Here is a 41,189-nt window from a genome sequence, read left to right as displayed (position 1 = left end):
GTTGGAGCGCACCCGGCCGATCCTGCCGCTTCGTCGTGGCTTACCCGAGCGTCAGACCCACGACTACCGTCGGCACGGCACCACGACCCTGTTCGCCGCGCTGGAGGTCGCCACCGGCAAGGTCATCGACGCCTGCTACCCCCGTCACACCAACGCCGAGTTCTTGAAGTTCCTCCGCCAGGTCGCCAAGGCCTACCCGCGCCGGCAGCTGCACGTCATCGTCGACAACTACTCCGCGCACAAGCACCAAGACGTGCACCAGTGGCTCGACAAGAATCCGCGGATCCACCTGCACTTCACTCCGACGTACTCGTCATGGATGAACCTCGTCGAGGTGTTCTTCGCGATCAACACCCGCCAAGCGATCCGCCCCGGCAGCTTCCGGTCCGTCAAAGACGTCACCGCCGCCATACGACGGTTCATCGACACCTGGAACGACCGCTGCCAACCGTTCGCGTGGACCAAGACCGCCGACGAGATCCTCGACAAGGCCAACCGTCAAAACACGTCAGTTACGGACCACTAGTCCGCATGCCACCTCGGGTTTGTACGGCCGCGTCAGCACGGAACTCGACAACATCTGGGTCGTCATCTAACTCTGCATCCGGAGTAGAGCGTCCTTCCGTGCGACATCAAGCTCGCCGCGTACCAGCGGTATGGCTTCGTGTCGCTCATCCCTCGGCAGGGGTCGCCGTGGTCCCGCAAGCGAACGACACGGCCGTTGGTGGAAAGCTGCCGGGAGCCTCGCCCTGTCAGCTGGGACGGTGACCGTGGACTCCGCCTCGCACCGCCCGAGCTACCGGCTGACTGTGCCGGTCTCATGGGAGAGGACCGTCACGGGCATTGTGAGACGAGTCGCTGCTCCAGCAACCGCCTCGCGTTCTCCACGTCCTGGTCCGTGGCGCATTTGAAGTCGTTCCAGAACGCATCGTCCATGCGGGACGAGCGGGTGGCTACGTGTACGTACAGGCAGCTGCGGCCGGGGAGCGGGAAGAGCCGGGAGCGCGAAACCTCTGTCTCGCCGCCTTCCGCGATGATTTCGAAGTCGATGACGCCGTGGTCACGGTTCAGCCGCTGGATGATGCGGAAGGTGTCCCCGCCGGGGCCGACGCCCCGGAAGCTCGCCTCATCCGCCCGATCGACCTGTGTCGTCCAGTTGGGATACAGGTGGGGGAACTGCAACGGATCGCTGAGGTGGCTCCAGAGCAGGTCGAAGGGAATCCCGTAGTGCACCGTCGACACGTGAAAATCGGGGGCCACCGCCGGGCACATTCCCGCTCCCTCCCTGACATTTAGGCGAGCTGTTGCGACACTAGATCCCCGTGGCTGTGGCGGCAACGAAGACTGAGATGCCTCGACCAGCGCCAACCCGGCCGGTGCGTCAGGCCCAGGCAACAGATCGTCCCTGTTTTCCCCGCAAGAGACCAACTCGGTAGGCACTCCCTCATGGACGTCCTTCGCGGAGTGACCGCGCCCGGTCATGGAATGCATGGAGGCTCTTCGGCCGGCGCGGCCTGCTCCCCGAGCCCCCGGAGCAGTTGCTCGAGGCGGGCGCGGTGGCCTTGTGCCGATCGACTTCTCGGGCCCATCCGCGGGTTGTTGCGTCGTCGATGAGCTGGTCTTCGACGGCAAGACGGGCCCGGAGACGTGGGGCGCAATCGCTGGTGGTGACGAACTTGGAACAGGCAAGCACGACGTCGCAAGGGCCTTCCTGGGGCAGACGCAGACAGTGGCCGAGTTCGAGCTCGTTTTGAGGAAGTTCGTCTGCAGCCAGTGAACGGCCTCTAGGTCGAGCCGGTGCTCGCGCAGCGCCTGCGCGGGGGGCCGGCCATGGTCACCTCAGGCCCGAGGTGACGGTCCAGAGCGTCCTGATACTGCTGCTTGACCGTCGGATGGGACGAGCTGGCGTAGATCAACGACATCATGGGAGTGCGGTGACCGAGCACGGCCATGATCGTTTGAAGGCGAGCGCCGCCTTCCGCCAGTTGGGTGCCGATGGTGTGACAACGTCGCTGATACCGAGATTCGCTTCGTCAGGCAACTGGCGGACGAAGCGACGACGGCCCGCGCCGGCGCTGCACGACGCGGTGGGCGACGCGATGACCCGTCGTCTGCCGTGGCTGTCTCGGACAGCAGCGTGGTCGCCCACCGGACGGTGAATTCCCGGCAACAGCGAAGAGTCTTCGGTGTCGGCCACGCTGGCAGCGTCGCAATCGACGGGTCGATGCGCTCGCCCGCCGGTTATACGCACGCCGCCTGGTTGGCTGGCCCCTCTCGCCGGAGTGGCCCGCAACGGAGCCGCTCCGTGATGCCCAGCACCTCGGCCACCTCCTCGATGCGCCTGTGGGGCTCACCCGCCGGATGAGGTTGGTGAGTTGGTCGAACCGCCCAGGCCTTGGCTGTTCGGGCTGCCCTGCGAAGGGGGGTTGATGCGACGGGTGACGCCGCTGTGTCGGAGCCGGCGGCTACTGGGGCCCGCCGCGTTCGTCGTCCCAGCGGGGTTCAACGCTGTGCTTCACGAGAGCCTCCACCTCCGACGCGCGGTAACGGCGGTGACCGCCCAGCGTGCGGATGGCCGTCAGCTTCCCCGCTTGTGCCCACCGGGTGACGGTCTTGGGGTTGACCCCGAACCGCTTGGCGACCTCTGCGGGCGTCAGCAGTTCGTCGTTGTGCTCATCTCGGTGTTGCACGCCGACCTCCTCTAGACGTGGCGTCTTGTAGGAAGTCGGCCTCCCGACGCCCCGACGCTATGCCCGGTTCATGTCATCTTCCGGGCCCGTGGGAACTAGCCCTGGAAAGGCGTTAGCGTCACAAATGCCCGCACAGTTACGGTGGCTTCCCATGACGGATGAACACGGGTTCGACATCGATGTTTATCTGGGACTTCCCAGGTTTCTGTGGGCGGCGGGATGAGCTGATCTGGCTGGTGAGGGTGGCTAGCAGGGCAGGGAGGGCACAACCGCGGGGAGGTGCGGCGCGCACGTTCTCGCTCGTAGGTTTCGGGGTGTCTGACGTCCCGAACCACGGAGAAGCCCGTGCGCGCCACGACCGCATTCAACCGCATGCTGCAGATCCCGGGAGCGACCGTCGCGACGGTCACGTTCGCGCCGGAGGGGATCGTGGTCGAGTTGCGTCGACGGTTCCGTCGGCTGACTTGTCCGCACTGCGGCTGGTCGACCCGCGCCAGCTACGACCGCACGGTGCGTCGGTGGCGGCACGTCGATGCGGGCAGCGCCAAGCTGTGGCTCGAGGCCGAGATCCGACGGCTGTCCTGCAAGCGGTGTGGCAAGGTAGTCACCGAACAGGTCCCCTGGGCCCGCCACGACGCCCGCCACTCCCGCGACATGCAGGACGTGACCGCGTGGCTGGCTCAGCGTGCCGACAAGGAGTCGGTCCGCCGGCTGCTGCGGATCTCGTGGGAAGCGGTCCGCAACGCCGTTTCGGCGGTGGTCGCCGAGCAGCTCGACGACTCCCGGCTGGACAACCTGTTCCGCATCGGTGTCGACGAGATCTCCTACCGCAAGGGCCACCGCTACCTGACGGTGGTGGCAGACCACGACCGCGACGGCGCGGTGGTGTGGGTCGGCGAGGGACGTGACGGCGCCTCTGGCAAGGACGCGGCCACCCTGGCCCGCTTCTACGAGGAACTCGGCGAAGAACGCTGCAGGCAACTGCAGGCCGTCTCGCTGGACCTGGGTGGCGCGTACGCCAAGGCCACCCGCGAGCACGCCCCCGACGCAGTGCAGTGCGCTGATCCTTTTCACGTGATCGCCCTGGCCAACAAGGCCATCGACGAGACCCGCCGGTGGGCGTGGAACCTACATCGTCAGGTTGGGACCACCACCACGGCGAAGTGGGTCAAGCGCACCCGGTGGGCGCTGGTGAAAGACCCCGCCAGCTGGAAGGCCCCCCAGCGCGAGGTCATCGCCCAGCTCAAGCGCGACCGGTCGCTGCTCTACCGCGCCTGGTTGCTCAAGGAAGCCCTCCGCGACCTGTACCGGCTCAACGAACCCGACCAGGCACCCGTCCTGCTCGACCGCTGGCTGGGCTGGGCGTGCCGATCGCGCATCCCCGCCTTCGTCAAGCTGTCTCGCACCATCCGCGCCGAGCGCGACCGGATCCTCGCCGCAGTCGAGCTCGGCCTCTCGAACTCGAAACTCGAGGGCCTGAACTCCAAGGTCCGCCTCATCAACCACCGCGGCTACGGCCGCCACACCCCCGCCGCCCTCATCGCCATGATCTACCTCTGCTGCGGCGGCATCACCGTCCAGCTACCCACGGAAACCTGAGGACAACCGTTTATCTGTCACGCCCACTTGTCGCACGCGTGGCCACCAACGGTCCCACGGTGCGTCCGGTCTGGTTCCTGTGGGAAGACGAAGCCTTCTGGTGGTTGACCGGCCCGTGGGCGCATCTCAATGACCTCCTCGAGGACGATCCCCGAGCGGTGCTCGTAGTGGACACCTGCGACCTCGCGACCGGCGAGGTCCTGCAGGTCACCGCCCGAGGCCGGATCGAAATTCGCCCGTACGACCGTGCTCGAGCCATACGCAAGCTGCGCCGCTATCTCGGCCCGGACATCTCCGCGTGGGACGCCACGTTCGATCCAGACGCCATGGCCGAGGCCAAGTTCGGGCGACTCGCCCCGACCAAACTCAGCGCCCGTGACCTCTCGTTCAAGCCGAGCGCCGACGGCCGATCCGGCTGACCCATCGGTCCGCCGATCACCGGTCCATGATCATGGCACAAACCTCATTCGGCGACACGGCGCAGTTCCCTATGTGTCAGGCCGAGGTGAGACACCTGGTGTAGTGCACATCACTCCCAGGGCGCGAAGGATCACCTGACCGATGACGATGACCCCAGCGGTGCTGGCGACGCGCGAGCACGACCCGGCGGCGCGTCCGCGCCGGCGGACGTTCACCGCGGAGAAGAAGCTACTATCGTGCGAGGGCGAGAGGTGGATTCATCGACTGGGATGGCGCCTACTACGAGAGCCCCCGGGTCTATTCCGGAGAGTGGCCGCGCATCAGTTGCTGATTTGATGCCCCGTGTCTACGGGCTCGTGCAGCATGGCGCGGACATCGTCCCCTGGACGGCGGCGAAAACACTCCCGGTGGTGTGATGATGATACGTCAGCCACGGCGCAGGTACCGCTACGGCCGTCACGCGAGGTTGGGGAATCGAGCACGCCCTACCATGCATTGCATCTGCAGGAATGAGGCATTGGAATCCGAACGTAGTTGGATGGATCCTTATCCTTCTGCCAGGCTTCCTCCTCGGAACGGTCCTTTGGGCTGTTTTTGCAGTCCCCGCTCAATACGGCTACCCCGTTTCCCTACTGCTAGCATGGGCAGGCATGATTGTCTGGGATCGCGCTGCTGGACCAGGGGGCCGTCGTAATCGTGACAGGTAGATAGCCGAGCGAAGCACGTGGGCCGTCGGTGATAAGGCCGGTGCCTGGTCGAGGGAGCCGGCGCAGTCGTGGGCGCAGGGCGAGCTGGCGCTCGGTCACGCCAGGTCACGTCGCGCCGTGACGTGGATGCCTACGAACCGTCCTGGAGCCTGCCGGCGTGTCGCCCTCGGCGTACTACGCCTGGCGCGACGAGCCCGACGGCGCCAGCAGCGCCGAGCAGGCCGACACCGAGTTGCTGGCTGAGATCCGTGCTATCCACGACGCGTTCGACGGCACCTACGGCCAGCCCACGGGGTCGGGGTCGGGCTCGCGGTTGACGTCGCCAGCGACGAACGCCCCACCCTTCCCCGGCTTGATGACCGCCGAGTTGCGCCGACGCGGCTGGGTCGTCAACCACAAATGCGTCGAACGGCTGATGCGCGAACATGGCGTCGTCGGGCACCGGCCGCGCCCGACGCCGGTCGTTGACCGAGCCGGCCGACGGCCACCGGCCGCGGGCGGCGGTGACCGCCCCGACCGGTAAGGCGGCCGACCGGCTGACCGCTGCGCTGCAGCAGTCGCCGCGACGGTGGACACGACCGACGCGGTCCGAGACCGGCAGCGGTCGCTCGAGGCGTCGACCCTGCACCGGCTGCTCGGATGGCGACCCGGCAGCCACACCCGGTTCACCCACGACCGCGCCCGCAACGCCCACCGACCAGGCCCCCATCGAGAGCTTCTTCGGACACCTCAGGCGCGACTACCCGCACCTCGAGCGCATCGACGACCCGGCCGTGCTCGACGCCGAGCTGACCCGCGTCCAGCTCGAGTGCAACACCGTCCGTCTCCACCAAGCCATCGGGTATGTCACGCCCGACGACGAGCACCACGGACGGGGCCCCGCAATCCGACGCGACCGCACCATCGGCATGAAGGATGCACGCCGCAACCGCATCGACTACAACAGAAACCACCCGCCCGAGCGCGGCCCATGAGTAGGGTTAGAAAATCGGCCGGCTCTATCAAAGAGTCAGATACACCTCAATCAACCCCGCGGTCAGTGCCCTCATCGTCACGCCTCCTGTCGGTCGGTGCACGCTAGACGCCTGGGCAGGCGGGGACGCAAACACCGATCCTGGCCACGCCGACGCAGGGCCAACTGGACGACGCCCCGACCAGCTGGCACGCTGCACACGCGCCGCAACCGGCGGCGCCCAGGAGCGAGACGTGATGCACGTGACCCGGATCCCGAGGCCGACCCCCGCTGTGCGGCGGGCGCGTCCGAGCGCGGGCAGCATCGCCATCGACAGGCTCCCGTAGCCAGGCGACGAGCGCCGGGCTGCGGGGGTGGCCCGGTCCGACCGGCGCCCTTCCGACTCCCCGGCGTCCACGACACATGAAGGACGATCCGGTGAGTCAGGTACCCGCCCTGTACGACACGACCCTCCGCGACGGCACCCAACGCGAGGGTGTGAACCTGACGGTGGACGACAAGCTCAAGATCGCCCGCCGCATGGACGAGCTCGGCGTGCACTTCATCGAGGGTGGCTGGCCGGGCGCCAACCCCAAGGACACCGAGTTCTTCCGCCTCGCCGCAGACGGACAGCTGAAGCTGGAACACGCCACGCTGGCCGCGTTCGGCGCAACGCGGCATGCCCGCAACGTCGTCGAGGACGACCCCACGTTGAAGGCCCTGCTGCACGCCGACACGTCGGTGCTGTGCATCGTGGGGAAGGCCTGCGCCTGGCACGCCGAGGAAGCCCTCGGTGTGACCCGCGAGGACAACCTCACGATGGTGGCGGAGTCGATCGCCTACCTGGTCGCCCAAGGTCGGCGGGTGTTCTTCGACGCGGAGCACTTCTTCGACGGGTACACCCGCGATGCCGGCTACGCGCGCGCCGTGGCCCGCGTCGCAGCGGAGTCCGGGGCCGAATGCGTCGTCCTGTGCGACACCAACGGCGGGGCGATGCCGTGGGATGTCGAACGGGTCGTCCGTCGCCTCGTCGCCGACCTGCCATGCGACGTGGGGCTGCACTTCCACGACGACGGCGGCTGCGCGGTCGCCAACTCGCTGGTCGGAGTCGAGGCCGGCGCCCGGCACGTGCAGGCCACCGCGAACGGGTTGGGTGAGCGGTGCGGGAATGCCAACCTCTTCACGGTCCTCGCCGACCTGCAGCTCAAACGGGGGCTGCCGCTGGTCCCCACCGACCGGCTGTTGCGCATGACCCACGTGGCCCACGCCGTCGCCGAGCTGACCAACCAGACGCCGCCGACCGCCCAGCCGTACGTCGGTTCCGGTGCGTTCGCGCACAAGGCCGGGTTGCATGCATCGGCCGTGGCGAAGTCCGCCGACCTCTACCAGCACGTCGATCCGGCCCTGGTCGGGAACGAGACACGGCTGGTGGTGAGCGACCTCGCGGGTCGTGCCACCATCCAGCTCAAGGCGCGCGAGCTGGGGCTGACCCTCGACGAGGCACAGGTCGCGGCGGTCCTCACGGAGGTCAAGCGTCGCGAGCACCAGGGGTGGAGTTACGACGCGGCCGACGCATCCTTCGCGCTGCTGCTCCGTCGGATCGTCGGTGACCTGCAAGAGCCGTTCGAACTCGAGCACTTCCGTGTCACCGTCGGAGGTGGGCGCGGCGACGCGGCCGGACCGACCGCCGAGGCGATGGTGGCGGTGCGGGTGGCCGGTGAACGTCGGCTCGGTGCGGGAGAGGGCAACGGCCCGGTCGACGCGCTCGACCACGCGTTCCGCAACGCCGCGAACGGCACGTGGGCCGCACTCGACCGGGTCCACCTGTCCGACTACAAGGTGCGCATCATCGAACAGTCAGGGGGACGGTCGTCGGCCGGGGCGCATGGGACCGACGCGGTCACCCGGGTGCTGGTCACCACCACCGACGGCGAGGAGACCTGGGACACGGTCGGCGTGCACGGCAACATCGTCGAGGCGTCGTGGCTGGCTCTGGCCGACGCCTACGTCTACGCGATCCTGCGGGGGTAGCCGGATCGCGACTCAGCCGAAGTACAGGCCGCCCGGGGCGATGATCAACCCGATGATGATCAGCACGATCCCCCACAGCAAGGCGCCCTGGATCAGCCGGGCGACGCCGAATACGACCAGGATGATGCCGAGGATCGCCAGCAACGCTGTCATGGTCGGGTCTCCGTTCGGTCGGGCCCCCGCCGTCGGGGGTGGCTTACCAAGGAGGGCGCGGCACGTGCCGTGGCCGGTGATGTCCGTTCGTACAGCAGTGCGTGACGGGCACGCCACCTTGCGTCGCCTCCGACGGTATCCACAGGCGCGGTCGTGAGACGCATGTGACCCTGATCGTCCGTTTCTCCGAACCGCGATCACCGACCCCCCAGTACGGGATCGTCGACGACGACCGCGTCGCGGTGATCGAGCCGCACCCGTTCACGTTGCACCGGCGGACCGGCCGGGCCGTCCCGCTGGACTCGGTCCGGCTGCTCGCCCCCGTCCTTCCCAGCAAGGTCGTGGGTGTGGGTCGCAACTACGTCGACCACGCCTCGGAGATGGGCGGCGGGGTGCCGGCGGAGCCGCTGTTGTTCCTGAAGCCCTCGACCGCCGTGATCGGCCCCTACGACGTGATCCGTTACCCGACGGATGTGACCAGCGACGTCCACTACGAGGGAGAGCTCGCGGTCGTGGTCGGCCGGCTGGTGTCGCAAGTGACACCCGAGCAGGCGCGGGAGGCGATCTACGGCTTCACCTGCGCGAACGACGTCACGGCGCGAGACCTGCAGCGCCGCGACCAGCAGTGGGCGCGCGCGAAGGGCTTCGACACGTTCTGCCCGTTGGGCCCGGCGATCAGCACCGACCTCGACCCGTTCAACGCCCGGGTGCGAACCTACCTGGACGGAGAACTCAAGCAGGAGGCCAGCACCGCGGCCATGACGTTCGACGCACCCAGTTTGGTGTCGTACGCGTCGCAGGCGATGACGCTCCTGCCCGGCGACGTGATCCTGACCGGGACGCCGGCGGGGGTGGGACCGCTGCAGCCGGGCCAGAAGGTCCGGGTCGAGATCGACGGGATCGGGGCGCTGGAGAACCGCGTGGAGGTCAGGTCGTGACCCCCCACCGGCTACGGTCCCAGGGGCGACGAGGAGGGCCACGAGTGGGCAACGTGTACAAGAAGATTGAACTGGTCGGGTCAAGCGAGGACGGCATCGACGATGCGATCCGGACCGCGATCCGCCGGGCAGCGCAATCGATGCGCAACCTCGACTGGTTCGAGGTGAAAGAGGTCCGCGGTTGGATCAAGGACGGCCAACCCCAGCACTTCCAGGTCGTCCTCGACGTGGGCTTCCGCCTCGAGGAGGGGCAGACGCTGGGATGACGCCGACGGAGGTCCGGTGACCGACCCGATCCCCAACGTGCTCGCAGAGCGGTACGCCTCCGCGGAGATGCGTGCGATCTGGTCGCCACGAGCCAAGGTGGTCACTGAACGGCGGCTGTGGGTCGCGGTGCTCCGCGCCCAGCAGCGTCTCGGCGTCAACGTCCCCGACGGGGTCGTCGACGCCTACGAGACGGTCGTCGAACACGTCGACGTGCAGTCGATCGCCGAACGCGAACGGCGGCTGCGTCACGACGTCAAGGCCCGCATCGAGGAGTTCTGTGCGCTGGCCGGGACCGAGCACATCCACAAGGGCATGACCTCCCGCGACGTGACCGAGAACGTCGAGCAGCTCCAGATCGTCCGGTCGCTGACGTTGATGCGCGACCGCGCGATCGCTGCCCTCGCGCGGCTCGCGCAGCTGGCTGCCACCCACCAGACGCAGCCGCTGACGGCCCGCACACACAACGTCCCCGCCCAGGTCACCACCGTCGGGAAGCGCTTCGCGAACGTCGGACAGGAACTGCTCACGGCGCTGCGGCGGACCGAGGACCTGCTGGCCCGCTACCCGCTGCGTGGCCTCAAAGGACCCGTCGGGACCCAACAGGACCAGCTGGACCTGCTCGGCGGAGACGAGGAGAAGCTCGAGGACCTCGAGGTCGAGATCGCCGACGAACTGGGCTTCCGCGAGGTGCTGGTCAGTGTCGGCCAGGTCTACCCCCGGTCGCTGGACCTCGACGTGGTCGCGGCGGTGGTGCAGCTGTCCGCCGCGCCGTCCAGCCTCGCCACCACGCTGCGTCTGATGGCCGGGCACGGCCTGGTCACCGAGGGGTTCGGCGACGAGCAGGTGGGGTCGTCGGCGATGCCCCACAAGATCAACGCCCGGTCGTGCGAGCGCATCAACGGGTTCGCGCGGATCCTGCGCGGGTACCTGACGATGGTCGCTGGCCTGGCCGGGGAGCAGTGGAACGAGGGTGACGTCTCCGACTCGGTGGTCAGGCGCGTCGCCCTCCCGGACGCGTTCCTCGCCGTCGACGGGCTGTTCGAGACGTTCCTCACCGTCCTCGACGAGCTGCACGTGTTCGACGCCGCGATCGACCGTGAACTGCAGCGCGAGCTGCCGTTCCTCGCCACCACCAAGGTCCTGCTGGCGGCCGTCGGGAAGGGGATCGGGCGCGAAGCCGCTCACGCGGCGATCCGCGCCCACGCGGTCGCCGCCGCCCGCGCTGTGCGTGACGGCGGCGACAACGATCTTCTGGCCCGGCTGGCTGCCGACGAGCGCCTGCCTGTGGGGGAGGACGAGCTGAGCGCGCTGGTCGAGCAGCCCATCGACCTGGCCGGTGCCGCACCGCGGCAGGTCGCGGTGTTCTGCGCCGCGGCGGAAGCGATCGTGAAGGAGCACCCGGACGCCGCCGGGTACGAACCCGAGCCGATCCTGTGACCGGCCGGAGCGGGGCGAGCGACGACCGGCCGCCGCGGGTCCGGCTCGCACCCGCCCCGACCGGGGCGCTCCACGTGGGCAACCTGCGTACCGGGCTGTTCAACTGGCTGCATGCCCGCCGCCACCGCGGCACGTTCGTGCTCCGCATCGAGGACACCGACCAGGCGCGCGCCACGCCCGAGGCCCTACGCGGCCTGCTGGACGCGCTGCGGGGGGCGGGGTTGGACTGGGACGAAGGGCCGCAGGTCGGCGGGCCGTACGGACCCTACATCCAGTCGGAGCGGGCACCGTTCCACGCTGCGGTCGTGCGCCGACTGATCGAGGCGGACCTCGCCTACCAGGACTTCGCCACGGTCGAGGAGCTCGAGGCGTACCGCGAGACGCGACGGGCCGAGGGGCGCCCGCCGGTGCTCAAGGGACCGCTGCGTGGCGAGCGTCGCCCGGGCGAGCTGGGTCACCCGTCGATCCGGGTCCGCACTCCTGAGGCCGGCGAGGTCGTTGTCGACGACCTCGTCCGCGGTCGGGTCAGCTTCGACTGGTCGAGCATCGGTGACTTCGTCGTGCAACGGGCCGACGGGTCGGTGACGTACCCGCTGGCGAACGCCGCCGACGACGTGGCGCAGGGCATCACGCTGGTCTGCCGCGGTGAGGACCTGCTATCGGTCACGCCCAGGCAGGTCCTCCTCTACGAGGAACTCACCAAGGACGGCTTGGTCGACGACACGTTGGCGCAGGCGGGCTTCCCCGCGCGCGCCCCGGGGTGGGTGTCGCCGCGCTGGTTCGCGCACCTGTCGCTGGTGGTCGGGGAGGACCGAAAGCCCCTGTCGAAACGTCACGGGGCGACCGCCGTGCAGGAGTTCGCCCGGCACGGCTACCTGCCGGAGGTTCTGTTGAACTATCTGGCGTTGCTGGGCTGGGCGCCGGGCGACGGGCGCGAGCGGTTCGGAGTCGACGAGCTGATCGCGGCGTTCGACCTCGCCGACGTGGGCAGGACCGCAGCGGCGTTCGACTTCGACAAGCTGACCGCGTTCAACGGCGAGCGGATCCGTGAGCTGGCGGCCGACGAGCTCGCCGACCGGCTGGTGCCCTACCTCGACGGGACCTACGGCGAGCCGCTGATCGGGCATCCGCCCGGTGACCAGGAGCTGGCGCTGCTGTGCCGCCTGGTCCCGCTGGTGCAGGAACGCATGCAGCGTCTCGACGAGGTCCGCCAGTACGCCCCGGCGTTCTTCGCCGAGGTGATCGACCTCGACCCCGAGGCGGTCGATGTCGTCCTGGGCAAGCCCGGCGCTGTCGCGGCGTTGGAAGCCGCAGCCGACACCCTGGAGGTGCTCGACGACTGGACCGACGCCGCCATCGAGACCGCGCTCCGCGGCCTGCTCGACCGGCTGCAGATGGGGGCGCGGAAGGTCTTCCAACCGATCCGCGTTGCAGTGACCGGGTGGCGTGTGTCGCCGCCGCTGTTCGAGTCGTTGGCGTTGATGTCCAAGCAACGCGTCATCCAACGCATCCGCGACGCCATCCCGGTCGCGCACGAGGCCGGCGGAGGATGAGCTGTTCCGCCTGCCGGGTCTTCGGCGGCTGCCGCGGGCGGGCGTCGCACAGGTTGGCCGCTGTTGTCGGGCACGGTTACGATGGGACCTCGCTTTCGGGGGTGGTGTAATTGGCAACACGACGGGTTCTGGCCCCGTTATTGAGGGTTCGAGTCCTTCCCCCCGAGCGCACCGGCCGGCCGCACGTCGAGCCGGCCCACGCCCCCGTCGTCTAGCGGCCTAGGACGCCGCCCTCTCAAGGCGGTAACGGCGGTTCAAATCCGCTCGGGGGTACCAGGGGTGACGCACCGCGCGTCACCCCTGGTGCGTTCCTGTCGCGATGCCTGTCTCGAGGTCTGTCGCGAGGAAAGAACGCAGCCGCGCGTGGACGTGCCCGAGGTTGGCGACCGGGACGTACTCGCCGGCACGGTGCGCCTGGCCGGTGATGCCCGGCCCGTAGTTGACCGCCGGCACGCCAGCAGCGGCGAACCGCGCCACGTCCGTCCAGGCCTGTTTGCCGGTGACCGGAGCGTCGACCGCTTCCACCAACGCACGGACCAGGGGGGCGTCCAGGCCCGGCGGTGCGGGCGGCGCCCGGTCCACGATCGTGACCTCCGCGCGGTCGGCGACCCAGCCGCGCAGCTCGGCCTCGGCCTCGTCGAGGGTGCGGTCGGGCCCGAACCGGTAGTTGACGTTGATCGTGAAGCGCCCGGGGATGACGTTGCGGGCGTTGTCGGTCCACGCCTGCGTGGCGGTGAGCACGTCACGGAACGTGATCCCGTCGACCTCGACGTCGCGGGGGGCGGGATCGTGCAGCTCGGCCAGGAGCGGCGCCGCCTTCGTCAGTGCGTTGTCCGCCAGCCAGGGACGGGCTGAGTGCGCGGGGCGGCCGACGATCGACAGCTCCGCGTGCAACCCACCGAGGCACCCGACCTGGACCTCCAGATCGGTGGGTTCGAGCACGATCGCCAGGCTGGCGTCCGACAGCCACGGCAGCGCAGCCAGGACCGACCCGAGCTCGTTGGCTTCCTCTGGCCCTTCCTCACCGGCGTACAGCACCAGCGCCAGGTCGTACGGCGACCGGGCGCGCAGCGCCTCATCGGCGAACAGGGCCTCCGCCACGGCGATGCCGCCTTTCATGTCCGACGCGCCCCGCCCGACGACCACGGCTCCGTCGCCACGGTCCTCGACGCGGGCCTCGGCGTCCTCCTCGGTGGGTGGGACCACGTCGAGGTGCCCCACCAGCAGGATCAGGGGGCCCTCACCCGACCCGCCCACCACCAGGCTGTCGCCGACCCGGTGGATCGTGGCCACCGACGCGTAGCGTTCCTCGAGCGCGTCGGTGAGCGGCGCCTCGTGGCCGGTGACCGACAGCTGTGCGCAGAGCTCGACGAGGCGTCCGGGCAGGTCGAACGGTGCGGGGGTCATGTCTGTACCTGGAAGTCCCGCAGCGCCTGGTTCAGGGACGTCTTGCGGTCCGTCGACGCCGTGCGCTCACCGATGATCAGCGCGCACGGTAGGTGGTAGGTCCCGGCCGGGAAGTCCCGGGGTCGCATCCCGGGCACGACCACCGCGCGTGGCGGCACCACGCCGCGTGCGGTCGACGGCTCGTCGCTGCGGACGTCGATGATCGGGGTCGATGCGGTGATCACGGTCAGCGCCCCGAGCACGGCTTCCCGACCGATGCGCGCGCCTTCCACCACCACGCACCGCGACCCGATGAACGCGCCGTCCTCCACGATGACGGGGTCGGCCCCGGGCGGCTCCAGGACGCCGCCGATCCCCACCCCGCCCGACAGATGCACGTCACGGCCGATCTGCGCGCACGACCCCACGGTGGCCCACGTGTCGACCATGGTCCCCGACCCCACCCACGCCCCGATGTTGACGTAGCTGGGCATCATGACCACGCCAGGCTCCAGGAACGACCCGTAGCGGGCCGTGCCGGGTGGCACCACCCGCACCCCGTTGTCGGCGTGGCCGGTCTTCACGGGGATCTTGTCGTGGTACTGGAACGTCCCGGCCTCCATGCGCATCATCTCGGCCTGGCGGAAGTACAGCAGGATCGCCTCGCGCACCCACGAGTTCACGGTCCACTCGCCGTCCTCGTCCGCCGGCGGATCGGCGACGCGCAGCTCTCCACGGTCCAGCAGCGCCATCGTCTGCGCGACCGCGTCGCGGACCTCGAGCCCATCCCACGCGTCCCCACCGGCGTCGAACGCTTCGCGGACGGTGCGGCGCAGCTCTTCGGTCACGGTCGGCCTCCGCGTCGATCGCGCCGACGCTACCAACCGTGGGTGGAGCGCAGCGCTGGGTCAGGTGGGCAGCCGCCCCGCGTCGATCGCCGTCGCCCACCGCTCCACCGCCGCTTCGCACTCCGCGGCGCTGGGCACCAGCGCCAGGCGCACCCACCCGGCGCCGGATGGCCCGAACGAACGTCCCGGCGAGGCGATCACCCGCTCGGCGAGCAGGCCCTCGACGTAGGCGGCGTCGTCGCGTCCGGGCGCGCGGAACCACACGTAGAACGTCGCGTCGCTCCCGGACACCGCGATCCCGCGGGACGCCAGAAACGGCAGCATCACCGCGCGTTTGGCGGCGAAGATGGCGCGCCGCTCGTCGACGTGGTCCTGATCGGCCCACGCCGCGATCGCAGCGGCCTGCACGAACGTCTGGGGCGCGGTCCCGACGTTGGGCCGCAGCACACGCTGCCGGGCGATCAGCTCCGGGTCCCCGACGATCGCTCCGGCCCGGTACCCGGTCATCCCCGAGCGCTTCGACAGCGACACGAACGCCAGCACCCCGGTCAGGTCCCCGTCGCACACCTCCAGCAGCGACGGGGCGGGGTGGTCGAACCACAGTTCCTGGTAGCACTCGTCGGAGCACAGCAGGATGTCGTGGGCGCGGGCGACCTCGAGCTGGCGGCGGTAGTAGTCGCGGTCGGCCGCAGCGCCGGTCGGGTTCTGCGGGTAGTTCACCCACGCCACGCATGCCTGGGCCAGCCGTGTGGGGTCGACCTCCTCGAGCTCCAGCAGCCAGTCGCGCTCGGCGGTGAGCTGCACCGGGTCGGACATCCCGCCGGCGAACTGGGCACCGCGGGCGTACACGGGGTAGCCGGGTTCGCCCCACAGCACGCCGCGGCGGTCGCCGTGCGGATCCACGACCACGAGCGGGAGGTGGAAGATGGCCTCCTTGCTCCCGGCGCTGGGCAGGACGTGACGATCCGGGTCGACCTCGACCCCATGGCGGCGGGCGAACCAGGCGGCGACAGCGGCGCGCAGCTCGCGCCGCCCGGTCACGGTCGGGTACCGGCTGACCGGGCCGAGCGCGTCCACCAGTGCGTGGCGGATGAAGTCCGGAGTGGGTTCGTCGGGGTCACCGATCGAGAAGTCGTAGACCGGCTGGCCGTCAGCGCGGAGGTCCTCGGCCAGGTCCTGCAGGGCCGCCAGCGGGTAACCGCCGAGCTCATCCAGTGCCGGGTTGGACGTCACCATGGGGACGAAAGCGTAGGCCGGGTCGCTCAGCGGTCTCCGACCGCGTACACGAAGCCGTCGCGGGACCCGACGTAGATCCCGCCCCGCCACACCGCCGGGGTGCTCTCCACGCAGCCGCCCAGCTGCACCGACCAGCGGGGTCGCGGACGGCGCGGATCGCGGACATCGAACGCCAACATCCCGGCGCGTTGGCACGCACCCACGATCAGCGTGTCGTCGACGACCACGGGCGATGACCACTCGTGGTACCCGATGGGTTCCCGCCACACGACCTGTCCGTCGGCGCTGTCGACCGCCAACAGGTCGCCGGCGTGGGTGGTGACGTACAGGACACCCTCGTGCAGGGCCGGTGTTCCCCAGATCCCCCCGGGTTCGTTCGCGGGGGCGCCCGGGCGAGCGGGAACGTCCAGCCCCCACACCCGCGGGTCACCCGGGCGGTCGCGGTCCAGCTTGACGAGCTGGCCGACCTGTCGGCCACGGGCGGTCCGGCGCTCGAGCTCCGATGCCACGTACAGCATCCCGTCACGGTCGATGACGATCGTCGCGTCGGTGTCGTCACCGGTCCAGTACTCGAACACCACGGGCGCGTGGCCGTCGCGGACCTGGCTGAGGTCGTACCCGATCACGCGCCCCGCGGAGTTCGCGACGAACGCGTGGCCCTCGAAGATCGCGACGGAGCTCTCGAAGCTGACGTTGCGATCCCCGACTGCGCGGAGCAGCTTTTGATCCCAGCCGGGCAGCTGCACGACGACCGTCGGGTCGACGGTGACCCGGCCCGCCGCGTCGTAGCCGCGCTTGAGGTCGATCACGTAGAACCAGCCGTCCTCCCCGCCGGTGACCAGCAACCCGTCGACGATCGTGGGGTTGCCGTCCCAGTCGTCGTTCCAGATCCGGCTGCGGTTGGCCGGAAGCGCCCACAGCTGCGTCGGGCCGTCACGGTCGAGCGCCACCACCCGCAGGTAGCCGTCGCGCGACCCGGTGTACAGCAGGGGGAACCCATCGGGGTCGAGCGTCACCGAGCCTTTGATGATGTGGCCGGTCTCGAACGGCGGTCGCAGCGCCCGGCCCGACGTCGCGCTGATGAAGTGCACCGCCCCGTCGTACGCACCGACGACAACCTCGACCACGCCGTCGGGGCGTTCCCACACCGCCGGCTGACCGGTCCACCCGGTGCCGCACCAGCGCTTCACCGGCGGGTCGGCGGTCCCCGCCCGGGAGCGGATCGGCTCGTCGGTGCACATCGGCTCGTCCGGGTACCGCCAGCGCACCTGCGGGGAGGACGGAACCGGACCGAGCCCGTACCACGTCCGGGTGGGGTTCCCACGGAACTGCAGCACGCCGGCCACCGTTCCCCACGGCGCCCCGACGCTGCTGCGGTCCACCAGCGGGTGCAGGGTCGGGGTGGGCGACGGGGTGGGGGCAGCGGCGACCGGCGCGGAGGTCGGTGGGGCAGGCGGCTCGGGCAGCGGCTCGGGCGCTGGGAGCGGCGCCGGGACCGGCTCTCCCAGCCGGCTCGCCGTCATCAGCGTCCCGGCGGCGAGGACGGCGAGAGCGCCTGCCGCGAGCAGCTGTGCGGTCAGGATCGCAGGTCGGCGGGGACGCGCCGTCCGAGGACGCATGGCGGCGCAGTGTAGGGGCGGCCGGCGCCGGACGGCCGACCGCGGATCCCGGCGTGCATCGACGGTCGCGACGGCCGTGGTGGCTGGCAGTGACCACTGCCCGTCCGAGGACGCGGTGACCGTCGGTACGCTCGCGCGGATGGACGACCGGCGGACCCTCCTCGTTCGCGTCTCGGGACGTGACCAGCCCGGCATCACCGCAGCCCTCCTGGACGTCCTGGCGGCCGGCGGCGTGGACGTCTACGACATGGAGCAGGTCACCACCCGCGATCGCCTCACCCTCGACTTGCTGGTTGGTCTGCCGGCCGGCGGGGACCGGACCAGTGACCGGGTCGTGAAGGACATCCTGTTCCTGGGCTGGGAACGCGGGCTCGAGGTCGACTTCGAACCCGTCGAGGCGCACGTCGCGACGCCGCCGCGCCAGCGCTACGCGGTGACGGTGATCGGGGCGCCCCTGACCGCGGCGGCGCTGGCCGCGGTCGCGCACCGGATCGCCGGTGCCGGAGCCAACATCGACCGGATCGTGCGCCTGTCGCGCTATCCCGTCGTCAGCTACGAACTCGTGGTGTCCGGCGGCCACGCGGACACGCTGCGCGCCGGGCTGCTGCACGCCGCCGCCGAGCACGCGATCGACGTGGCGGTCCAGCGTGAGGGGCTCGAACGGCGCGCGAAGCGCCTGGTGGTGATGGACGTCGACTCGACCCTGATCCAGGACGAGGTGATCGATCTGTTGGCCGAGGAGGCGGGCACCGCCGACCGTGTCCGCGACGTCACCGAACGGGCGATGGCGGGCGAACTCGACTTCGGTGAGGCTCTCCGCGCCCGGGTGGCGCTACTGGCCGGACTCGACCGTGACGCACTGGAGCGGGTCCGGGCACGTGTGCGGCTCACACCCGGCGCGCGGACGTTCGTGCGGACCCTGAAGCGTCTGGGCTTCCAGGTCGCGATCGTGTCCGGCGGCTTCTCGCTCTTCACCGACCCGCTGGCGGCGGAGCTCGGGATCGCCCACTGCTACGCCAACGAGCTGCAGATCGTCGACGGGCGGGTCACCGGCCGGCTGATCGGGCGCGTCCTCGACCGCGCCGCCAAGGCCGACGTCCTCGAGGAGGTCGCCCGCCGCGAGAACATCCCGCTCGAACAGACCGTGGCGATCGGGGACGGCGCCAACGACCTGGACATGCTGGCGCGGGCTGGACTCGGCGTGGCGTTCAACGCCAAACCCGCGGTCCGGGAAGCTGCCGACACCAGCGTGTCGGTCCCCTACCTCGACGCGGTGCTGTTCGTGCTGGGCATCCGACGCGACGAGGTGGAGGCCGCCGACGAACGTGACCTGCGTGACCGCGGCGATCCCGTCCCGGTGCGGGGCGTGCCTCCGCTGTGACGTCGGCCGCGGTCAGCTCGCGAACAGCTCGTCGAGGCGGTCGAGCGTGTCCCGGTCCAACTCGACCTCCGCGGACGCGACGTTCTCGCGGACCTGCTCGGGGCGGGACGCCCCGAAGATGGCCGAGGCGACGCCGTCCTGGTGAAGCACCCACGCCAGCGCCAGCTGTGCGTGGCTGAGGTCGAGTTCGGCGGCCAGCCGACCCATGCGGTCGACCTTGTCCAGGGACGCCTCGTCCAGGTAGCGCTCGACGAAGCGACGGGCCTCGCCGGCGGCGCGGGATCCTCGCGGCACGTCCCCGCCGCTGTACTTCCCGGTGAGGACACCTTGGGCCAGCGGGCTGTAGGCGATCTGACCCAGTCCGTACTCACGGCTGATCGGCAGCACCGCCGACTCGATGCCACGCTCCAGCAGCGAGTAGACCGGCTGGTTGCTGACGGGCCGTGGGACGTTGAGCGCGTCGGCGAGGGTGCAGGCCTCCACGATCCGTTCCGGGCGCCACATCGACACGCCCCAGTAGAGCACCTTCCCCCGGCGGACCAGATCACCCATCGTGGCCACCACCTCATCGGTCGGCGTGGTCGTGTCGTAGCGGTGGCACTGGTAGAGGTCGACGTAGTCGGTGCGCAGGCGCCGCAGCGACGCGTCGATCGACTCGGTCACGTGCTTGCGTGACAACCCGCGGTCGTTCACGTCGTCGCTCATCGGGAAGTAGACCTTGGTGGCGAGCACGACGTGCCGCCGGTCGCGGCCGCTGAGCAGGTCGCCGAGGACCCGCTCGGCCTCGCCGCACTTGTACACGTCGGCGGTGTCGATGAGGTTCACGCCGCTGTCGAGCGCGACGCCGACGCACTCGCGCGCGACCCGGTCCTCGACCGTCCCCCCGTAGGTGAGCCACGATCCGAGCGCGAGCACGCTGACCTTCACGCCGCTCGCACCGAGGTTGACGTAGCGCACGCCGTGGCCTCTCCGGTCGCCCCTCCCGCCGCGGTTACCCTAGGCCGCGTGGGCGACCACCAGGGTGGGCGAGACAGCAGAGCTGGCGACGACGCCAGCCTGCTCGACGCCGACCGCGTCCTGGCGCTGACGCGCCGACTCCGCGACGTCCACGCGCGCCTCGACGACGTCAGGCTGTCCCGGGACGCCAGGGGCCGGTGGCAACGGCAGTTGATCGCCATCTCCCAGTCCGCGCAGGACGACCTGGCCCGCGCCGAGCAGCAGCTGGAGCGGTTGGTCGCCGAGCTCGACCGGCGAGAGGTCCGCGCCCGGCGGCGCTAGGGCGCGGCCAACGATGGAGGCATCACGTGGCCCGTGTCACCGTCTGGCACCTGACCCGACTGCGCCGCCTGCCGCTGATCGAGGAGCAGGGGCTGCGCACCCGGGCGGACCTCAGCGACCGGTTGGGTCCCCCCGGCGTCGAGGATCGCCAGGCTCCGGGGACCTACGCTCACGGCCGCCGGGTCTCGGCGTACCTGTCGCTGGATCACGCCCGGACCCACATCGGCGAGCATGGCCGGGGCCTGATCACCTTCACGGTGGATCCGGCCAAGGTGATCGCCACACCGGGGGCCGCCCGCGACGGTGGCGCCGCGGCCTACTGGGACGCGGCACGGCAGTTGCGTGACTGGCTGACCCAGGCAGAGCCTCCCGTCGACCTCGAGGTCCACCAGAACGTCCCGGTCCGTGCCAAGTACCTGCGCCTGCCCGGCACGCTGCTCACCGCCGACGAGCTCGGCCCCTACGCCGAGATCGTCGAGGCTGTCGCCGACACCGACCGCCTCTCGGCGAAGGCGCTGATGCACCTGGCGATCATCGCCTCCGACGGCGACGATGGGTCGCATGAGTTCGCCACGGCCGTCGCGCTGGCCTACCGCGATGGACCCGAGCCGCAAGGTCTGGTCCGCGAGCTGGTCCAGCTCGGACCGGACAAGGTCGCGTCCGCGGCACTCGCCGAGTACGGGTCGGTCGCCCCGGATGCAGCACAGCGGCTGCGCCAGACCCTGGAAGCGACCCGAGGGTGGGCCGAGCAGCAGGGCCTGGAGCACGGCCAGGGCCTGTTGGCGCGGAGCGCAGCGGTCGTCGATGAGGTCACCGCCATCGAGTAACCGTCACGACGCTGCGAACGCCGACGGCCGCCCCGGCAGCCCGCTCCTCATAGGCTGACGATGTTCAGGTTCGTGACCTGCGGGGCGTCGTCTTCTTCGTCGAGTTCGAACCGGACACGCTGGCCCAGTCGCAGCTCCCGCAGCCCCGACGCCGCGAAGACCTCGCGATCCACCACCAGCTCATTGAGCTGATCGTCGAGGATGACGGCCTCGTTGGTGATCGGGTCGTAGCTCTTGACCGTCCCCTGGGGCAACGCAGCTGGCTCCCTGCCGACGAGCGGGCGCAGCGTATCCCGCCACTTGTCGCCCCGTACCGACGTCGCCGGCGCGCGATGGGGGCTGAAGTAGCGTCGGCGGCAGTGGGCCACATCGGCGCTCCAGTCGTCGGAGGGAGGCGAACATGGCGAGTGGTCGCGACGACGAGACGGGGGACGCAGATCAGCGGGCCGGAGCGGAACGTCCACCACAGCAGGAGGGGCGCCCAGAGCCACGCCCAGCCCCCACCGAACCGGCGCCATTGTCGCAGACCGTCGGTCGGGTCGTGCTCGGTGTCCTCGCGCTGCTGTTCATGCTGTTGTCGCTGGACAACCTTCACCCGGTCCCGATCGAGTGGCTGTGGGGCGGCAGAGGAGGCGCCTTCCCCGGTGAGGGGATCCCGTTGATCGTGCTCCTCCTCGGGTCGTTCGTCTTCGGGATGGCGGTCGGCGCGGGGTTCGCGTGGCGGCGCGGGCGGATCCGCAGAGCCCGTTGGGAGCGGGAGCAGGCAGGACGCTGACGAGCGTCGATCGCCCCGACCCGGAGGTGGTCGTGGACTGGACACCGTTCGTGCGACTGATGGTGGCTGCGGCGTTCGCGGCGGGGATCGGCCTGGACCGGGAACTTCGCGCCAAGCCCGCCGGTCTTCGGACCAACATCGTCGTCGGCGTGGCCGCGGCTGCGTTCGCGTACGCGTCGGTGACGAACTTCCCGTTCGACGTCGACGAGTCGCGCGTCGCGGCACAGATCGTGTCGGGCATCGGCTTCCTGGGCGGTGGAGCGATCTTCGCGGCCGGCGGCAAGCCGCACGGGCTCACGACGGCCGCGGCACTGTGGGGGTCGGCGGCAGCAGGGTTGAACGCCGGCATCGGTGCGTACGCCACCGGGTTGGCGTTGGTGATCATCACGGTGGTGGTCCTGTGGCCTCTCGAGTGGGTCGGCGGCCTGGTCCTGGGCGCTCGACGTCGCTCGGACATCAACGTGCAACTGATCGTCCGTGACCTGTCGGCGGCCACCGCGGTGCGCGCCCTGGTCGGCGATGCCGACATCAGCCTGATGCAGTTGGACCTGCGACCCTTCGGCGACCGGGTCGCCATGGGCATGACCCTCTACGGCCGCCCAACTGCCGTCCTGGAGCTGACGTCGCGGCTGGCGCAGCGCCCCGACGTCGACTTCCTCTCCGAGGAGGCCCTGCCATCCCGCTCGGCTGCGCGTCGTTGGGAAGTGCATCCGCAGTAACGCTGGGCCGATCGCGGGGACACGGTGACGTGCTGACAGGCCACCCTCCGTCGACGGGCTGATCCACACAGCGACCGAACGCCGCCGACCGAAGATGCCACCATGTCCCGCTCCGTCCTCGTCACCGGTGCCACCTCCGGCATCGGGCTGGCCACCGCCCTGCACCTGTCCGAGCTGGGCTTCCACGTCCTCGGTTCAGCCCGCACGCAGCACAAGGCCGAGAGGTTGGTCGAGGCCGCCGAGCAGGCGGGGGTGGAGGTCGAGCCGATGCTGTTCGACGTCACCGACGCCGACGCGTGCGAGCGCGCGATGGCGGATCGGACGTTGTACGGGCTGGTCAACAACGCCGGGTACTACAACGTGGGGACCGTCGTGGACGTCCCGCCGGGCGATGCCCTGCGCCAACTCGAGACGATGGTGGTCGCGCCGATGCGCCTCGCGCGTCTGGCGTTACCGGCCATGCGCGAACGGTCCGAAGGTCGGATCGTGAACGTCTCGTCGTCGCTCGTGCACCTCACCGGACCCCTGACCGGCTGGTACCAAGCCAGCAAGGCCGCGCTCTCCGCCGTCAGCGATGCTCTCCGGATCGAGGTGTCGTCCTTCGGGGTGGAAGTCGTCCTGATCGAACCCGGAGGCATCGAGACCGACATCTGGCGGAAGGCCGAAGACGATCTGCTCCGTCACCGCGCGGGTTCGCACTTCGAGACCGCCTACGACCGCGCGCGACGTATCCTGCATGCCCTCGTCGGGCGGATGCACCCCCCAGAGGCCGTCGCAGAGGTCATCGGCACGGCGCTCACCGCGGGGCGCCCCCGAGCGAACTACTGGGTGGGTGCCGAGGCGGTCGCGCTGCGATGGGGGGGACCGCTGGTGCCGACCGCGCTCAGAGACCGCCTGGCCCGGACCGTCCTCGGCCTGTGAGGGGGCCTCCATGGCACGCAACCGGACGACCTGCAAGGCGACGCCCGACCGGGTGTTCGCCGTTCTGGCCGATCCCCGCGCCTACGCCTACTTTGTCGCGGGCACGAGGACCATCCGCCGGTTCGACCCCCGATGGCCTGAACCGGGGTCGGTCTTCCACCACAGCCTCGGCCTCGGCGTCACGCTGATCCGCGACAAGACCGTCGCCGTTGAGACCGAACCACCCCGCCGGCTGGTCGTCCGCCCCTCGATGATGCCGCTGGCCATCAACGAGACGATCTTCCGTCTCCGTCCCCACGGCCAGGTGACGCTGGTGGAGATCGAGGAGTACCTGGTGGCCGGGCCTGCGTCACACCGGCTGGTGGCCCCGGTGGTCGACCGGCTGCTGTGGCTCCGCAACCACGTGCTGCTGCGGCGGCTGCGGAAGGTCGTCGAGGCCCGCCAGAGACAACTCCGCCCCTGACGCTGGTGGCTGCGACAACAGCCGGTCGGACAGCCGAGCGAGGACCGCGGCGGTCGCGGCGCCGACCGGGCCTGTCAGCAGGTCGTACAGGTCCTCCCAGGTGTCCACGTCCCGGCGGAAACCGGGAAGGTCGTGCTCGGCCGATCGCAGGCGGGCGGCGGCGGCCAGTGCACGGTGACGGGCGGCCGACCCGACGCCGTACGCCGCGGGGATGACATCCGGCGGTCGACGGACAAGCCCTCCGGTCCCCCCGTCCGCGGTGGGTGCAACTGCGACGTCGGCGTCGGTGGCCAGCAGGGCATCGACCTCGTCGCCGCGCAGGGACGGAAGATCAGCGGCCACCACCACCATGGTCGCGGCGTCGAGCTGCGTCGTCACAGCCGCCAGCGCCGCGTTGAGGCCGTGCGCCTCGGGTGGGTCCAGGCGCACCTCGAGTCCGAGGGCCGCGGCCGCAGCCGCTGCTCGACGCCCCGCCGCGGCGACCACCACCCGGTCGACCGATGAGCACGCCAGCGCGGCGCTGACGTCGGCGAGCATCGCACGGCTCAACGTCGCGCGCTGACTCGGCGACAGGCCGGGGGCGCCCGCCCGGACCTCGAGGCGGGTCTTGCCCCGGCCGGGAGCCCGGAACGGCACCACCGCCACGACCTCGTGCCTCAGCTGTCGTCCTCCCCGACGCCGCGGCGACTGTAGTGGCGCGCGCCAGGTCAGGGTCGAGGTCGGGTCTAGGTCGCACCGGGGGTGGAGTCGATCCTCAACGCCTGCGCCACCCCGAAGGTGGACTCGCTGAGGTTGGCGTACTCGCGGGCGCCATCGATCGACGCGATCTGTGACCAGTGCTCGGCGAGCTCCTCCACCTGCGGCACGTGGTCGAAGACGTGGCCTGTGCCCTCCACGATCGCCACCCGCGCGTAGTAGCCGCCGCCGGCGTAGTAGATCCGCCCCGTCTCGGTACAGCCTTCCCAGGCCAGGTGTGCCACGAGAGGTGAGACGAAGGCAGGATCGAGTCGCTGGAGCAGCTGCGGTGCGAGGACATCCTCGGTCAGGCGTGAGGCCGCGATCGGCGCGATCGCATTGGAGGTGATGTTGTACTTGGCCCCTTCCTGTGCGAGCGCCCGGGTCAGACCGACCACGCCCATCTTGGCGGCGGCGTAGTTGGCCTGACCGAAGTTGCCGTACAGCCCCGATCCCGAGGTCGTGTTGATGACCCGCCCGTAGCTGTTGTCGCGCAGGTACGGCCACGCCGCCTTGGTCACGTGGAACGCGCCGTACAGATGCACCTTCAAGACCGTCTCGAGCTGGTCGGCAGTGAGGTTCTTGAACGACACGTCCCGGAGGATCCCCGCGTTGTTCACGACGATGTCCACTCGCCCGAACGCGTCCAGCGCCGCCCGGATGATCGCCTGCCCGCCTTCCCAGGTGTGCACGCCGTCGTGGTTGGCGACCGCCTCCCCCCCGGCGTCGGTGATCTCGGCCACCACTGCGTCGGCCACCTTGGCGGTGCCGCCCTCGCCGTGGCGGCTGACCCCCAGGTCGTTGACCACGACCTTGGCGCCGCGGCTGGCCAGGAGCGCCGCGTGGCTTCGGCCCAGCCCTCCGCCCGCGCCGGTGACGATCGCCACGCGGCCCGCGAAGTCGATCCCTGCCACTTGCCCTGTCACTTGGGGCGTCCTCGGTCGGCCGGAGCGGGCACGGTAGGCGAGCCACCGTCGCGGTTGCACGCGACTCCCCGCCGGCGGTGACCGCCGCCGCAACGCCTGGTCGTCCGCGAGCCGGTGGGGATCCACGTGGTCGATGACCTACGGTTCGATCCGAGTGGGGATCGCCGCTGGCGACACTCGGGAGGACGGATGGGACAACGCGTGCTGATCCTCTACGGGGGACGGTCCAGCGAGCACCAGGTGTCGTGCCTCTCGGCCCGGTCGGTGCTGGAGGCGATCGACCACGACCGCTACGCGGTCGTCCCGGTCGGGATCACCAAGGAAGGACGCTGGGTGCTCACCAACGGTGACATCCAGGCCCGTCCCGGCCGAGCCCTGCCCGAGGTGGACAGCGACGGGCCCACGGTCGCGTGCATCCTCGATCGCCATGGGCCGGTGCTGGTCTCGTTCGACGCGACCGATCCCGACCAAGAGCGCTACGACACCGTCTCGCCGATCGACGTTGCTTTCCCGGTGCTGCACGGACCCTACGGCGAGGACGGCACCGTGCAGGGGCTGCTGGCGTCGGTCAGCGTGCCGTACGTCGGTGCCGATGTGACCGCGTCGTCGCTGGGCATCGACAAGCGCGCCATGAAGAGCGCCTTCAAGGCACGCGGGCTACCGCAGGTCCCATACCTGCCGGTGCGCTACGAACGGTGGGTCGATGAACGTGGCGCGCTCCTCGACGAGATCGACGGGGCGCTCAAGTACCCGATGTTCGCCAAACCGGCGCGGCAAGGCTCGTCGATCGGAATCACCAAGGTGACCGGGCGCGACGACCTCGAGGCCGGACTTCAGGAGGCGTTCGGCTACGACCGGGTCGCGATCGTCGAAGAGGGGATCGAGGAGGTCCGGGAGGTCGAGGTCGGCGTGCTCGGTAACGCCGAGGTCCACACGACGCTGCCGGGCGAGATCGTGCCCAGCCACGAGTTCTACGACTTCGAGGCCAAGTACCTCGACGCCTCCGAGCTGATTCTGCCGGCGGAGCTGCCCGAGGCGCTCACCGTCCGGATCCGCGACCTGGCGCGCCAGGCGTACCTCGCGATCGGCTGCCGGGGGATGGCCCGCATCGACTTCTTCCTGCGGGGCGACGGGGCGGTGTTCGTCAACGAGATCAACACCATCCCGGGGTTCACCCCCAGCTCGATGTTCCCGCGGCTGTGGGAAGCCGAAGGGTTGAAGTACCCGGACCTGGTCAGCCGCCTCCTGGAGCTCGCCCTGGAGGCGGCCCGGGAGGAGGCCCATTACGCCCCCTGAGCGCTACAGGTGCACGACGGGGCAGGTCAAGGTCCGGGTGATCCCGTCGATGGCCTGGATCTTGGAGACGACCATCTTGCCGAGCTCGTCGACGTTGCCGGCTTCGGCACGGACGATCACGTCGTAGGGGCCGGTCACGTCCGATGCTTCGCTGACCCCGTCGATCTCCGCCACCTGCTCCGCGACGTCGGCCGCCTTGCCGACCTCGGTCTGGATGAGGATGTACGCCGAGACTGCCACGCGCGCTCCTTCGGTCGGGCCCCTCCTGCCGGGCAGGATCGTCAACACCAGCCTACGCGCTCGTGGCCGTCAGACCGGGCATGGTCGCCGTGCCGCGCAGCGGGACACCGTCGAGGAGACAGGAGCGATCGCGGTGACATCGCCGGAGTTCGAGTTGCTCGCCGCACTGCAGCCCCGCCTGGCCCGAGCGGGCCCGGGTATCCCGCTCGGTGTCGGCGACGACGCCGCGGTCGTCACGTTCGGCGATGCCGACATCGCCGTCGCCGTGGACGCCCTCGTCGAGGGTGTGCACTTCGACCTGACGATCTCCAACCACGCGGACGTGGGTTGGAAGGCGATCGCTGTGAACGTCAGCGACCTCGCCGCCGTCGGCGCATCGACCGCCGCGGCGGTCGTCGCGCTGATCCGCCCCGCCGATCTGCCCGACGACGCCGTGCACGCGCTGTACGCCGGCCTCGACGAGGCCGCACGCCGGTGGGGGGTCGCCCTCGTCGGCGGGGACATCGCCGGCGGACCGGTGCTGGCCGTGGCCGTGACCGTCCTCGGCCGGCTCCACGCCGAGCGCCCGCTGCTGCGGTCGGGTGCCCGCCCCGGCGATGCGGTGATCGTGATCGGACCGCTGGGGGCGGCTGCGGCCGGTCTGGCGGCGCACCGCGCCGGACGTCGCGACCTGCTCGACGATCATCCGCAGCTGCTGCGCGCGCACCGCCGGCCGGAGGCGTTTCCTGAGGCGGGCGCGGCGTTGGCGCGCCACGGCGCGCACGCCTGCATCGACGTCAGCGACGGACTGGGGCGGGACCTGGGCCACGTCGCCGCCGCCTCCGGCGTGCGGGTGGTCGTCGATGCCGAGCGGCTCCCCGTCGACCCGGGCGTGGCCGCCGTGGCCGAGGCGCTCGCGATCGACCTGTTCGAGCTGCTGTGCGGCGGGGGCGACGACCTCGCGCTGGTCGCTGCTGTGCCGCCCGACCGGGTGGCGGACCTGGCGCGGCAGCTGCTGGCGCGGGGGTTCGTCTGGCACGAGGTCGGTACGGTCACGGACGGGGACGGCGTCGCGCTGCGCCTCGCCGATGGCAGCGAGCGCGACATCAGCCGGCTCGGCCACGAGCACGGACCCCGACGGCAGGAGGAGGCAGGATGAGCGAGCGTCCCGTCCGCGTGCTGACGGTGGCGGGCTCCGACTCCGGCGGTGGAGCGGGGATCCAGGCCGACCTGAAGACCTTCCAGGCACTCGGCGCGTACGGCATGAGCGTGATCACGGCTCTCACCGCCCAGAACACGGTCGGGGTGCAGGGCGTCCACGAGATCCCACCCGACTTCGTCGTCCGCCAGCTGAAGAGCGTCGTCGAGGACATCGGTGTGGACAGCGTCAAGACCGGGATGCTCGCCAACTCCGCGATCATCACCGCCGTCGCCGCGGCGCTCGACGAGTACGACGTGCGCACCGTCGTGGTCGATCCGGTGGCGGCGTCCAAGCACGGGGACCCGCTGCTGCGAGACGATGCGGTCGACGCGCTGCGCAACGACCTGTTGCCCAGGGCGTTGGTCGTCACGCCCAACGTGGGGGAGGTGACGCTGCTGAGCGACGTCAAGGTCGAGCGGGCCGAGGACCTGCGGCGGGCGGGCGACGCCGTGCTGGAACTGGGGCCGCGCTGGGTGCTGGTCAAGGGCGGGCACCTGCCGGACAACGACGACGCGGTCGACCTGCTCACCGACGGCAGCGCCTACCACGAGATCCGTTCTCGCCGGCTCGATACGCGCGATACGCACGGCACGGGGTGCACGCTGGCGTCGGCGATCGCTGCTCGGTTGGCGCACGGAGACGACGTGGTCGCCGCGGTGCGAGAGGCGAAGAGGTTCGTGACCGGAGCGATCGAGCACGGGATCCGGGTGGGACACGGGATTGGTCCGGTCAACCCCGGCTGGGAGATCGGACACGACTGCTGACGGTGTCCGATCCAGACCCACAGCTGCTCGGGACGGCGACGTCCCGGGGGCGCGGGGTGGGTCAGCCGCCGCTGCCCACCGGTGGTCGCTGGATCTTCCCCGCCTTGACGCACGACGTGCACACATCGACCCGCTGCACCCGTCCGTCCTTGAGCACACGCAACCGCTGGATGTTGGGGTTCCACCGCCGCGACGAACGCCGGTGCGAGTGGCTGACCTGCTTGCCGTACCAGGGGCCCTTCCCGCAGATCTCGCAGACAGCCGCCATTGTGACTCCGTTCACGACTCGACGCACGGTCACACAGCACAACCACAGCACGATGTCGGGAGCACGATGCTGGGCGCGACCGAGGGTGCGTGTCGACCCGCGTCAAACGAGCGGCAGGCGACGGATCGCAGACTAGCGCACCTGCGGCCGTGCCGCACCGTGGCGCCGCTCGCAGCGGTCGACGTTCGCGGCTCGGCCACGGCGCGTTTGTACCCTGCGCCCACGCTGGCGAGCTTCACAGGAGCCGAGCAGTGGCCGACCGGCTGGACCTCGACGACCCCGTCGCCACCGTCCCGGGAGTGGCATCCCGGCGCGCGACAACCTTGCGGTCGCAATTCGGGATCGAGACCGTTCGCGACCTGATCGAGCACTACCCACGGCGGTACGAGGATCTCGGCGAGCTCGTCCCGCTGGACCTCGCGACGGTCGGGGAGCCGGTCACGCTCGTGGGGACCGTCGTGCAGTGGACGCAGCGGCAGCCCACCTCCAAGCGGACCGGCCGCCGCCTCACCATCAGCGAAGCCACCGTCCGGGACGGCACCGGCACCCCCTTCGCCGTGACGTTCTTCAACCAGGACTGGCGACCACGTCGCCACCCGCCCGGGACCGTCGCGACGTTCTCGGGAACGCTCGAGCGTCGCCACGGCCAGCCGCAGCTGGTGATGCCCGACGTCCACGACCTGGGGCGTGACGGGCGGACAGGCGACGTCCACCACCGCAGGCTCGTCCCCGTGTACCCCGCCACGGAGGCGGTCCCGAGCTGGCGGATGCAGGGGTGGATCGACGCCGCGCTGGACCGGCTGCCTGAGGTCGACGACTTCCTCCCCGACGACCTCCGCGACCAGCTCGGGCTGATGCCACTCGACACGGCGGTCCGCGCCATCCACTCCCCGCCCGATCACCGTGCCGCGGCCGCCGCCCGACGCCGGATCGTCTTCGATGAGCTGTTCACCCTCCAGGTCGGGTTGCACTGGCGGCGCGTCCGGTTGGAGGCCGGCAGGGCCGGAATGGACAACGGCCCGACGCCTGACGGTCGCGCCAGCCGGTTCCTGGACGCGCTGGGCTTCACGCCGACCGCGGCCCAGCAGCGCGCGACGTGCGAGGTCGGGGCCGACCTGGCCGCCGACCGCCCGATGCACCGGCTGCTGCAGGGTGACGTCGGATCCGGCAAGACCCTGGTGGCCACCTGGACGATGCTGTGCGCCGTGGACAACGGCCGTCAGGCGGTCCTGATGGCCCCGACCGAGGTCCTCGCTGTGCAGCACCAGCGCACACTGACCGACCAGCTCGCTCCGCTGGGCGTGAACGTCCTCGACGGGATCCGCCTGGAGCTGCTCACCTCGGCGACGCCCACCGCCGCCAAGCGTCGCATCCTCGCAGAGCTGCTGTCGGGTACGACCGACATCGTCGTTGGCACCCACGCGCTGCTGGAAGAGGGGGTGCGCTTCGCCGACCTCGGCGTGGTGGTGATCGATGAGCAGCACCGTTTCGGCGTGCACCAGCGCGTGTCGCTGCGTGAGAAGGCCACCGACCACGCCGCCGCGCCCGACGTGCTGGTGATGACCGCCACGCCGATCCCGCGCTCGCTCGCGCTGACGCTCTTCGGCGACCTCGACGTCACCGTCCTGGACGAGCTCCCGCCGGGGCGCCAGGAGGTCGTGACCCAAGTGATCACGTCGGACCAGACCGGTCGACGTGAGCGCCTGTACGCCTTCGTCCGCGAGCAGGCAGCCCGCGGACGCCAGACCTACGTGGTGTGCCCGCTGGTCGAGGGCTCCGAGGACGTGGCCGCCCGCGCCGCCGAGGACGAGTACATCCGGCTGCGTGACACGGTCTTCGCCGACCTGCGGGTCGGGCTGGTCCACGGACGGATGCGGGGCGACGACAAGGACGCGGCGATGAGCGCCTTCCGTCGCGGCGAACTCGACGTCCTGGTGGCCACCACCGTCGTCGAGGTCGGTGTCGACGTCCCAAGCGCCACCGTGATGATCGTCGAGGACGCCGATCGGTTCGGGATCTCCCAGCTGCACCAGCTACGCGGCCGGATCGGCCGCGGCGCCGACCGCAGCTACTGCGTGCTGTTCGCCGGGCGGCCGGGCGAGGAGCTCACCGACGAGGCCAGGACCCGGCTGGAGGCGGTGGCCTTGACCCATGACGGCTTCGCGCTCGCCGAGGTCGACCTCGAGCTGCGCGGGGAGGGTCAGCTGTTCGGCAGCCGCCAGTCGGGGATGCCCGACCTGAAGCTGGCCCGCCTCGCCGACGACCTGGAGGTCGTCGTCCACTGCCGGCAGCTGGCCGGCGAGCTCGTCACCGCAGACCCCGACCTGGCGGCGCCCCGGCTGGCTGGTCTGCGGGCAGAGGTCCGCCGCCGCTACCGCGGTGGCCTGGAGCAGCTCGAGGCGCTCGCCACGGGATGAGGCCGGTCGCGTCGTACCCTGGCCACCTCGCGGTCGAGGAGGCTGCCGTCAGGGTCATCGCCGGGGCCGCCCGTGGACGGCGGCTGACGGCGCCCCGCGGGCGCGGGACCCGCCCGACCAGCGACCGCGTGAAGGAGGCGCTGTTCTCCTCGGTGCAACCGCGTCTGCCCGGAGCGGCCGTCGCCGACCTGTACGCCGGTTCCGGCGCGCTGGGCATCGAGTCGCTGTCTCGGGGAGCGCGGCTGGCGGTCTTCGTCGAGCGTGCGGCCGGCGCCCACCGGGCGCTCGTGGAGAACCTCGAACGGACCGGACTGGGCCAAGACGCCGTCGTGCTGCACGCCGACGTTCGCGCGGCGCTCCGTGATCGGTTGCCGGGCACCGCGTTCGACCTGGTCCTTATCGACCCTCCCTACGACACCGACCGGATGGAACTGGCGGACGTGCTCGCACACCTGCCCACGGTGCTCGCCCCGGACGGCCTGGTGGTCCTCGAGGCCAGCCACCATGCCCCCGCGCCGCCATGGCCGACCGACCTGCGGCCCACCCGGACCCGGCGCTACGGCGACACCGTCCTGCACGAAGCCGTGGCCGAAGGACACCTGGTCGGCCAGTAGTTTCCCGGCTGGCGACGCACGGAAGGTCCGGCCGATGAGCAACTCCGCAGTGTGCCCGGGGAGCTTCGACCCGGTCACCTACGGCCACCTCGACATCATCGAGCGCATCGCGTCGCGCTTCGACGAGGTCGTCGTGGCGGTGCTGCAGAACCCCACCAAGCAGCCCCTGTTCGACGTCGGCGACCGTGTGCGCCTGATCGAGGAGACCACCGCCCACCTGGGTAACGTCCAGGTCACCAGCTTCCAGGGGCTGCTGGTGCACTTCTGCCACGAGCGCGGGATCGGCGTCATCGTCAAGGGCCTCCGCGCGGTCAGCGACTTCGAGTACGAGCTCCAGATGGCCCAGATGAACCAGCGGCTGGGCGACGTCGAGACCCTGTTCATGTCCACCAGCCCCGACTGGTCGTACCTGTCGTCGTCGCTGGTGAAGGAGGTCATCCGCCTCGGCGGGTCGGTTCAGGGCCTGGTACCCCCGCAGGTCGCCGCGGCGCTGGCCGAGGAGTTCGGTTGAGCCCGGGCCCCCGCCAGTACGCTGGCAGGGAACACCACGGAGCGAGAGTCCACATGGCCGATACCGACACCAGCCGTCCGACCTCGTGGAGCGCCGCACCGAGCGGCTCTCTGGACGTCGAGGCCAAGCTCCACCAGCTCGAGCTCATGGTGGCCGACGGGAAGAACGTCCCGCTGTCCGCCTCCATCATGCTCAACCGGGCCGAGCTGGAAGGCGTGATCGCCGAACTGCGCGGCTCGCTCCCCGACGAGTTGCGCCAGGCCCGGTGGATCCTGAAGGAGCGTGACGAGATCCTCGACCGGGCCCGGCGCGAAGCGGCGCAGCTCCGCGAGGACGCCGAGGCGGAGCGCGCCCGGCTGGTGTCACGGACGGAGGTGGTCCAGGCCGCCAACCGCGAGGCCGACCGCGTCATCGACGAGGCCCAGGAGCACGCCCGCCAGATCCGCCTCGAAGCCGAGGACTACGTCGACGCCAAGCTCGCGAACTTCGAGGTGGTGCTGAACAAGACGCTCGCGGCGGTGGGACGGGGACGCGACAAGCTCCGCGGGCGGATCGCGGCGGACGACCTCGCCGACGTCGAGGAAGAGCGCGCCGACGAGGAATGGGAGACGAGGTGATGGCGTTGAGCGGGGTGCGCGTGGCCGCCACCCCCTGTTCCGCCGGGAGTCGGGTCAGCGCGCGAAGACGTGCGCACAGCGCGCGCTATGTGGCTGTTGTGCTAGCCTCCCGATCCACGAACTCGGAGCCTCCACGTGCGTATCCCCATCACCGACCTCGTCGACCGCCCTGGTGCGACGCGGGAGGTCACCGCCACGCTGACCCGTGGCGAGGTCGACGCGCCCGCGAGCGACTGGGGTCCCGCTGACCAGGCACTCGACGGACCCATCGGCGTCGACCTGCGCCTCGAGATGCTGGTCGACGGCTTGCTGGTCCGTGGCCGGCTGGCGTTCGCCACGTCGCTGCCCTGCGGCCGGTGCCTGACCGACGTCGACGCCGACCACAACGTCGCCGTGTCGGAGCTGTACATCGACCCTCGGCGTCTCGACCCCGACGCCGAGGAGGTCGAGGCCGGGTACGAGATCCTGCCCGAGGGCGTCATCGATCTCGTCGCCATGTTCCGTGACGCGATCGTCGCGACGATTCCGCTGCGCACCCTGTGCCACGCCGACTGCCGCGGCCTGTGCCCCGTGTGCGGCGCCGACCGCAACGTGTCTGGCTGCGGGCACGGCGAGACCACCGGGGTGGATCCACGGTGGGCACCGCTGCAGGACCTCAGCCTGCCGCCGGGCTGATCACGATCGATCGTTGAACAGGAGACGTCATGGCCGTCCCCAAGAGGAAGCTGAGCCGCTCACGGACGCGGCACCGCAAGTCCAACTGGCTCCGCCTCGCCAAACCGACGTACGCCACGTGCAAGCGCTGCAAGAGCCCGATCCGGCCGCACACCGTCTGTCGGGTATGCGGCTCGTACGGCGGCCAGCAGGTCATCGAGCCTGAAAGCTACTAGGGGCCACCACCCGCGCCTCAACGGAGGGCCACGACCGCTGTCGCGACGCGAGTGACGACGACAACCCGGGAGGCGTCCGTGCAGCGGGTCCCCACAACCGGCGACGACGCTGACCGCCCGGAGCTTGCCGAGCTCGAAGCGCGCTTGGAGATGCAGTTCAGCGATGGCGGGATCCTGCGACGGGCGTTGACACACCGGTCGTTCGCGTTCGAGCACGGTGGCCTGCCGACCAACGAACGGTTGGAGTTCCTCGGTGACGCCGTGCTGACGCTGGTCGTGACCGACCTGATCTTCGAGCAGATGCACGAGGCGCCCGAGGGGCGCCTGACGAAGCTGCGTGCAGCGGCGACGAGAACCGCCACGCTCGCGGACGTGGCCCGCGCACTGGACCTCGGCCGGTTCGTCCGCCTCGGGAAGGGCGAGGTCGCCACCGACGGGCAGGACAAGGATTCGATCCTGGCCGACACGTTCGAGGCGGTGCTCGGAGCAGTGCACCTCGATCGCGGCTTCGAGGCCGCCTCGGCGCTGGTGCGTCGCCTGTTCGCCGAGCGTCTGGAGGAGCTGGCCACTCGCGGCGCGGCGCTCGACTACAAGACGAGCCTGCAGGAACTGGCCGCCGCGCGCTTCGGGAGCCTGCCGGTCTACGCCCTGCACGAGGAGGGTCCCGACCACGCCCCGGAGTTCACAGCCGTGGTCTCGGTCGAAGGCATCGAGTGCGGACGGGGGACCGGCGGGAGCAAGAAGAAGGCCGAGCAGGCCGCCGCACGCGAGGCCTACCGGTTGTTGAGCCGGAGCGACCGATCGGCGCCCGGCCCCGACGCGCAGGAGAGGTGACGGGGTGCTCGAGCTACCCGAGGTGGAGGTCCTGCGCAAGGACCTCGAGAAGGAGATCGTGGGCAAGCGGGTCAAGGAGGTCGACGTCAAGATCGCCGCGATCGTGCGGCCCTACCACCGCACCCGCCCGGAGTTCGCCAAGGCGCTGGAGGGCAGGAAGATCGAGGCGGTCCGGCGCCGGGGGACCGTGCTGTTCCTCGATCTCGACGACGAACACAGCTGGGTGATCGATCCTGGTGACACGACGACGCTGCACCGCGAGACGATCAACGAACCGGCCGGGCCCGACACCGACGTCGTCGTCACCTTCACGACGGGCGGGGCCATCCACGTCACCGACCCCAGCGAGGGCGAGTCCTGCCACATGGGGGTGGTGCCGACCCAGGAGGCGTTCGCGGCCGCCGAGGTTCCCCCGGACGCGCTCGACCTGTTCGAGGACAACCCCACCTGGCTGGCGTTCGCCGAGCGGTTGCAGGCCGCCGCCGACCCCCTCAAGCAGCTGCTGATGGACGAGCGCCACGTCCTCGGGATCGGGACCGTCTACAGCGACGAGGCACTGTGGGCGGCGGGCCTCAGCCACGACCGGTCGTCGGAGACGCTGTCGACCCAGGAGGTCCGCCGGCTGTACCGCGCCACCCAGGAGGTGCTGCAGGCCGCCATCAAGCAGCGTGGCACCACGCTCGAGGACGCCACCCCCGATCTCGCCTTCGATGAGGAGGGCGAGCCGATCGCGCACCTGAAGGTCTACGGACGTGAGGGCCAGCCCTGTCTGCGATGCCGGCGTACGGTGGTCAAGACCAAGGTCAAGGGACGCTACCTGACCTACCACTGCCGAGGCTGCCAGATATGAGCCGGACCGCGCGACATCTGCAGATCCGCGGTCGCGTCCAGGGCGTGTTCTTCCGTGCGTCGTCGCGTGAGAGGGCTCGAGAGGTGGGAGCGACCGGTTGGGTCCGCAACTGCCGTGACGGCTCCGTCGAGCTGTGGGTCGAAGGAGAACCCGACGCGGTCGAGACGGTCGTTGACTGGGTCCACTCCGGTGGGCCGCGGGCCGCCCGGGTCGAGGATGTCGAGAGCGACGAGCGCGAACCCGAGGGTCTCGACGACTTCGAAGTCCGCCACTGAACGGCGACGGGGGAACCATCCGGGCGGGTGGTCGCGGCCCACGACCGCCCGCCACGAGCGTCACCGTCGGTTCGACTGTGTCGTCTCGGTCCGGTACCATGCGTGGGCACGGCGCGCTGCCGCACGTCCGCGCTGAGCCGGCGTCACCAGGCACGCGGGGGGCCAGACCGGGACGCACGGGGCGCACAGCACGGGTCGGATGACCCGACTGGGGAGATCACATGGCCAAAGCGATCGTCGGCTCACATGCGGACCCGCGTACGTTCGCGCTCCTGGAGGAGGTCCGGGCGCTCCGCGCACGGGTCGCCGCCCTCGAGGAGGCGCTGAAGCGGGCCGAGGAGGCTCTCTCCCGCAACGAGCGCCGCGTGATCGATCTCGATGCGGAGACACCGCTGGACACCGCGAGCTCCGCGCTGGCCTGATCCGCATCGGCTGAACTCCGGGTTCCCGGGCGCACCGGCCCCCCCGTGGCCCGTCCCGTCCTGGCCCATCCCGTCCGCCACTCCAGCCAGGATCACGCGCGTCTCCGCCACGCCCCGCGAAGCTTCCACCGATCCGGGGCGACCAGTCGGTAGCGTCCGAGCCGGCCAACGGGGGCGCCGTCGGGTGGCCACCACCGAGGCACCGACGTGGACGCGAAGCGGGTGAGGTTCGCAGCTTGTTTCTGAAGTCGCTCACGCTGCGGGGGTTCAAGTCCTTCGCGGAGCGCACCGTCCTCGCGTTCGAAACCGGCATCACCGCGATCGTGGGACCCAACGGGTCCGGGAAGTCCAACATCGTGGACGCGCTCGCGTGGGTCCTGGGAACGCGCTCGGCGAAGGTGCTGCGGGGCGGTGAACTGGCCGACGTCATCTTCGCTGGTTCGCCGGGCCGCCCAGGGGTCGGTCAGGCCAAGGTCGAGATCGTCATCGACAACTCACGTGGCCAGCTGGGCCTGGGCGGGGTCGGGCTCGGCGGTTCCGCCCAGGGCTTCAGCGAGGTCCGTCTGTCGCGGGAGATCCTCGCCAGCGGCGAGAACATCTACGCGATCAACGGCGTGGAGTGCCGCCTGCTGGACGTCCAGGAGCTGCTGTCCGACACCGGTCTGGGCCGCGAACTTCACACCATCGTCGGGCAGGGCCAGCTCGACGCGATCCTTCACGCCAAGCCCGAGGAGCGCCGCGCGTTCATCGAGGAGGCCGCAGGGATCCTGAAGCACCGCCGCCGGCGCGAACGCGCGCACCGCAAGCTCGAGAACGTCGACGTCCACGTCGAGAAACTGCGCACGGTGCTGCGCGAGCTGGGCCGCCAGCTGCGTCCCCTCGAGCGGCAAGCCGAAGCCGCCAACAAGCACGCGCGGCTGCAGGCGGAACTGCGCGAGGCGCGCACCCGACTCGCGGGACACGATCTGGCAGGCCTGCGTCGAGCGTGGCAGCAGGCAGACGAGCACGACACCGCGACCGCCACCGAACAGGCCGCGCTCGAGGCGGCGACCGGCGAGCTGGAGGCTGCGGTCGACGGCGCCGAGGAGCAGCTACGGGCCGACGCCCCCCGTGCCGAAGCGGCCCGAGCCGCCGTCGAACGGCTCGCACGCTTGCGGGAACGGTTGCAGGGCACCGCCACCCTGATCGAGGCCCGCCGCCGTCACCTCCTTGAGTACGTCGAGGACCCGCTGGCGGGGCGCCCCCCCGACGAACTCCGCGCCCAGGCTGACCGGGTCGACGCCGAACACTCCGCTCGTCTGCAGGCCCTGGCCACAGCCCGCGCCGAACTGGAACGGGCCATGGTCGCCAGTCGCGACGCGCAGCTCGCCCGGCGCGAACACGAGCGCAACCAGGCCGCGTCCGCGCGGGCACGGACCGAGGCGCGCGAGCGCTACCTGCGGTGGGAGGGCGATGTCCGCGCGCACCGCAACGCCGTGGACGCCGCTTCGGCGGAGGCGACACGGCTGGAGACCCAGCTGGGCGAACTCGACGCCCGCGGGCGACAACTGCGTGTGGAGATCGAGGGGGTACAGGACGACATCCGTCGGTTGGACGCCGAGGAATGGCATCTGACCGAGAGCGTCGAGCACACCGAGTCCGCGCTCGCGGAGGCCGAGGCCGACCTGGAAGCAGCCGTCGTGCACCAACACGACCTCGAGCGCGAACGGGCCTCCCAGGCCGCCCGGGCAGAAGCCCTGCGAGCCGCCTCCGCCCAGACCGACGACGGCGCCACGGCGCTGCTGAGGTCACAGCTCGACGGGGTGCTCGGCCTCCTGACCGACCACGTCCGCGTCGAGGCCGGGGCAGAGGCCGCCGTGGCCGCCGCGCTCGGCCCGCTCGACGACGCCGTGGTGGCACGTTCCGCGGGTCACGCAGCGGGCGCCGTGGCGCACCTTCGTCGCGCCCACCACGGGCGGACAGTCGTGCTCCCGTCCCGCGCCGCGGACGAGGCCGCCGCCGTGGCGCCCGCCCCACCGGCCGGGTCCCGGCCGGTGGCCGAACTCCTGACGGCCCGTGACCGTGACTCGGTCGGGGTGCTGGCGGCACTTCGCCACGCTCTGGCCGGCACCTTCATCGTCGTCGACTGGCCCCAGGCGGTCGCGCTGCACGAGGAACATCCCGATCTGACCTTCGTCACCCCGGACGGAGACGTGGCCGGTCCCTGCGGGTTCGTCGGGGGATCGACGCCGGACCGCTCGTCGATGGTCAGCGCCGCGGCCGCCGAGGAAGCCGAACGACGCGTCGCCGCGCTCGATGACGCTGTGACGGCGACGGCATCCGAGGTTGCGCAAGCCCGTGCCCGCGTGGACCAACGGCGCACCCAGCTCGCCACGGCCACCGCGGCGCTCAATGGGTCCGACGCCCGCATCACCGGCGCCGCTGACCAGCTGGCGCGCCTCACCAAGGACCTCGACGCGCTCACCCGCCAGGAGGGACTGTTACGCCAGCACCGGGCCGAACTCACCGCGTCGGTCGAGCGCCACCAGCAGGCGCTGGTGACCCTGGAGACCGAGGAGCTGGTGGCGCCGCCCGCCGGTGACGACCCCGACCGAGCCGACCGTGACGCCGAAGCGGATCGGCTCGACCGCAGGGTCGAGGAGTGCCGCAGCCGCGAGCTGGACGCCCGCCTGGCGGTCGAGCGCCTCGACGAACAGGGGCAGCATCTGCGACGTGGCGCCGCGGAGCTGCGCGACGAAGCCCACCAGGTCGAGCAGGCCCTGGCGGAGGCCGCTCGTCGGCGCGACCTGCGTCGCCACCACGTACGCCGCTGCGGCGACCTGGCAGCGGTCGCCGCGGAGGCGCTGACCAACATCGAAGGGTCGATCCGCGACGCGTGCGCCGACCGAGATCGTCTCGACGTCGACCGGGCGCGCCGGGAACAGGAGTTGGCCGCGCTCCGCCGTCGCCTGCGGGAGCAGGCGACCGAGCTCGACGCGGCACGGGAGCGGCGCCACGCCGCCGACCTGCAACGGGCCGAGGTGCGCCACCGCCTCGACGAGCTGACCACGCGGGTGCGTGACGAGTTCCAGCTGGCGCCCGACGATCTGCTCGCCGAGCATCCCGACGCGGCCACCGACGACCGGGCCGACCTGGTCGCACAGCTCGAGACGCTCGAACGCAAGGTGACGTCGCTCGGCCGTGTCAACCCGCTCGCGCTCGAGGAGTTCCACGCGCTCGAAGAACGCCACCGGTTCCTGTCACGTCAGCTGCACGATCTCCTCACCAGTCGCCGCGACCTCCACGACATCATCCGGGCTGTGGACGCCAAGATCCGCGACGTGTTCGCCGACGCCTTCCGCGACGTCTCCCGCGAGTTCGAGGACGTGTTCGCAACCGTCTTCCCCGGCGGTCATGGCCGGCTGACGCTCACCGACCCCGATGACCTGCTCACCACGGGCATCGAGGTCGAGGCCCGCCCGCCCGGCAAGCGGATCCGGCGCCTGTCGCTGCTGTCCGGCGGGGAGCGGTCGCTCGCCGCGCTGGCGTTCCTGTTCGCGATCTTCCGGGCCCGGCCGTCGCCGTTCTACGTCCTCGACGAGGTCGAAGCGTCACTCGACGAGGTGAACCTGCGGCGGTTCCTGCAGGTGGTGGAGTCGTTCAAGCAGACCTCGCAGGTTCTGCTGGTCACGCACCAGACCCCCACCATGGAGATCGCCGACCTGTTGTACGGCGTGACGATGGGCGCCGATGCCGTCTCGAAGGTCGTCGCCGAGCGTCTGAGCGAGGACGTCCCCGCCTAGCCGACGCCTAGCCGACGCCTAGCCGTGATCGCGCGACGCCGACGAGGCTGTGCACGTGTCGCTGCGTCGGGGCGCCCGGTGGCCCGCCAGCTCGTCGACGAAGCGCCGGAGCCGCTCGACGGCCACCTGGTCGACGGGTTGGGGCAGGGGTGGGCGCCCCGACGCACGGTTGGGTGCGCGGGCCGCGACGGTGACTCGACCGGGGCGGTGACCACCTCCACGCAGGGCGGCGACCACCGTGACGCAGCCCCGGAAGATCAGAAGGGCAGGTCGGGGTCGTGGTCGAGTGGCAGTTGCGGGTCGTGGTCGTCGCCGTCGCCGGGGGCGGGTGGGGCGTTGCCGTTGCTTGCGGCGGGTTGGGGTGGGGG

General features: G+C 70.7%; 45 protein-coding genes and 2 tRNA genes. 34 read left to right on the top strand and 13 right to left on the bottom strand.

The genetic code is table 11. The features are described 5' to 3' along the window. Window positions 1–526 (top strand): IS630 family transposase (locus KY462_14595; GenBank protein MBW3578938.1); only part of this gene is annotated, 526 nt, incomplete at its 5' end. Window positions 527–834: 308 nt separating this feature from the next. Here the strand turns inward: KY462_14595 and KY462_14590 are convergent. After that, window positions 835–1,272 carry a hypothetical protein gene (locus KY462_14590; protein ID MBW3578937.1) on the bottom strand — a complete coding sequence of 146 codons (438 nt, stop codon included), beginning with the start codon at window positions 1,270–1,272 and terminating at the stop codon, window positions 835–837. Window positions 1,273–1,564: 292 nt separating this feature from the next. Between KY462_14590 and KY462_14585 the strand changes: the two genes are divergently transcribed. Further along, entirely contained in the window at window positions 1,565–1,777 is a 213-nt protein-coding gene (locus KY462_14585) for a hypothetical protein (GenBank protein MBW3578936.1), read from the top strand. Between the two features lie 688 nt (window positions 1,778–2,465). On the opposite strand, the gene KY462_14580 is transcribed toward KY462_14585, so the two are convergent. Then, on the bottom strand, window positions 2,466–2,690 hold the full coding sequence (locus tag KY462_14580; GenBank protein MBW3578935.1) for a BldC family transcriptional regulator: 225 nt from the start codon (window positions 2,688–2,690) through the stop codon (window positions 2,466–2,468). Between the two features lie 345 nt (window positions 2,691–3,035). Here KY462_14580 and KY462_14575 point away from each other — a divergent pair, with 345 nt between their 5' ends. The 5 genes from KY462_14575 to cimA all read left to right on the top strand — a co-directional run bounded on the left by KY462_14575 (window position 3,036) and on the right by cimA (window position 8,399). Further along, window positions 3,036–4,289: an ISL3 family transposase gene (locus tag KY462_14575; protein ID MBW3578934.1), complete on the top strand. Its 1,254-nt coding sequence runs from the start codon at window positions 3,036–3,038 to the stop codon at window positions 4,287–4,289. After that, complete coding sequence (locus KY462_14570) at window positions 4,286–4,708, top strand: pyridoxamine 5'-phosphate oxidase family protein (protein ID MBW3578933.1); 423 nt, start codon at window positions 4,286–4,288, stop codon at window positions 4,706–4,708. The genes KY462_14575 and KY462_14570 overlap by 4 nt, the downstream gene beginning before the upstream one ends. 865 nt (window positions 4,709–5,573) lie before the next feature. After that, a complete protein-coding gene (locus tag KY462_14565; protein ID MBW3578932.1) occupies window positions 5,574–5,939 on the top strand; it encodes an IS3 family transposase in 366 nt (121 codons plus the stop codon). Continuing rightward, a complete protein-coding gene (locus KY462_14560) occupies window positions 5,881–6,390 on the top strand; it encodes an integrase core domain-containing protein (GenBank protein MBW3578931.1) in 510 nt (169 codons plus the stop codon). Before KY462_14565 ends, KY462_14560 begins: the two co-directional genes overlap by 59 nt. A gap of 401 nt (window positions 6,391–6,791) precedes the next feature. Continuing rightward, window positions 6,792–8,399, top strand: a complete 1,608-nt coding sequence (cimA, locus tag KY462_14555; GenBank protein MBW3578930.1) for a citramalate synthase — start codon at window positions 6,792–6,794, stop codon at window positions 8,397–8,399. Between the two features lie 12 nt (window positions 8,400–8,411). Here the strand turns inward: cimA and KY462_14550 are convergent, their stop codons facing one another. Further along, entirely contained in the window at window positions 8,412–8,552 is a 141-nt protein-coding gene (locus KY462_14550) for a hypothetical protein (GenBank protein MBW3578929.1), read from the bottom strand. Between the two features lie 173 nt (window positions 8,553–8,725). Here KY462_14550 and KY462_14545 point away from each other — a divergent pair, with 173 nt between their 5' ends. The 6 genes from KY462_14545 (at window position 8,726) to KY462_14520 (ending at window position 13,023) form a co-directional block, all read left to right on the top strand. After that, window positions 8,726–9,490, top strand: a complete 765-nt coding sequence (locus KY462_14545) for a fumarylacetoacetate hydrolase family protein (GenBank protein ID MBW3578928.1) — start codon at window positions 8,726–8,728, stop codon at window positions 9,488–9,490. A 44-nt stretch (window positions 9,491–9,534) separates the two neighbouring features. Next, entirely contained in the window at window positions 9,535–9,756 is a 222-nt protein-coding gene (locus KY462_14540; GenBank protein ID MBW3578927.1) for a dodecin family protein, read from the top strand. Between the two features lie 16 nt (window positions 9,757–9,772). Next, the gene (gene purB / locus KY462_14535) at window positions 9,773–11,194 is read left to right on the top strand and encodes an adenylosuccinate lyase (protein ID MBW3578926.1); all 1,422 of its coding nucleotides are present in this window, start codon (window positions 9,773–9,775) and stop codon (window positions 11,192–11,194) included. Next, window positions 11,191–12,747, top strand: coding sequence for a glutamate--tRNA ligase (locus KY462_14530; protein MBW3578925.1), 1,557 nt, complete (start codon window positions 11,191–11,193; stop codon window positions 12,745–12,747). Before purB ends, KY462_14530 begins: the two co-directional genes overlap by 4 nt. Before the next feature lie 95 nt (window positions 12,748–12,842). After that, window positions 12,843–12,914, top strand: a tRNA-Gln gene (locus tag KY462_14525). A gap of 33 nt (window positions 12,915–12,947) precedes the next feature. Then, window positions 12,948–13,023: transfer RNA gene (locus KY462_14520), tRNA-Glu, on the top strand. 18 nt (window positions 13,024–13,041) lie between these two features. Here KY462_14520 and dapE read toward each other — a convergent pair. Genes dapE through KY462_14500 form a run of 4 tightly spaced genes read right to left on the bottom strand, consistent with a single transcriptional unit; the run spans window position 13,042 to window position 17,836 of the window. Continuing rightward, entirely contained in the window at window positions 13,042–14,154 is a 1,113-nt protein-coding gene (gene dapE / locus KY462_14515; GenBank protein MBW3578924.1) for a succinyl-diaminopimelate desuccinylase, read from the bottom strand. After that, window positions 14,151–14,981, bottom strand: coding sequence for a 2,3,4,5-tetrahydropyridine-2,6-dicarboxylate N-succinyltransferase (locus tag KY462_14510; GenBank protein ID MBW3578923.1), 831 nt, complete (start codon window positions 14,979–14,981; stop codon window positions 14,151–14,153). Before KY462_14510 ends, dapE begins: the two co-directional genes overlap by 4 nt. 60 nt (window positions 14,982–15,041) lie before the next feature. Further along, complete coding sequence (gene dapC, locus KY462_14505; protein MBW3578922.1) at window positions 15,042–16,217, bottom strand: succinyldiaminopimelate transaminase; 1,176 nt, start codon at window positions 16,215–16,217, stop codon at window positions 15,042–15,044. Window positions 16,218–16,243: 26 nt separating this feature from the next. After that, entirely contained in the window at window positions 16,244–17,836 is a 1,593-nt protein-coding gene (locus tag KY462_14500; protein MBW3578921.1) for a PQQ-binding-like beta-propeller repeat protein, read from the bottom strand. A 139-nt stretch (window positions 17,837–17,975) separates the two neighbouring features. On the opposite strand from KY462_14500, the gene serB reads away from it, so the two are divergent. After that, window positions 17,976–19,217 carry a phosphoserine phosphatase SerB gene (serB, locus tag KY462_14495; GenBank protein ID MBW3578920.1) on the top strand — a complete coding sequence of 414 codons (1,242 nt, stop codon included), beginning with the start codon at window positions 17,976–17,978 and terminating at the stop codon, window positions 19,215–19,217. Between the two features lie 12 nt (window positions 19,218–19,229). Here serB and KY462_14490 read toward each other — a convergent pair whose 3' ends face one another. Continuing rightward, window positions 19,230–20,174: an aldo/keto reductase family protein gene (locus KY462_14490; GenBank protein MBW3578919.1), complete on the bottom strand. Its 945-nt coding sequence runs from the start codon at window positions 20,172–20,174 to the stop codon at window positions 19,230–19,232. A 48-nt stretch (window positions 20,175–20,222) separates the two neighbouring features. Between KY462_14490 and KY462_14485 the strand changes: the two genes are divergently transcribed. Together KY462_14485 and KY462_14480 are read left to right on the top strand one after the other, a co-directional pair. After that, a complete protein-coding gene (locus KY462_14485) occupies window positions 20,223–20,495 on the top strand; it encodes a hypothetical protein (GenBank protein ID MBW3578918.1) in 273 nt (90 codons plus the stop codon). Between the two features lie 26 nt (window positions 20,496–20,521). Continuing rightward, window positions 20,522–21,322 (top strand): hypothetical protein, encoded by an 801-nt coding sequence (locus KY462_14480; protein MBW3578917.1) that lies wholly within the window; start codon window positions 20,522–20,524, stop codon window positions 21,320–21,322. Between the two features lie 47 nt (window positions 21,323–21,369). Here the strand turns inward: KY462_14480 and KY462_14475 are convergent, their stop codons facing one another. Then, complete coding sequence (locus tag KY462_14475) at window positions 21,370–21,576, bottom strand: cold-shock protein (protein MBW3578916.1); 207 nt, start codon at window positions 21,574–21,576, stop codon at window positions 21,370–21,372. A 146-nt stretch (window positions 21,577–21,722) separates the two neighbouring features. Here KY462_14475 and KY462_14470 point away from each other — a divergent pair, with 146 nt between their 5' ends. The 4 genes from KY462_14470 (at window position 21,723) to KY462_14455 (ending at window position 24,200) form a co-directional block, all read left to right on the top strand. Next, the gene (locus tag KY462_14470; protein ID MBW3578915.1) at window positions 21,723–22,097 is read left to right on the top strand and encodes a hypothetical protein; all 375 of its coding nucleotides are present in this window, start codon (window positions 21,723–21,725) and stop codon (window positions 22,095–22,097) included. 32 nt (window positions 22,098–22,129) lie between these two features. After that, entirely contained in the window at window positions 22,130–22,816 is a 687-nt protein-coding gene (locus KY462_14465) for an MgtC/SapB family protein (GenBank protein MBW3578914.1), read from the top strand. Window positions 22,817–22,918: 102 nt separating this feature from the next. Next, window positions 22,919–23,737: an SDR family NAD(P)-dependent oxidoreductase gene (locus KY462_14460; protein ID MBW3578913.1), complete on the top strand. Its 819-nt coding sequence runs from the start codon at window positions 22,919–22,921 to the stop codon at window positions 23,735–23,737. A gap of 10 nt (window positions 23,738–23,747) precedes the next feature. Next, the gene (locus tag KY462_14455) at window positions 23,748–24,200 is read left to right on the top strand and encodes an SRPBCC family protein (GenBank protein ID MBW3578912.1); all 453 of its coding nucleotides are present in this window, start codon (window positions 23,748–23,750) and stop codon (window positions 24,198–24,200) included. Here the strand turns inward: KY462_14455 and cofC are convergent. Beyond that, entirely contained in the window at window positions 24,087–24,845 is a 759-nt protein-coding gene (cofC, locus tag KY462_14450) for a 2-phospho-L-lactate guanylyltransferase (protein ID MBW3578911.1), read from the bottom strand. The two genes, KY462_14455 and cofC, sit on opposite strands and share 114 nt — an antisense overlap. Before the next feature lie 80 nt (window positions 24,846–24,925). Then, complete coding sequence (locus KY462_14445; GenBank protein MBW3578910.1) at window positions 24,926–25,849, bottom strand: SDR family oxidoreductase; 924 nt, start codon at window positions 25,847–25,849, stop codon at window positions 24,926–24,928. A gap of 201 nt (window positions 25,850–26,050) precedes the next feature. Between KY462_14445 and KY462_14440 the strand changes: the two genes are divergently transcribed. After that, the gene (locus KY462_14440) at window positions 26,051–27,157 is read left to right on the top strand and encodes a D-alanine--D-alanine ligase (protein ID MBW3578909.1); all 1,107 of its coding nucleotides are present in this window, start codon (window positions 26,051–26,053) and stop codon (window positions 27,155–27,157) included. Window positions 27,158–27,160: 3 nt separating this feature from the next. Here the strand turns inward: KY462_14440 and KY462_14435 are convergent, their stop codons facing one another. Further along, window positions 27,161–27,397 (bottom strand): Lrp/AsnC ligand binding domain-containing protein, encoded by a 237-nt coding sequence (locus KY462_14435; protein ID MBW3578908.1) that lies wholly within the window; start codon window positions 27,395–27,397, stop codon window positions 27,161–27,163. A 133-nt stretch (window positions 27,398–27,530) separates the two neighbouring features. Here KY462_14435 and thiL point away from each other — a divergent pair, with 133 nt between their 5' ends. Together thiL and thiD are read left to right on the top strand one after the other, a co-directional pair. Continuing rightward, on the top strand, window positions 27,531–28,535 hold the full coding sequence (thiL, locus tag KY462_14430) for a thiamine-phosphate kinase (GenBank protein ID MBW3578907.1): 1,005 nt from the start codon (window positions 27,531–27,533) through the stop codon (window positions 28,533–28,535). Beyond that, complete coding sequence (gene thiD, locus KY462_14425; protein MBW3578906.1) at window positions 28,532–29,341, top strand: bifunctional hydroxymethylpyrimidine kinase/phosphomethylpyrimidine kinase; 810 nt, start codon at window positions 28,532–28,534, stop codon at window positions 29,339–29,341. Before thiL ends, thiD begins: the two co-directional genes overlap by 4 nt. 61 nt (window positions 29,342–29,402) lie before the next feature. Here the strand turns inward: thiD and rpmB are convergent, their stop codons facing one another. After that, window positions 29,403–29,609 (bottom strand): 50S ribosomal protein L28, encoded by a 207-nt coding sequence (gene rpmB / locus KY462_14420; GenBank protein MBW3578905.1) that lies wholly within the window; start codon window positions 29,607–29,609, stop codon window positions 29,403–29,405. Window positions 29,610–29,860: 251 nt separating this feature from the next. Here rpmB and recG point away from each other — a divergent pair, with 251 nt between their 5' ends. From recG to smc, 11 genes are all read left to right on the top strand, one after another. Continuing rightward, entirely contained in the window at window positions 29,861–32,026 is a 2,166-nt protein-coding gene (recG, locus tag KY462_14415) for an ATP-dependent DNA helicase RecG (GenBank protein MBW3578904.1), read from the top strand. Next, entirely contained in the window at window positions 32,023–32,640 is a 618-nt protein-coding gene (gene rsmD / locus KY462_14410; protein ID MBW3578903.1) for a 16S rRNA (guanine(966)-N(2))-methyltransferase RsmD, read from the top strand. Before recG ends, rsmD begins: the two co-directional genes overlap by 4 nt. A gap of 34 nt (window positions 32,641–32,674) precedes the next feature. Further along, window positions 32,675–33,151, top strand: coding sequence for a pantetheine-phosphate adenylyltransferase (gene coaD, locus KY462_14405; GenBank protein ID MBW3578902.1), 477 nt, complete (start codon window positions 32,675–32,677; stop codon window positions 33,149–33,151). Window positions 33,152–33,204: 53 nt separating this feature from the next. After that, window positions 33,205–33,768, top strand: a complete 564-nt coding sequence (locus KY462_14400; GenBank protein MBW3578901.1) for a hypothetical protein — start codon at window positions 33,205–33,207, stop codon at window positions 33,766–33,768. A 135-nt stretch (window positions 33,769–33,903) separates the two neighbouring features. Further along, entirely contained in the window at window positions 33,904–34,443 is a 540-nt protein-coding gene (locus tag KY462_14395; GenBank protein ID MBW3578900.1) for a DUF177 domain-containing protein, read from the top strand. A 29-nt stretch (window positions 34,444–34,472) separates the two neighbouring features. Then, window positions 34,473–34,658 carry a 50S ribosomal protein L32 gene (rpmF, locus tag KY462_14390; protein ID MBW3578899.1) on the top strand — a complete coding sequence of 62 codons (186 nt, stop codon included), beginning with the start codon at window positions 34,473–34,475 and terminating at the stop codon, window positions 34,656–34,658. Window positions 34,659–34,808: 150 nt separating this feature from the next. Beyond that, window positions 34,809–35,492, top strand: coding sequence for a ribonuclease III (gene rnc, locus KY462_14385; protein MBW3578898.1), 684 nt, complete (start codon window positions 34,809–34,811; stop codon window positions 35,490–35,492). A 4-nt stretch (window positions 35,493–35,496) separates the two neighbouring features. Next, complete coding sequence (locus KY462_14380; protein MBW3578897.1) at window positions 35,497–36,342, top strand: hypothetical protein; 846 nt, start codon at window positions 35,497–35,499, stop codon at window positions 36,340–36,342. Then, window positions 36,339–36,617 carry an acylphosphatase gene (locus tag KY462_14375; GenBank protein MBW3578896.1) on the top strand — a complete coding sequence of 93 codons (279 nt, stop codon included), beginning with the start codon at window positions 36,339–36,341 and terminating at the stop codon, window positions 36,615–36,617. The genes KY462_14380 and KY462_14375 overlap by 4 nt, the downstream gene beginning before the upstream one ends. 221 nt (window positions 36,618–36,838) lie before the next feature. Further along, window positions 36,839–37,039, top strand: a complete 201-nt coding sequence (locus KY462_14370; protein MBW3578895.1) for a hypothetical protein — start codon at window positions 36,839–36,841, stop codon at window positions 37,037–37,039. Between the two features lie 236 nt (window positions 37,040–37,275). Continuing rightward, window positions 37,276–40,821, top strand: coding sequence for a chromosome segregation protein SMC (gene smc, locus KY462_14365; GenBank protein MBW3578894.1), 3,546 nt, complete (start codon window positions 37,276–37,278; stop codon window positions 40,819–40,821). The last annotated feature ends 368 nt before the right edge of the window (window positions 40,822–41,189 follow it).

Source organism: Actinomycetota bacterium, from assembly GCA_019347675.1.
GTDB lineage: Bacteria > Actinomycetota > Nitriliruptoria > Nitriliruptorales > JAHWKO01 > JAHWKW01.
This window is presented reverse-complemented; position numbering and strand designations above follow the sequence as displayed.

Bases quoted from the DNA above. Each gene is read 5' to 3' on its own strand.
- KY462_14590 (MBW3578937.1), bottom strand. From the start codon at position 1,272: ATGTGCCCGGCGGTGGCCCCCGATTTTCACGTGTCGACGGTGCACTAC.
- cimA (MBW3578930.1), top strand. From the start codon at position 6,792: ATGAAGGACGATCCGGTGAGTCAGGTACCCGCCCTGTACGACACGACC.
- KY462_14550 (MBW3578929.1), bottom strand. From the start codon at position 8,552: ATGACAGCGTTGCTGGCGATCCTCGGCATCATCCTGGTCGTATTCGGC.
- dapE (MBW3578924.1), bottom strand. From the start codon at position 14,154: ATGACCCCCGCACCGTTCGACCTGCCCGGACGCCTCGTCGAGCTCTGC.
- dapC (MBW3578922.1), bottom strand. From the start codon at position 16,217: ATGGTGACGTCCAACCCGGCACTGGATGAGCTCGGCGGTTACCCGCTG.
- KY462_14500 (MBW3578921.1), bottom strand. From the start codon at position 17,836: ATGCGTCCTCGGACGGCGCGTCCCCGCCGACCTGCGATCCTGACCGCA.
- serB (MBW3578920.1), top strand. From the start codon at position 17,976: ATGGACGACCGGCGGACCCTCCTCGTTCGCGTCTCGGGACGTGACCAG.
- KY462_14470 (MBW3578915.1), top strand. From the start codon at position 21,723: ATGGCGAGTGGTCGCGACGACGAGACGGGGGACGCAGATCAGCGGGCC.
- KY462_14460 (MBW3578913.1), top strand. From the start codon at position 22,919: ATGTCCCGCTCCGTCCTCGTCACCGGTGCCACCTCCGGCATCGGGCTG.
- KY462_14455 (MBW3578912.1), top strand. From the start codon at position 23,748: ATGGCACGCAACCGGACGACCTGCAAGGCGACGCCCGACCGGGTGTTC.
- KY462_14440 (MBW3578909.1), top strand. From the start codon at position 26,051: ATGGGACAACGCGTGCTGATCCTCTACGGGGGACGGTCCAGCGAGCAC.
- thiD (MBW3578906.1), top strand. From the start codon at position 28,532: ATGAGCGAGCGTCCCGTCCGCGTGCTGACGGTGGCGGGCTCCGACTCC.
- rpmB (MBW3578905.1), bottom strand. From the start codon at position 29,609: ATGGCGGCTGTCTGCGAGATCTGCGGGAAGGGCCCCTGGTACGGCAAG.
- rsmD (MBW3578903.1), top strand. From the start codon at position 32,023: ATGAGGCCGGTCGCGTCGTACCCTGGCCACCTCGCGGTCGAGGAGGCT.
- coaD (MBW3578902.1), top strand. From the start codon at position 32,675: ATGAGCAACTCCGCAGTGTGCCCGGGGAGCTTCGACCCGGTCACCTAC.
- KY462_14400 (MBW3578901.1), top strand. From the start codon at position 33,205: ATGGCCGATACCGACACCAGCCGTCCGACCTCGTGGAGCGCCGCACCG.
- rpmF (MBW3578899.1), top strand. From the start codon at position 34,473: ATGGCCGTCCCCAAGAGGAAGCTGAGCCGCTCACGGACGCGGCACCGC.
- rnc (MBW3578898.1), top strand. From the start codon at position 34,809: ATGCAGTTCAGCGATGGCGGGATCCTGCGACGGGCGTTGACACACCGG.
- KY462_14375 (MBW3578896.1), top strand. From the start codon at position 36,339: ATGAGCCGGACCGCGCGACATCTGCAGATCCGCGGTCGCGTCCAGGGC.
- KY462_14370 (MBW3578895.1), top strand. From the start codon at position 36,839: ATGGCCAAAGCGATCGTCGGCTCACATGCGGACCCGCGTACGTTCGCG.